Source organism: Aeromicrobium sp. UC242_57 (assembly GCF_044452305.1).
Lineage (GTDB): Bacteria > Actinomycetota > Actinomycetes > Propionibacteriales > Nocardioidaceae > Aeromicrobium.
In genome coordinates this window covers 438,237-493,884 of sequence record NZ_JBIOAM010000005.1, presented here as the reverse complement: position 1 = coordinate 493,884, position 55,648 = coordinate 438,237, and the positions used below count along the sequence as shown (strand labels likewise).

General features: G+C 67.1%; 60 protein-coding genes and 11 pseudogenes (2 of these 71 only partly in view). 49 read left to right on the top strand and 22 right to left on the bottom strand.

The annotated features are described in order from the left end of the window. The 14 genes and pseudogenes from ACHMWU_RS24550 to ACHMWU_RS24485 form a co-directional block, all read left to right on the top strand. Positions 1-287, top strand: partial view of an SDR family NAD(P)-dependent oxidoreductase gene (locus ACHMWU_RS24550; protein WP_396047959.1) — the 3' portion only. The gene continues 358 nt to the left of window position 1, outside the view; only the last 287 of its 645 coding nucleotides appear in the window; its start codon lies beyond the left edge, outside the window; it ends in the stop codon at positions 285-287. A gap of 5 nt (positions 288-292) precedes the next feature. Continuing rightward, on the top strand, positions 293-412 hold the full coding sequence (locus tag ACHMWU_RS24545) for an SDR family oxidoreductase (RefSeq protein ID WP_396049205.1): 120 nt from the start codon (positions 293-295) through the stop codon (positions 410-412). Further along, positions 409-1,176: an SDR family NAD(P)-dependent oxidoreductase gene (locus tag ACHMWU_RS24540; RefSeq protein WP_396047957.1), complete on the top strand. Its 768-nt coding sequence runs from the start codon at positions 409-411 to the stop codon at positions 1,174-1,176. The genes ACHMWU_RS24545 and ACHMWU_RS24540 overlap by 4 nt, the downstream gene beginning before the upstream one ends. Positions 1,177-1,915: 739 nt before the next feature. Further along, a complete protein-coding gene (locus ACHMWU_RS24535; protein WP_396047955.1) occupies positions 1,916-2,413 on the top strand; it encodes a substrate-binding domain-containing protein in 498 nt (165 codons plus the stop codon). 128 nt (positions 2,414-2,541) lie between these two features. After that, positions 2,542-3,789 (top strand): annotated as a pseudogene (locus ACHMWU_RS24530) (ATP-binding cassette domain-containing protein); the annotation flags it as partial. Positions 3,790-4,081: 292 nt separating this feature from the next. After that, positions 4,082-6,115 (top strand): hypothetical protein, encoded by a 2,034-nt coding sequence (locus tag ACHMWU_RS24525; protein WP_396047953.1) that lies wholly within the window; start codon positions 4,082-4,084, stop codon positions 6,113-6,115. A gap of 22 nt (positions 6,116-6,137) precedes the next feature. Further along, a pseudogene (locus ACHMWU_RS24520) lies at positions 6,138-6,443 on the top strand (LysR family transcriptional regulator); the annotation flags it as partial. A gap of 68 nt (positions 6,444-6,511) precedes the next feature. Further along, complete coding sequence (locus tag ACHMWU_RS24515; protein ID WP_396049204.1) at positions 6,512-7,204, top strand: LysR substrate-binding domain-containing protein; 693 nt, start codon at positions 6,512-6,514, stop codon at positions 7,202-7,204. A 72-nt stretch (positions 7,205-7,276) separates the two neighbouring features. Further along, positions 7,277-8,806 carry a long-chain fatty acid--CoA ligase gene (locus tag ACHMWU_RS24510; RefSeq protein WP_396047951.1) on the top strand — a complete coding sequence of 510 codons (1,530 nt, stop codon included), beginning with the start codon at positions 7,277-7,279 and terminating at the stop codon, positions 8,804-8,806. A gap of 147 nt (positions 8,807-8,953) precedes the next feature. Continuing rightward, the gene (locus ACHMWU_RS24505) at positions 8,954-9,451 is read left to right on the top strand and encodes a helix-turn-helix domain-containing protein (RefSeq protein WP_396047949.1); all 498 of its coding nucleotides are present in this window, start codon (positions 8,954-8,956) and stop codon (positions 9,449-9,451) included. Further along, positions 9,370-9,585: a TetR-like C-terminal domain-containing protein gene (locus ACHMWU_RS24500; RefSeq protein WP_396047947.1), complete on the top strand. Its 216-nt coding sequence runs from the start codon at positions 9,370-9,372 to the stop codon at positions 9,583-9,585. Before ACHMWU_RS24505 ends, ACHMWU_RS24500 begins: the two co-directional genes overlap by 82 nt. Before the next feature lie 42 nt (positions 9,586-9,627). Further along, positions 9,628-9,906, top strand: a pseudogene (locus ACHMWU_RS24495) (MFS transporter); the annotation flags it as partial. A gap of 22 nt (positions 9,907-9,928) precedes the next feature. Beyond that, entirely contained in the window at positions 9,929-11,044 is a 1,116-nt protein-coding gene (locus ACHMWU_RS24490) for an MFS transporter (RefSeq protein ID WP_396049203.1), read from the top strand. 90 nt (positions 11,045-11,134) lie between these two features. Beyond that, the gene (locus ACHMWU_RS24485; RefSeq protein WP_396047945.1) at positions 11,135-11,872 is read left to right on the top strand and encodes a helix-turn-helix domain-containing protein; all 738 of its coding nucleotides are present in this window, start codon (positions 11,135-11,137) and stop codon (positions 11,870-11,872) included. A 73-nt stretch (positions 11,873-11,945) separates the two neighbouring features. Here the strand turns inward: ACHMWU_RS24485 and ACHMWU_RS24480 are convergent, their stop codons facing one another. Beyond that, positions 11,946-12,089 carry a hypothetical protein gene (locus ACHMWU_RS24480; protein WP_396047944.1) on the bottom strand — a complete coding sequence of 48 codons (144 nt, stop codon included), beginning with the start codon at positions 12,087-12,089 and terminating at the stop codon, positions 11,946-11,948. 110 nt (positions 12,090-12,199) lie between these two features. On the opposite strand from ACHMWU_RS24480, the gene ACHMWU_RS24475 reads away from it, so the two are divergent. After that, positions 12,200-12,598, top strand: a complete 399-nt coding sequence (locus tag ACHMWU_RS24475) for a hypothetical protein (RefSeq protein WP_396047942.1) — start codon at positions 12,200-12,202, stop codon at positions 12,596-12,598. On the opposite strand, the gene ACHMWU_RS24470 is transcribed toward ACHMWU_RS24475, so the two are convergent. From ACHMWU_RS24470 to ACHMWU_RS24460, 3 genes are all read right to left on the bottom strand, one after another. Further along, complete coding sequence (locus tag ACHMWU_RS24470) at positions 12,572-12,850, bottom strand: CoA transferase (protein WP_396047940.1); 279 nt, start codon at positions 12,848-12,850, stop codon at positions 12,572-12,574. The two genes, ACHMWU_RS24475 and ACHMWU_RS24470, sit on opposite strands and share 27 nt — an antisense overlap. 97 nt (positions 12,851-12,947) lie before the next feature. Continuing rightward, the gene (locus tag ACHMWU_RS24465) at positions 12,948-13,886 is read right to left on the bottom strand and encodes a hypothetical protein (RefSeq protein ID WP_396047938.1); all 939 of its coding nucleotides are present in this window, start codon (positions 13,884-13,886) and stop codon (positions 12,948-12,950) included. Between the two features lie 20 nt (positions 13,887-13,906). Further along, on the bottom strand, positions 13,907-14,059 hold the full coding sequence (locus ACHMWU_RS24460; protein WP_396047936.1) for a hypothetical protein: 153 nt from the start codon (positions 14,057-14,059) through the stop codon (positions 13,907-13,909). Between the two features lie 85 nt (positions 14,060-14,144). Between ACHMWU_RS24460 and ACHMWU_RS24455 the strand changes: the two genes are divergently transcribed. From ACHMWU_RS24455 to ACHMWU_RS24420, 8 genes and pseudogenes are all read left to right on the top strand, one after another. Continuing rightward, positions 14,145-14,759 (top strand): hypothetical protein, encoded by a 615-nt coding sequence (locus tag ACHMWU_RS24455; protein WP_396047934.1) that lies wholly within the window; start codon positions 14,145-14,147, stop codon positions 14,757-14,759. A gap of 434 nt (positions 14,760-15,193) precedes the next feature. After that, positions 15,194-16,111 (top strand): lysylphosphatidylglycerol synthase transmembrane domain-containing protein, encoded by a 918-nt coding sequence (locus ACHMWU_RS24450; protein ID WP_396047932.1) that lies wholly within the window; start codon positions 15,194-15,196, stop codon positions 16,109-16,111. Positions 16,112-16,164: 53 nt separating this feature from the next. After that, a pseudogene (locus ACHMWU_RS24445) lies at positions 16,165-16,797 on the top strand (phosphatase PAP2 family protein); the annotation flags it as partial. 157 nt (positions 16,798-16,954) lie between these two features. Then, the gene (locus ACHMWU_RS24440) at positions 16,955-17,614 is read left to right on the top strand and encodes a hypothetical protein (RefSeq protein ID WP_396049308.1); all 660 of its coding nucleotides are present in this window, start codon (positions 16,955-16,957) and stop codon (positions 17,612-17,614) included. 169 nt (positions 17,615-17,783) lie between these two features. After that, positions 17,784-20,861: a hypothetical protein gene (locus tag ACHMWU_RS24435; RefSeq protein WP_396047930.1), complete on the top strand. Its 3,078-nt coding sequence runs from the start codon at positions 17,784-17,786 to the stop codon at positions 20,859-20,861. A 199-nt stretch (positions 20,862-21,060) separates the two neighbouring features. Beyond that, positions 21,061-21,467: pseudogene (locus ACHMWU_RS24430) on the top strand (SdrD B-like domain-containing protein); the annotation flags it as partial. A gap of 18 nt (positions 21,468-21,485) precedes the next feature. Then, positions 21,486-21,935 (top strand): hypothetical protein, encoded by a 450-nt coding sequence (locus ACHMWU_RS24425; RefSeq protein ID WP_396049307.1) that lies wholly within the window; start codon positions 21,486-21,488, stop codon positions 21,933-21,935. After that, positions 21,878-22,174, top strand: a complete 297-nt coding sequence (locus ACHMWU_RS24420; protein WP_396049202.1) for an LPXTG cell wall anchor domain-containing protein — start codon at positions 21,878-21,880, stop codon at positions 22,172-22,174. Before ACHMWU_RS24425 ends, ACHMWU_RS24420 begins: the two co-directional genes overlap by 58 nt. Before the next feature lie 92 nt (positions 22,175-22,266). On the opposite strand, the gene ctlX is transcribed toward ACHMWU_RS24420, so the two are convergent. The 5 genes and pseudogenes from ctlX to ACHMWU_RS24395 form a co-directional block, all read right to left on the bottom strand. Next, positions 22,267-23,241: a citrulline utilization hydrolase CtlX gene (gene ctlX / locus ACHMWU_RS24415; protein ID WP_396047928.1), complete on the bottom strand. Its 975-nt coding sequence runs from the start codon at positions 23,239-23,241 to the stop codon at positions 22,267-22,269. Then, positions 23,234-23,509, bottom strand: coding sequence for a hypothetical protein (locus tag ACHMWU_RS24410; RefSeq protein ID WP_396049201.1), 276 nt, complete (start codon positions 23,507-23,509; stop codon positions 23,234-23,236). Before ACHMWU_RS24410 ends, ctlX begins: the two co-directional genes overlap by 8 nt. After that, positions 23,502-24,104 (bottom strand): annotated as a pseudogene (locus ACHMWU_RS24405) (ornithine cyclodeaminase); the annotation flags it as partial. The gene ACHMWU_RS24410 and the pseudogene ACHMWU_RS24405, both read right to left, overlap by 8 nt. Before the next feature lie 174 nt (positions 24,105-24,278). Continuing rightward, a complete protein-coding gene (gene ddaH, locus ACHMWU_RS24400; protein WP_396047926.1) occupies positions 24,279-25,118 on the bottom strand; it encodes a dimethylargininase in 840 nt (279 codons plus the stop codon). A 128-nt stretch (positions 25,119-25,246) separates the two neighbouring features. Continuing rightward, the gene (locus ACHMWU_RS24395) at positions 25,247-25,693 is read right to left on the bottom strand and encodes an Lrp/AsnC family transcriptional regulator (protein WP_396047924.1); all 447 of its coding nucleotides are present in this window, start codon (positions 25,691-25,693) and stop codon (positions 25,247-25,249) included. Positions 25,694-25,935: 242 nt separating this feature from the next. On the opposite strand from ACHMWU_RS24395, the pseudogene ACHMWU_RS24390 reads away from it, so the two are divergent. The 4 genes and pseudogenes from ACHMWU_RS24390 to ACHMWU_RS24375 form a co-directional block, all read left to right on the top strand. Further along, a pseudogene (locus ACHMWU_RS24390) lies at positions 25,936-26,625 on the top strand (pyruvate dehydrogenase); the annotation flags it as partial. 469 nt (positions 26,626-27,094) lie between these two features. Beyond that, positions 27,095-27,814 carry a hypothetical protein gene (locus ACHMWU_RS24385; protein ID WP_396047922.1) on the top strand — a complete coding sequence of 240 codons (720 nt, stop codon included), beginning with the start codon at positions 27,095-27,097 and terminating at the stop codon, positions 27,812-27,814. Further along, on the top strand, positions 27,814-28,278 hold the full coding sequence (locus ACHMWU_RS24380) for a transketolase-like TK C-terminal-containing protein (protein ID WP_396047920.1): 465 nt from the start codon (positions 27,814-27,816) through the stop codon (positions 28,276-28,278). The genes ACHMWU_RS24385 and ACHMWU_RS24380 overlap by 1 nt, the downstream gene beginning before the upstream one ends. A 153-nt stretch (positions 28,279-28,431) precedes the next feature. Next, the gene (locus ACHMWU_RS24375; RefSeq protein ID WP_396047918.1) at positions 28,432-28,797 is read left to right on the top strand and encodes a cupin domain-containing protein; all 366 of its coding nucleotides are present in this window, start codon (positions 28,432-28,434) and stop codon (positions 28,795-28,797) included. A gap of 119 nt (positions 28,798-28,916) precedes the next feature. Here the strand turns inward: ACHMWU_RS24375 and ACHMWU_RS24370 are convergent, their stop codons facing one another. After that, positions 28,917-29,699 (bottom strand): LysR family transcriptional regulator, encoded by a 783-nt coding sequence (locus ACHMWU_RS24370; protein ID WP_396047916.1) that lies wholly within the window; start codon positions 29,697-29,699, stop codon positions 28,917-28,919. 200 nt (positions 29,700-29,899) lie between these two features. Here ACHMWU_RS24370 and ACHMWU_RS24365 point away from each other — a divergent pair, with 200 nt between their 5' ends. From ACHMWU_RS24365 to ACHMWU_RS24355, 3 genes and pseudogenes are all read left to right on the top strand, one after another. After that, a complete protein-coding gene (locus ACHMWU_RS24365) occupies positions 29,900-31,282 on the top strand; it encodes a M20 family metallopeptidase (RefSeq protein WP_396047914.1) in 1,383 nt (460 codons plus the stop codon). 116 nt (positions 31,283-31,398) lie between these two features. Beyond that, positions 31,399-31,575, top strand: a pseudogene (locus tag ACHMWU_RS24360) (CoA transferase); the annotation flags it as partial. Positions 31,576-31,646: 71 nt separating this feature from the next. Next, positions 31,647-32,543: a CaiB/BaiF CoA transferase family protein gene (locus tag ACHMWU_RS24355; RefSeq protein WP_396049200.1), complete on the top strand. Its 897-nt coding sequence runs from the start codon at positions 31,647-31,649 to the stop codon at positions 32,541-32,543. Between the two features lie 9 nt (positions 32,544-32,552). Here ACHMWU_RS24355 and ACHMWU_RS24350 read toward each other — a convergent pair whose 3' ends face one another. Next, positions 32,553-33,764 (bottom strand): trans-sulfuration enzyme family protein, encoded by a 1,212-nt coding sequence (locus ACHMWU_RS24350; protein ID WP_396047911.1) that lies wholly within the window; start codon positions 33,762-33,764, stop codon positions 32,553-32,555. 98 nt (positions 33,765-33,862) lie between these two features. Between ACHMWU_RS24350 and ACHMWU_RS24345 the strand changes: the two genes are divergently transcribed. The 15 genes and pseudogenes from ACHMWU_RS24345 (at position 33,863) to ACHMWU_RS24275 (ending at position 44,175) form a co-directional block, all read left to right on the top strand. Next, on the top strand, positions 33,863-34,396 hold the full coding sequence (locus tag ACHMWU_RS24345; protein WP_396047909.1) for an Lrp/AsnC family transcriptional regulator: 534 nt from the start codon (positions 33,863-33,865) through the stop codon (positions 34,394-34,396). Between the two features lie 99 nt (positions 34,397-34,495). Beyond that, positions 34,496-35,689 (top strand): TolB family protein, encoded by a 1,194-nt coding sequence (locus ACHMWU_RS24340; RefSeq protein WP_396047907.1) that lies wholly within the window; start codon positions 34,496-34,498, stop codon positions 35,687-35,689. Continuing rightward, positions 35,661-35,900: pseudogene (locus tag ACHMWU_RS24335) on the top strand (alpha/beta hydrolase family protein); the annotation flags it as partial. The gene ACHMWU_RS24340 and the pseudogene ACHMWU_RS24335, both read left to right, overlap by 29 nt. A gap of 86 nt (positions 35,901-35,986) precedes the next feature. Beyond that, a complete protein-coding gene (locus ACHMWU_RS24330; RefSeq protein ID WP_396047905.1) occupies positions 35,987-36,430 on the top strand; it encodes an alpha/beta hydrolase family protein in 444 nt (147 codons plus the stop codon). A gap of 432 nt (positions 36,431-36,862) precedes the next feature. Beyond that, entirely contained in the window at positions 36,863-37,492 is a 630-nt protein-coding gene (locus ACHMWU_RS24325; RefSeq protein ID WP_396047903.1) for an acyl-CoA thioester hydrolase/BAAT C-terminal domain-containing protein, read from the top strand. Next, positions 37,390-37,719, top strand: coding sequence for an acyl-CoA thioester hydrolase/BAAT C-terminal domain-containing protein (locus tag ACHMWU_RS24320; protein WP_396047901.1), 330 nt, complete (start codon positions 37,390-37,392; stop codon positions 37,717-37,719). The genes ACHMWU_RS24325 and ACHMWU_RS24320 overlap by 103 nt, the downstream gene beginning before the upstream one ends. A gap of 64 nt (positions 37,720-37,783) precedes the next feature. Continuing rightward, complete coding sequence (locus ACHMWU_RS24315; protein ID WP_396047898.1) at positions 37,784-38,554, top strand: GntR family transcriptional regulator; 771 nt, start codon at positions 37,784-37,786, stop codon at positions 38,552-38,554. A 350-nt stretch (positions 38,555-38,904) separates the two neighbouring features. Further along, positions 38,905-39,864: an ABC transporter permease gene (locus ACHMWU_RS24310; protein ID WP_396047896.1), complete on the top strand. Its 960-nt coding sequence runs from the start codon at positions 38,905-38,907 to the stop codon at positions 39,862-39,864. A 29-nt stretch (positions 39,865-39,893) separates the two neighbouring features. Then, positions 39,894-40,742 (top strand): ABC transporter permease, encoded by an 849-nt coding sequence (locus tag ACHMWU_RS24305; protein WP_396047893.1) that lies wholly within the window; start codon positions 39,894-39,896, stop codon positions 40,740-40,742. Then, a pseudogene (locus tag ACHMWU_RS24300) lies at positions 40,735-40,878 on the top strand (ABC transporter ATP-binding protein); the annotation flags it as partial. The gene ACHMWU_RS24305 and the pseudogene ACHMWU_RS24300, both read left to right, overlap by 8 nt. Before the next feature lie 37 nt (positions 40,879-40,915). Beyond that, complete coding sequence (locus ACHMWU_RS24295) at positions 40,916-41,341, top strand: ATP-binding cassette domain-containing protein (protein ID WP_396047891.1); 426 nt, start codon at positions 40,916-40,918, stop codon at positions 41,339-41,341. A gap of 301 nt (positions 41,342-41,642) precedes the next feature. Further along, positions 41,643-42,530 (top strand): hypothetical protein, encoded by an 888-nt coding sequence (locus ACHMWU_RS24290; protein WP_396047889.1) that lies wholly within the window; start codon positions 41,643-41,645, stop codon positions 42,528-42,530. A gap of 70 nt (positions 42,531-42,600) precedes the next feature. After that, positions 42,601-43,062, top strand: a complete 462-nt coding sequence (locus ACHMWU_RS24285; RefSeq protein ID WP_396047887.1) for an ABC transporter substrate-binding protein — start codon at positions 42,601-42,603, stop codon at positions 43,060-43,062. Further along, positions 42,965-43,516 (top strand): annotated as a pseudogene (locus ACHMWU_RS24280) (ABC transporter substrate-binding protein); the annotation flags it as partial. The gene ACHMWU_RS24285 and the pseudogene ACHMWU_RS24280, both read left to right, overlap by 98 nt. A 56-nt stretch (positions 43,517-43,572) precedes the next feature. Continuing rightward, positions 43,573-44,175 carry an ABC transporter substrate-binding protein gene (locus ACHMWU_RS24275; RefSeq protein WP_396049199.1) on the top strand — a complete coding sequence of 201 codons (603 nt, stop codon included), beginning with the start codon at positions 43,573-43,575 and terminating at the stop codon, positions 44,173-44,175. Positions 44,176-44,424: 249 nt separating this feature from the next. Here the strand turns inward: ACHMWU_RS24275 and ACHMWU_RS24270 are convergent, their stop codons facing one another. The 11 genes from ACHMWU_RS24270 to ACHMWU_RS24220 form a co-directional block, all read right to left on the bottom strand. Beyond that, positions 44,425-45,507, bottom strand: a complete 1,083-nt coding sequence (locus ACHMWU_RS24270; protein ID WP_396047885.1) for a PLP-dependent cysteine synthase family protein — start codon at positions 45,505-45,507, stop codon at positions 44,425-44,427. 18 nt (positions 45,508-45,525) lie between these two features. Next, the gene (locus tag ACHMWU_RS24265) at positions 45,526-46,230 is read right to left on the bottom strand and encodes a VOC family protein (protein WP_396047883.1); all 705 of its coding nucleotides are present in this window, start codon (positions 46,228-46,230) and stop codon (positions 45,526-45,528) included. Continuing rightward, a complete protein-coding gene (locus ACHMWU_RS24260) occupies positions 46,227-46,655 on the bottom strand; it encodes a zinc-binding dehydrogenase (RefSeq protein ID WP_396047881.1) in 429 nt (142 codons plus the stop codon). Before ACHMWU_RS24260 ends, ACHMWU_RS24265 begins: the two co-directional genes overlap by 4 nt. Further along, positions 46,610-47,197, bottom strand: a complete 588-nt coding sequence (locus ACHMWU_RS24255) for a zinc-binding alcohol dehydrogenase family protein (protein ID WP_396047880.1) — start codon at positions 47,195-47,197, stop codon at positions 46,610-46,612. Before ACHMWU_RS24255 ends, ACHMWU_RS24260 begins: the two co-directional genes overlap by 46 nt. A 91-nt stretch (positions 47,198-47,288) precedes the next feature. Next, the gene (locus tag ACHMWU_RS24250; RefSeq protein WP_396049198.1) at positions 47,289-47,720 is read right to left on the bottom strand and encodes a PaaI family thioesterase; all 432 of its coding nucleotides are present in this window, start codon (positions 47,718-47,720) and stop codon (positions 47,289-47,291) included. Beyond that, a complete protein-coding gene (locus tag ACHMWU_RS24245; protein ID WP_396049306.1) occupies positions 47,717-47,923 on the bottom strand; it encodes a hypothetical protein in 207 nt (68 codons plus the stop codon). The genes ACHMWU_RS24250 and ACHMWU_RS24245 overlap by 4 nt, the downstream gene beginning before the upstream one ends. A 175-nt stretch (positions 47,924-48,098) precedes the next feature. After that, entirely contained in the window at positions 48,099-49,292 is a 1,194-nt protein-coding gene (locus tag ACHMWU_RS24240; protein WP_396047878.1) for a class I adenylate-forming enzyme family protein, read from the bottom strand. Between the two features lie 108 nt (positions 49,293-49,400). After that, positions 49,401-49,769 carry a glyoxalase superfamily protein gene (locus ACHMWU_RS24235; protein ID WP_396047876.1) on the bottom strand — a complete coding sequence of 123 codons (369 nt, stop codon included), beginning with the start codon at positions 49,767-49,769 and terminating at the stop codon, positions 49,401-49,403. A 95-nt stretch (positions 49,770-49,864) separates the two neighbouring features. Next, positions 49,865-50,107 (bottom strand): hypothetical protein, encoded by a 243-nt coding sequence (locus tag ACHMWU_RS24230; RefSeq protein WP_396049197.1) that lies wholly within the window; start codon positions 50,105-50,107, stop codon positions 49,865-49,867. Between the two features lie 112 nt (positions 50,108-50,219). Next, positions 50,220-50,591, bottom strand: a complete 372-nt coding sequence (locus ACHMWU_RS24225; RefSeq protein WP_396047874.1) for a hypothetical protein — start codon at positions 50,589-50,591, stop codon at positions 50,220-50,222. 214 nt (positions 50,592-50,805) lie between these two features. Next, complete coding sequence (locus ACHMWU_RS24220; protein ID WP_396047872.1) at positions 50,806-51,639, bottom strand: mycofactocin-coupled SDR family oxidoreductase; 834 nt, start codon at positions 51,637-51,639, stop codon at positions 50,806-50,808. A 188-nt stretch (positions 51,640-51,827) separates the two neighbouring features. Here ACHMWU_RS24220 and ACHMWU_RS24215 point away from each other — a divergent pair, with 188 nt between their 5' ends. The 4 genes from ACHMWU_RS24215 to ACHMWU_RS24200 form a co-directional block, all read left to right on the top strand. Next, a complete protein-coding gene (locus tag ACHMWU_RS24215; protein ID WP_396047870.1) occupies positions 51,828-52,430 on the top strand; it encodes a hypothetical protein in 603 nt (200 codons plus the stop codon). Then, positions 52,373-53,602: a flavin-containing monooxygenase gene (locus ACHMWU_RS24210; protein WP_396047868.1), complete on the top strand. Its 1,230-nt coding sequence runs from the start codon at positions 52,373-52,375 to the stop codon at positions 53,600-53,602. The genes ACHMWU_RS24215 and ACHMWU_RS24210 overlap by 58 nt, the downstream gene beginning before the upstream one ends. 128 nt (positions 53,603-53,730) lie before the next feature. Then, the gene (locus tag ACHMWU_RS24205) at positions 53,731-54,876 is read left to right on the top strand and encodes a substrate-binding domain-containing protein (RefSeq protein WP_396047866.1); all 1,146 of its coding nucleotides are present in this window, start codon (positions 53,731-53,733) and stop codon (positions 54,874-54,876) included. 91 nt (positions 54,877-54,967) lie between these two features. Further along, positions 54,968-55,648, top strand: partial view of an ATP-binding cassette domain-containing protein gene (locus tag ACHMWU_RS24200; protein WP_396047864.1) — the 5' portion only. Its footprint extends 105 nt past the window's final position; the window shows 681 of its 786 coding nt (coding positions 1-681); the start codon lies at positions 54,968-54,970; the stop codon falls past the right edge of the window.

Genomic DNA, 55,648 nt, shown 5'->3' with positions numbered 1-55,648 from the left:
CCAGCATGCAGGCTGCAGCCGCCCACATGCTGCCGCTCGGCAAAGGCGCGATCGTCAACACGGCCTCGACCTTCGGGCTCGTGGCCTTTCCCAACGCGCCAGGCTACGTGGCTTCCAAGCATGCGGTCATCGGACTGACGAAAGCTGCGGCGATCGAGAACGCCGCACGTGGTGTTCGGGTCAACGCGGTCTGCCCGGGTGCTATCCGGACGGCCATGGTGCAGGGGCAGGCCGAGGAAGCGGTGGCGACAACCCGGGGGCGATCTACGACATGCTCGCGAGCTTGACCCCGATGGGACGACTCGGCGATCCGCACGAGATCGGGGAGGCTGTCGCCTGGCTGCTGTCGGACCGGGCCTCGTACACCACGGGTGCGGCGTTGACCGTCGACGGCGGATGGACCGCCCAATGACCGCGGGGCTGCTGCAGGACAAGATCACTGTCGTCTCGGGTGCCACCGGCGGCATGGGACGGGTCGCGTCCCGGACGTTCTGTGAGAACGGAGCCGTGCTGATCGGCACCGACCTGCACGAGGAGTCAGGCAAGGAGTGGGAGGCAGAGCTGCGCGTCGCGGGGCATGACGCGACGTTCGTCGCGGGCGACGTGTCGAAGGCGGAGACGGGGCAGCGTATTGCCGATCTCGTGCGGGAACGGCACGGTCGCCTCGACGTCCTCTACAACAATGCTGGCATCGTGCTGGGCAAGCATGTCCTCGACATCACCGAGGAAGAGTGGGACCGGGTGCACGACGTCATCGCGAAGGGCACCTTCTTGATGACGAAGGCCTTGGCGCCGTTGATGGGGCCGGGCGGATCCATCGTCAACGTCGCATCGGCCGGAGGTCTCACGGGACAGGCTGGCATGGCTGCCTACTGCGCTGCGAAGGCTGCCGTGGTGCTGTTCACCAAGACATGCGCGATCGATCTGGCACCTGATATCAGGGTCAACGCGATCTGCCCCGGCGCGATCGACACGCCGATGCCCCGGCAGTTCGTGGCCACGATGCCTGACGACATGGCGGCTGCGGTGTGGGACGACCTGGCGAGCGGTCACCTGACGGGCAGGTTCGGCACGTCAGAAGAGGTCGTGTCCGTGGGTCTGTTTCTGGCCAGCGATCAGTCGAGCTTCATGACGGGCTCGGCGCTGTTGGTGGACGGGGGTTACACCGCCAAGTAGGTACTGGGGACGGGCGCGCGACGAGCGCTGCTCTTCGCGCGCTTCGTCGTGCGTCGCGCGGGAGTGCCGCCGGAATGACCTGTGATTGCAAGCAAAAGGTGACCTCTGGATCTACAACGATCGACGGTCAATGCCTCCGCAAAACCTGTTGGAGTAATGCGGCTCGACGGTCTTACTGTCTCTGTGACGCGGGTCACGCGGCCGTTCGTCACCGGGCTCTCGGGGAGTCGGTGCGGACGCACGGCATCACCTCCCGGCGCAGCTCGCATCTCGGCTGCACCTCAACTGAGAAGGAAGACATCATGAAGCTTGGTCTCAAGATCGGAAGCGTCGCGGTCACGGCTGCGATGGCGCTCACGGCCGCTGGCTGTGGTGGCAGCACCTCTGATGCCGGCGCCGACGAGGCCTCGGCGTCCGGCTCGCTCCAGGGCAAGAAGGTTGGATTCCAGTTCTGCACCGAGAGCAACGCCTGGTGCGCGGCCTACATCAAGACACTGACCGAACGGCTCGAGGCCGAGGGCGTCGACGTCACCACGCTCACGTCGGAGTTCAACCAGGCTGACGACTCGCAGCACGTCAATCGAGCTCATCGCGCAAAAGCCCGACGTGCTCGTCGTCGGTCCGTCGGACCCCAACGGCTCGGTGCCCGGCATCTTGCGCGCCAAGGCCGCCAAGATCCCCGTGGTGAGCGTCATCAGCAAGTCTGCCTGAGGCAGCCGAAGCCGGAATCACCGTCGAGGTGCTGGCCGGCACCGATGACCTGGGACGCATTGCGGCCGAGACCCTCGTCGATGGCCTCAAGAAGGCCGGTCACGAGAGCGGCAACATCATCGCCATCACCGGACCGGCGGCGCAGGGCATCGTCACCTTGACTCGCGCGGCGTTCGAGAAGGAGATGGCCAAGTCGCCGGAGTACAAGATCGTCGCGACCGAAGATGGCGCCTGGGACCCCGCGAAGACCCAGAAGATCACCCAGCAGCTGCTGGCGAAGAACGCCTCGTCGGGCGGCATCCAAGGCATCTGGGCGCAGGCCGACTACATGGCGTCCGGTTCGATCCAGGCGGTCAAGCAGGCCGGCCAGAAGCCGGCGTCGACAACAAGGGCATCGTCATCTCATCCTCGAACTGCTCGCCCGCCGGTCTCGCGCAGATCAAGGCCGGTGAGCAGTACGGCACCGGCACCGAGGGTCCGGCCGACGAGGCCAATGCCGCAGCAGACGCGATCATCAAGCTGCTGAAGGGCGAGGACCAGGAGAAGACACAGATCACCAAGGAGTCGACGGTTACCGCAGAGAACCTCGACACCGTCGGCAAGGCCTGCGACTACTGATGATCAGCGTCGAGAACAAGCCGCTGTCGGTGCGGGGTGCTCACGAGCACCCCGCACCGGGGGTGCCGGCTCGTGCAGGCCACCGAGGTCGTCAAGACCTACGGTCCGGTCCAGGCGCTGAAGGGCGTCACGGCCAGCATCGGGGCTGGCGAGGTCGTCGGCATCTGCGGTCAGAACGGGGCCGGCAAGAGCACGTTCGTCAAGATCCTGACCGGTGTCGAGCAGCCCACGAGCGGGAGAAGCTCCCGGATCAACGGTCGGCTGGTCCAGCTGTCAGGGACGCTCGACGGCCAACGCGCCGGCATTTCGATCGTCGATCAGGAGCTGTCGCTCGTTGGCCAGCTCACGATCGAGGAGAACATGTACCTCGGGCATCGCGATGTCGCGATGCTGGGCGGAGCGCGTGCACGAGCCCAACGGGTCACCGAGATCCTGGATGACCTCGGTCTCGGCCATCTCAGCCCCAGCACCCCGCTCCACCAGCTGCGGATCGGTGAGCGGCAGCTCGTCGAGATCGGTCGGGTCATTGCCCGCGACGCACAGCTGCTGATCCTCGACGAGCCGACGGCAACGCTCTCGAACGCCGAGATCGAGCACGTCTTCGCCGCGGTGCGCAAGGTCCGAGCGCAAGGCAGGAGCGTTCTGTACGTCTCGCACCGACTCGGCGAGGTGCTCGACCTGTGCGACCGGGTGATCGTGTTCGGTGATGGATTGATCCGCGGCATGCACGACGTGAGCCAGCTCGACAGGTCGCGTCTGGTGTCGCTGATCCTGGGTGAGTCGGGTGTCGTGCAGACGGCACCGAGCGGTGAGCGGGTGCTGCCCGCCGGGGTCGCGCCCCTCCGGGTGCAGCTGACCGGTCTCGAGATTCCCGGGCAGCTCGAAGCCTTCGACCTCGACGTGACGTCTGGGACGATCGTGGGGCTCGCCGGGCAGGTCGGGTCGGGCGCCGACGACGTCATCCGCGCGCTAGCAGGTCTGGTGCCGGAGGCCCGCGGCCGAGCCGAGGTCGACGACCGGTCCACCTTGGGCAACCCGTCTCGAGCCCGCGACGCCGGGGTGCGTTTCGTCTCCGGAGACCGCCGCGGCGAGGGCCTGTTCTTGGGTGAGACGGTTCGCCGCAACCTGACCGCGTCGAGCCTCGCCCTGGTGTCCCGACTTGGCATCGTCAACCGGCGTCGTCAGCGCAAGCTCGCTGACGAGCTGGCCGGCGTCGTCGGCGTCCATCCGAGCAAGATCGCGGCCGCTGTCGGCGATCTCAGCGGAGGCAACCAGCAGAAGGTCCTCATCGGACGATCGCTCGACCTCGCGCAGCCTCGGCTCATCGTGTTGGACGAGCCGACGCGTGGCGTCGATGTGGCCGGCCGGTCTGAGATCCACCTCCTGCTCAAGGGGGCGGCGGCTGCGGGTTGCGTCGTGATCTTCGCGTCGACCGAGCTCGACGAGGTCTTCGACCTCTCTGACGTCATCGTCACGATGGCGTCCGGTCACACCGTGGCCAGGCACGTCACGGCAGACGTCACACCCGACGAGATCCTTCGCGAGATGTCGAAGGCCGATTCCGTGGAGGACCTCCATGTCTCAGCTGATCGAACGGCCCACGCCCGCTGCCCCGCCGGCGACACCGTCGGACAAGCAGCCGCAGCGGTGGCGTCCCCGCAACCCTCGGATGGCGGCTGCGGTGGCCGTGCTCGGCGTGCTGCTCGTCTACGGCATGGCGACGACCGAAGGTTTCGCCAGCGTCGACAACGGACGCGCCATCATCGCCTCGATGGTCATCACCGGCTTCGCGGCCATTGGCGCCACGATCATCATGATCGGCGGGAACCTGTTTTCGATGTCGCTCAGCGTGACGGCCGCCGGTACCGGGATGATCTTCTTGGCAGCCCTCGACCGGGGCGTGGTCGTCGCGCTCGTGATCGCGGTCGTCGCCGCGGCTCTCGTGCAGGCGCTCCAAGGTTTCGTCATCGGTGCGTGGGAGGCCAATCCGATCATCGTGACGATCGGCGCCGGCTCGCTGCAGATCGCGGCGGCGACGATGCTCACCGACGGCAGCAGCATCCAGGCGCCGGCCGGGGGGACGTCGGGCGACTTCTTGGCCGACACGATCTTCGGCATCCCGTTCGGCGGGTACTTGCTGGCAGTCGTCGCGGTGCTCGTGCACCTGCTCATGACCCGTACCCGGTGGGGACAGGTCCTCTTCCTCACGGGTCAGAGCCGGCGCGCGGCCTACGCGGCTTCGCTGCCGGTGACCGCGACGATCGTGATCGGTTTCGCGATCGCCGGGGCGTGTGTCGCGTTCGCGGGACTGCTGCAGGCTGCGGCTCTGGGCACCGCCTCGATCGGTGACCAGTCGACCTTGACGTTCGACGCGGTCGCTGCCGCGGTCGTCGGCGGCACGGCCATCGTCGGAGGACGCGGGTCGATCGCCCGGACGATGGTCGGGGTCCTCGTGATCGCGACCGTCTCAGATCTCTTGCTCCTGCGCGGGTACTCCGCCGGGGTCCAGCTTCCTGACGAGCGGCCTGCTCGTCCTGACGTTCGTCCTGGCCACCGGCCGGGCCGAGGAGGCACGATGACCACCTTCGTCGTTCGGCGCGGCTCGACGGCATCCACCGTGATGCCCTATGCCCTGCTCGCCTTGTTCCTGGCCTGCTTCTTGATCATTCCTGCCGCCACCGGCCACCCGATCAGCTCGGTGAACGTCTACAACATCGGGCAGACGGTCGCGACGTACGGCACGCTCGCACTGGGCCTGTCGCTGCTGATGATTGCCGGCGAGTTCGACATCTCGCTGGCGGCCGTCTACGGGCTCGGTGCGATGGCCGCCGTCAAGTACGGTGGCGAATCGGCCCTCGTCGGGGTGCTGATCGCGGTGGTCCTGGCTGCTGCCGTGGGACTCGTGAACGGGTTGCTCGTGACGCGGGGGCGGCTCAACTCGGTCTCGGTGACGTTGGGGTCTTTCATCGCCGTGAGTGGAGCGGTCGTGGTGATCTCGAACAACGAGAGCATCCCGTACGAGAACTTCGCCGTCGGTCTCCGCCTGGACGATCCGATTGCCTCGGTTCTGTCGTGGCGTTCGCTCGTCGCATTGGCTGCGTTCGTGCTCATCGGGTCGGCACTCCGGTTCACCCGATGGGGACGCGATCTGCGTGCCGTCGGTGGAGATCGCCGCGCTGCGCGGGTCGCGGGGGTCCGGGTCACTCGACTGGTCACCGGCACGTTTGTCATTGCGGCTGTCCTCGCTGTGGTGCCGGGAGCCCTGCTGGGCTACAGCCTCGCGAGTGCCAGCCCGGCGTACGGCGGTTTCTCCAGTCTTGTCTTCGCCGTCACCGCCGTGCTGATCGGAGGTGTCGCGCTGTCGGGCGGGCAGGGAACTGCTCTCGGCACACTCGTGGGCGTGCTTTCTCTGGCGCTGCTGCGCGAGACGCTGACCGCCATCGCCGCGCCTGCGTACGCCTCGGACCTCGTGACCGGCGGTCTGTTGTTCGCGATCGCCATCGTCGGGGCGCCGTCGGTGATGCGTGGTGCGAAGGCTCGTGGATGGGTCAACGCCCGCAGCGGACTGAGCTCATCCGACGTCCGCGAACGCGAGGTCATTTCGCTATGAGTGATCCGCAGTGAGGCCTACTATGTGGGAAGGCGTCCGCCGTCCTCAGGACGGCCGCGGTGCCCACGGCATGATCCACGTGCCGGTGAGGAGGTCCGTGGTGACTGCGCCCGAGGGTGATGATCCGATTGATGTCGGGCTTCCCCGGGTGGCCGCCTCCACGATCCAGGTTCGCCATCTGTACGCCTTCGTGGTCACGGCGCGCGAGCTGCACTTCACGCGAGCGTCGGTGCGTCTTCACGTTGCGCAGCAGACCCTCAGCCAGCAGATCCGGCAGCTCGAGGTGAGCGTTGGGTGCCAGCTGTTCGACCGTTCGACCCGGCGAGTGGCGCTCACCCGGCCGGCGATCTGCTGCTACGTCGGTGCGAGGGGATGCTGGACGGTATCGAAGCTGCGTTGGGTGACCTCCAGCGTGAGGGAGGCGGGGAGACTGGTCACATCAGGCTCGCCTACACCCCGGCATTCGTCGACATGGCTGTCGGTGTGCGCGACAGGTTTCTGTCGGCGGCACCCGACTTCAGCGTGTCCCTGGTGGAGTGCTGGACCGAGCAGGCGATCCAAGGTGTGCGAGACGGCACCTATCAGGCCGGCATCGTCCATACCCTGCGGAGGCCTGAAGACCTCGAGATCCTCGACCTCGGCACCTTGCAGATCGGTGTCGTCGTCTCGTCCGACGACCCACTGGCTGACCAGGACGTCATCGAGATCGACATGCTGGCCGACAAGACTCTGACGATCTGGCCGCGGCCCCACTCCCCGGTCATGTACGACAACGTGCGCAGCATGTTCGAGGGCCATTTCGTGGCGGGCAAGGTGCACGAGTTCGGCATTTTCGCGCGAGGCTTCTTCCTCGACGACGCGGCCTCGCTCGAGCTGGTCGCGAGCGGCCGCGGGTTCTCGCCGGCCGCTCAGGGAGCGTTGCGGTCGCGGCCTGCCGGGTTCACGTGGCGGCCTGTCTCGCCGCTGTCGTACATCCCGACGAGCCTGATCTATCGCGAGTCGGTGGCGACCGACCCGGGAATCGCCGGTCTTCTTGCCGCCGCACGACGTCACGCCAGGGTGGCCGCATCTGCCGGCCCCCGCAGCTGACCCCTCGCATCCCCCCGATCCCTCTTGCCCCGGTGGTCCCGTGGACCGCCCCTCGGAACAGGACTGACTTTTATGACCAATCTCGCCTCCAATCTCATCGCCACAGCCGCTCGTCACGGCGACAACGTGGCGGTCCGCATGGATGACCACGTGCTGACCTACACCGACCTGCTCGCCTGTGCGAACGCCGTGGCCGGCACCCTCCGTGAGCTCGGGGTTTCCCGTGGCGACCGGGTGGCGGTGTCGATGCCCAACGTCCCCGCGTTCCCGGCCGCGTTCTACGGAGCACTCATGCTCGGCGCGATTGTCGTCCCGATGAACCCCCAGCTGAAGGGCCGCGAGATCGACCACTACTTCGTCGACAGCGGAGCGAGCGTTGCGGTGACTAATCCCGGCAGCGACGACCTCGAAGCGGGAGCGTCACGCCATGACGTCGCACTGGTTGTGCTGGAACCGTTGATCGAGGCGCCCGTCGTCGCGCTAGTGGAGGTGCCGGTCGTTGCCCTTGCCGATGACGACACCGCGGTGATCTTGTACACCTCGGGCACGACAGGGCGGCCCAAGGGCGCTGAGCTCACCCATCGCAACCTCGACAGCAATGCGCGGACGGTCGCCGAGACGTTGATCCAGATCGACGAGACCGACGTCATCATGGGGTGCCTGCCGCTGTTCCACTGCTTCGGGCTGTCCTGCGGGCTCAACGCTGCAGTCACGGTGGGAGCCTGCCTGACGATGATTCCTCGATTCGACGGCGGAAAGGCTCTGGAGGTCGTCGAACGAGACAGCGTCACCGTGTTCGAGGGCGTGCCGACGATGTACTCCGCGATGCTGCATCACCCGGATGCCGGTTCGGCCGATCTCTCCTCGCTGCGTACCTGCATCACCGGTGGGTCGGCGATGCCCGTGGAGATCTTGCACGAGTTCGAGAAGACGTTCTCCTGCGAGATCTTCGAGGGCTACGGCCTGTCGGAGACGTCGCCGGTGGCCTGCTTCAACCAGCCAGGACGTGAACGCAAGGCCGGGACAGTCGGCTTTGAGATCGACGGTTGCTCGATGCGCGTGATCGACGCCCATGGCAAAGAGGTTCCCGTTGGAGAACGGGGCGAGATCGCCATCAGCGGAGTCAACATCATGAAGGGCTACTGGAACCGGCCCGACGCCACAGCCGAGGCCATCCCTGATGGTTGGTTCCGCAGCGGTGACGTCGGCATCAAAGATGCTGATGGTTACTACTCGATCGTAGACCGCAAGAAGGACCTGATCTTGCGCGGCGGATACAACGTCTACCCCCGCGAGATCGAAGAGGTGCTCTACGAGCACGCGGCGGTCGCCGAAGCTGCCGTCGTGGGCGTGCCCCATGCCGAGCTCGGTGAAGAGGTGTCGGCAACCGTGGCGCTCAAGGCTGGCTTCTCGACGACCCCCGACGAGATCCGGACGTTCGTCAAGGAACGGGTCGCGGCCTACAAGTACCCGCGACTCGTCGACGTGGTGAGCGAGCTTGCCCAAGGGGCCGACCGGGAAGATCCTGCGGCGCGAGGTCAGGACGATGCGCGCGGCGGAGCAGCCGAAGGGGTGACGGTGGTCAATGCACGCTTCCTTTGAAGGCCATGTTTCTGTAGGCGAGGCCCTGAGTTCAAATTCCACCGCCAGCGAGGTGGATCCGCTGGTATTTGTCAGCCGTCACGGCAGAGTGATGAGCTTAGAAGAATACGATACGAACCCGTTCCGTATCGTGTTACGCTTCCCGACGTGGAAACCGACATCACCGATGAGCCCCAGCGTGGCCGACCCCGCGACCCGAGTCGCGACGAGGTGATCATCGACGCTGCGATCGACGTCCTCGTGCGCGAGGGCTACGACCGTTTGTCGATGGAAGGCGTTGCCACCGCAGCAGGCGTAGGCAAAGCAACCGTCTACCGTCGGTGGAGCAGCAAGGCCGAGCTGGTCATCGACGCCATGTCATCCCTCAAGCCGGGCATGGGCACCATCGACACTGGCACCCTCGAGGGCGACATCGACCTGATGGTCGCTGCGGCGTGCAGCCCGCGCACGCAACAGCTGCAGCAAGTCATGGTGAGCATCTGCTCGGCCCTCCCGCGTGAACCTCGCTGCTCCAGGCGTTCCGGACCCGCTTCACCGAACCGCGCATCGCGCGCATCACCGAGATGCTCGAACGCGCGCGAGACCGTGGTGAGGTCGGTCCGGCCGTCGACGTTCCCATGGCCGCAAGCCTCGTGCCGTCGCTGATGCTGCAGCGCGCACTCATGACCGGCCAACCCGCCGGCCTCGCCTATGCCCAGCAGATCGTGGGCGGCGTGCTGCTCCCGGTGCTCGGCCACCCCGCACGATCCCTCTTGGACACGACGAAAGACACCCCTTGACATCCCCTCAGACAACCCGCAACGGCGGGACTCGCCCTTGCCGTGATCTGCGTTGCGCAGCTCATGGTCGTGCTCGACGCGACAGTGGTGAACGTCGCGCTGCCAAGCATCCGCGAAGACCTCAACTTCTCGCTCGAGAACCTCACCTGGGTCGTCACGGCCTACTCGCTCACCTTCGGTGGGCTCCTGCTCTTCGGTGGACGCACCGGCGACTTCTTCGGTCGCCGTCGCATGTTCATGATCGGCATCGCGATCTTCGCGGTGGCCTCCCTCGTGGGAGGACTGGCCAACGGCGAGGCGATGCTGATCATCGCTCGCGCCGCACAGGGAGCTTGGCGGCGCGATCGCGGCCCCCACGGCGCTCGCGCTGCTGGCCACGACGTTCACCGAGCCTGCGGCACGTGCTCGTGCCTTCGGTGTCTTCGCCGCGATGGCGGCATCGGGCGGCGCGCTCGGCCTGCTCGTCGGCGGCGTGCTGACCGACTACGCCAGCTGGCGCTGGGCGCTGTTCATCAACGTCCCGATCGGTGCGATCGTGCTGTTCCTGGCGCCGCGTGTGCTCCACGAGTCGCAGGGCTCCGGCACCAAGCTCGACCTGCCCGGCGCGGTCACTGTCACGGCTGGCATGTCGGCATTGGTGTACGGACTGACCGAGGCCGCCAGTGACGGCTGGGGATCCACGACTACCGTCATCTCCCTCGTTGCCGCTGCGGTGCTGCTGATCGCCTTCGTCATCATCGAGCACTTCTCGGAGAGCCCGCTGATGCCGTTCCGGATCTTCGCCAACCGCAACCGCACCGGCACCTACCTGATCATGCTGTTCCTCGCGGCGGCGCTCTTCACGACCTTCTACTTCATGGCGCAGTACCTGCAGAACGTGCACGGATGGAGCCCCATCCGCACGGGCCTCGGCTTCCTGCCCATGCCTGCGCTGATCATGTTCATGTCGATCGTCGTGGTCCGACCGCTGATCCCGAAGATCGGCATCCGTCCGTTCCTGACCGCGGGTCCGATCCTCGCGATCGCCGCGATGGTCGCGTTCACCCAGCTCGACGCGAACAGCAGCTACTGGCCGTTCCTGGGATCGATCCTGCTGCTCGGTGTGGGCATGGGCTGCAGCTTCGTGCCGCTGACCATGACCGCCGTCAACGGTGTCGCTCCTCATGAGACGGGGCTCGCCTCGGCGCTGCTCAGCACCGGCCAGCAGGTCGGCGGCGCGATCGGTCTCGCGGCGTTCGGCACGGTGTTCGCACATGCGGCAGCTGATCGCGCTACCGAGCTCGGTAGCCGTGCAGGCACCGCAGCCGGGCAGGCCGACATCTTCGTGGCCGGTCAGCAGCAGGCGTTCCAGGCGGCGATCGTGGTGACGGTGCTGGCCCTGATCGCGTCGTTGGCGCTCATCCGCGTCAACAAGGTTGCCCCGCCGACCGGGGTCGCCGCTCCGGTGCTCGCCGACTGATCCGGTAGCGGGTCGACTCCGTTGCCTTAATTCTATAAAGGCTTATAGAATTAAGGCAACGGCGTGACAGGTAGAGGTGAGGTGGTCAGTGTGGGTCGGCTGAGCGTGACGGAGGCAGCGGCGCTGCTCGGCGTCCACCCTCAGCGGATTCACCAGCGCATTCGAGTGGGCTCGCTTCCAGCAGAACGCATCGGAAGTCAGTGGGCGATCGACGAAGCTGATCTTGAGCTGGTCAGGTATCGGAGGGCGGCTGGACGGCCGTTGTCGGCGCGGTCCGCGTGGGCCCTGGCTGCTGTGGCATCCGACGATCAGGCGGCGCTTGCTCAATTGAGCCCATCGGAGCGGTCGCGCGCACGCACCCGGTTGCGGGCTCTGATGGCTCTGGGATCTACTAACGAACTCGACTCGGCGTCGGCCACCTTGGCAGTCGCGATGGGCAACCGGGCGCGCCGTGCACTGTTCGTCGCGTCGGTTCGAGACCTGCCCGATATGCGTGAAGACGAGCGGCTGCGGCTCTCGGGAGTCTCGCTTCCTGGCTCGAACATCTCCGCCGGTCAGTTGGTCGAGGGCTATGTCAGAGGCAGCGACTTTGATGGTCTTGTGAGGGACTACTTGCTGGCGCCAGCCGATCGGCATCGGGCGAATGTCATCTTGCACGTCGTCGACATCGACGTGGATGATGCGGTGCTGGATGGTGTGGCCGAGTCGCTGTTGATTCGGGCCGCAGACTTGTCCGAGCACGTCGGCGTGCGAGAGAAGGATGAAGCGATGAAGGCAATCGCTCAACTTCATTCACGGTCCGGCGTGAAGGACGCTACCAATGATTGATCCTGTCGAACTGCCGGTGATGCCGGCACCGCAAGTGCAGTCCTGGCATGCGCTCATGGACCTGTATGAACGTCTAGGCTCGGGCTGGGCGCTCATTGGTGGTCAGCTGGTCCACCTGCATTGCGCCGAGCGCGGGGTGCTGCCGAACCAGATCGACCAACGACATCGACGCCGTGGTCGACATCCGGACCTCGCCGTCCATGCTCGAGAAGTTCACCGGAGAACTCATAGCGATGGGATTTAGGCCAGCCATATCCGGCGAAGGTGTGCAGCATCGTTGGAAGCGCGACCTCGCGCAGATCGACGTCCTCATTCCTGAAGGCGTGGGTGAGCGTGCTCGTCAGCGCCCTGGTGCCGGAGGCGCGCGGAACAATTTCGGCGCCGGGTACGACTCAGGCGCTAAATCGGACAGAGGCCGTCGAGGTCTCCGTCGGAGGGCGCATCGGCGTGGTGCTGCGTCCCAACCTGATTGCGGCCTTGGTCGGGAAAGCGGCGGCGCGCACCGAGATCCCGTTCGATCGCGCAAGCAGGCGCCACAGCTCTGACTTCATCACCCTTGCGTCGCTCATCTCTGGCCGTGACTTTCGGGAAACAGAGTTGACCAAGAAGGACAGGCAACGCCTTCGGTTGATGTTGCTGGAGTGTCGAGGCGAGACCGCGACGATGAACATCGAGGGTGCCGACAGCGCTCTGCACCAGCTAGAACAGGCCGCAGAACTCGACTGACGGCTCACTGTTCGGATGCTCAGAGTCCGAGGTGCAGGGAACGTTAGCCCTGATCCGCCCAGCCTGGACAACCACCGCCCGTGCCACGAGGTGCGGGTGGCTGGCGGCCTCGTCAATCGTCACGACAGGCGGCCCGCCCGCATCGGTCGACTCGAAGACCTCGGTCCACTCTTTCTCGGTGCGGGACGCGAACTGTGTGGCCAGGCAGTCGCGAAGGGCCGGACACCGCGCCCGGTCATCGCGATCGGGCACCCGACCGGTGAGGCCGAGCCCGTCGAGCCGCGAACACACCAACGGGCTGCCACCAAGGAGTGAGGTGGCAGCCCGCTGGCGCGAGGTCGAGCGAGTGCTACGGCGCGCTCGTCACCGTCACAGCGGTGTCAGCCGCGTCGCCCGTCGTGTAGACGTAGTTCGCCGCTGCGGTGTCGCCGAGCTGCGCGCGGAGCCACAGGGCGGCCCAGCGTGCAGTGGTCTCGATGCTGGCAGACTGCGTGCTCGACTGCGTGTTCGTCTCGGCCTGGGCCCCGGGCGGGGTTCTGGCCGTTGGTGATGCCGTAGTGGTTGGCACCCGTGACGCGGACGATCTGCTTGTGGCCGTTCGCGATCTTGTTGTAGGTGCTCTCGGCCTGGGCCGGTTCAGCCATGCCGTCGGACTGACCCTGGACGGCTGGACCGGGATCTGGTTGTCGACGGTGGGGTAGATGCCGAGGATCGCGTTGTTGGTGCCGTAGAACGATCCGGCCTTGACGGCTGACGGCAGGTCGAACGTCAGGGTCGTGCAGAACGGGATCGAGCACTTGTCCTCGGCGATGCTGAGTCCGGTGGCGCCGCCGAAGGAGTGGCCCAGCAGGACCATCGTGTCGGTGTCGATGAGCCCGTGCAGCGGTGAGGAGGTGTTGGCGTTCTCGTCACCCATCCACGTCAGCGTCTCGCCGATCTGGCTGGCCGACGTGTAGTAGTTGAGGTCGAAGAAGTTGAGCCTCTTGTGGTTGGGTGTCACGACGATGAAGCCGTACGACGCGACCTCGGCGGCGTAGTCGCTGTAGTTCTGACGGTGGACCTTGCCGCCCTGGAGCAGCAGCGCGACCGGCAGCTCACCGGTGGCGTTCGTCGGGTAGTAGACGTTGGTGCCGTCGTTCTTGATCTTGCTGTCGTACGACGACACCGCAACGGGCGTGATCGGCGACGTCGGGTCAGCGGTGGCAGTGCTCGGCGCCGCGAGGGCGATCGCCGAGGCGAGTGCGAGCGCACTGATGGCGCGCACGGGCATGGATTTCAGCTTGTTCATGTAAATGCTCTTTCCCGAGATCAGCGGATGGGGGCGGCGAGCGGCAGGGTCAGGTCGACGAGCGCCTTGACCTTGGTGCCACAGGTCGAGATGACGTTGGCGTCGGTGCAGTAGTACGCCGAGGTGTGGCTTCCGGTCGCGAGGTCCTGCGCCCCAGGCCGCGCCGAAGTCACGGAGACGCGCGGTCTGCGTGGCATTGGCGCTGCAACCGGCTCCGACGACGCCGATGAAGTCGGTGTTCTCGCCCTCGACGTCGATGTGACAGCTGCCACCGGACGGAATGCCGGCCGTGTACTTGGTCCAGACGAGCTGGATGCCGACGTAGTCGCTGTCGAGGCCGACCAGGGCACCAGCAGAGTTGTTGAAGAGGTTCGTGACGCTGGGACGCGCGGTGACCGCGAGAACCGGACGGGTGGCGCCGTCCGAGATGGCCTGGAGGTTCGCGGTGAAGTCGCTGCTGGCGACGGGGTCGAACAGGATCGCGCCCGCGAAGTTGCTGTAGCCGTTGGCATCGATGCGCGCGCCGAGCTCGCTGGCGAAGTGTCCGCCGGCGGAGTGGCCGCCGACGATGTAGCGCAGCGGCAGGGTCTTGCCGGCCGGAGGTGTGAGAGCGCGGGTCGTGAGCAGGTCTCCGAGGTCGTCGGCGAGTCGGGGTTGCCGGCTGTCATGTCACCGTTGACGCACAGCACCATGACGCCCTTCTCGGCGATGGCCTTGCTGGTGCCGCGCAAGTTGCCGCAGCCGCGGCTGAACCCGTGGTTGAGGACCATGAGCGCCGAGGCGGTGCCGTTGGGCAGGTACCAGTCAGCGCTGTGGCTTGTCCCGTCGATCACGATCTGCGTGTTGACGCACGCGCTGCTCGAGGACGAGTAGTTGTTGCATGCCACGTCGACAGCCTGGGCGCTGGGCGCCAGGCCGACGAGTCCGCCGAGCGCAGTGCCCGCGGCGAGGATCCCGGCTAGAACAGTCTTGGTGTGTCTCTTCATCATTGCCTCCTTGGGTGGGGGCGCGGCAGGCCCGCGTCCCGCGAGGAGACTGAGGTGACTGCCACGCGAGGATATATTCGATAAGATAGAAGATAGAGATGTGTCTCACACCCGTCAATATTTTTTCTGGGACGACGGGCGCCCGCCTTCGTTCCCTCGCTGTGCAGGGGGAGCGTTCGAGACAGCCTGCGGCAGGGCCGGACAGGCTTTCGCACTGCAACGCCGGGAATTTCCTTATAAACAGCACGTACCCTGGCGGTAGGGAACGCGTGACTTCGACAGGTGATTCCTCGAAAGGTTGCGATGCACATACGGTCCCTCATGCACTCCGTCCTGCACTCACGTGTGGTCCTGGTCCTGACATTGGCCCTGGCCATAGCGATCCCGGCACTGACCCTTCCCCGCCTCCCCGAGGTGACGTGGTGGCCGGTGCTGCTCGGCCTGCTGCCGTGGGTGGTCGGCAAGTACGTGCTGTGTCCGCTGCGGTGGCGGGTCCTGACGACGTCCGATCTCAGCGGCTGGTGGTTCATCCGCGCGAACGCCGAGGCCGAGCTGCTGGGACTGTTCACCCCGGGCCATGTCGGCACCGACCTGTGGCGGATGCGCCGGCTCAACCGCAGCGGGCTCAGCGCCGCCGACACCTTGGCGAGCGTGGGCCTCGACCGGTTGGTCGGCGCAATCGGTCTCACCGCTTTCGTCGCCTTCGCGGGTACTGCCCTGCCGGTGAAGATGATCTCGGTCGCGATCGGGGTCGCCGTGCTGGCCTTGGTGGCGACTCTCGTGCTGCGCCGGGTGCGGCCCGACCTGATGCCGAGCCGTGCGCTGCCGCCGCCCAGACAGCTCGGCCATGCGCTGCTGCTGTCGGCGTTCTACCAGCTTCTCGATCGCGGCGCTGCTGCTCGGAACGGTCTCGGCCACGGGATATCCGGTCTCGCCTCTCGCGTTGCTGGGCGCCTTCGGCGCGAGCCAGCTCGCCGGAGCGGTGCCGGGACCGAATGGTGCGAGCCCCAAGGACGCCGCACTGGTCGTCGCCTTGGTCGCGCTCGGCGTGCCGTGGATGGCCGCAGCGGGTGCAGTCACGTTGAAGGCCTGCTTGGCCTGGCTACCGGCCCTGACCCTGGGTGGGATCAGCCTGATCGGCACCCGCCGGGCACACCGCAAGATCGCTGCCGTTCCCGCATGATCCCGCCGCCGGGGCTGGTGCCTCGGCCAAAGGAGCGGATCATGGAGAGGAGCTGAGGACTGAACGTCCGGCATCCGAGTCGGACGTCTGGCTCTGCTGTCGACACCGGATGGGCATGGCCAACACGACCGTCGTGGATGCTCCCCGGACACCTCTGATCTGGGTCCTGGGGCAGGTCGTCCTGGTCGCCTTGCTGGTGTTCCTGTACTTCGGGGTGCGCGGCCTGACCGTGGGATCGACAGCCGACGCCATCGCGAACGCGCATCAGGTGCTCGACCTGGAGGATCGGCTGCACATCGCGGTCGAAGGCAGGATGCAGGACCACTGGGGGCAGTCGGATGCCGTGGTCGACTTTGCCAACTGGATCTACATCTGGGGGCACTGGCCGGTCATCATCGTCACGATGCTCTGGCTGGCGACCTGGCACACCGACATCTTCCGCCGTCTGCGTGACGCCATGATGATCTCGGGCGCGGTCGGGATGGTCATCTTCGCGACGTTCCCGGTGGCTCCGCCCCGGCTGGCCCAGCTCGGCATGGTCGACACGATCAGCGAACGTTCGCACTCGTACCGGGTGCTGCAGCCGCCGACGTTCGTCAACCAGTACGCCGCGATGCCGAGCCTGCACGTCGGGTGGGACCTGCTGGTCGGGATCGCGATCGTGTCGGCAGCGTCGACGGTCGCGCTGAAAGCTGTCGGCTGCGCCATGCCGATCCTGATGGCACTGGCCGTCACCGTGACCGCCAATCACTATGTGCTCGACGTCGTCGCCGGGATCTGTCTCGTCCTCGTCGCCCATGTCATCGCGCTGCGCCTGGAACACCGCCGCCACGCGCAACGACGCAGACGAGCGGACAAGGTGCGAGCCGACAGCGCCGCACCAGTGGCGGGGGGACTGAATGCCGGCCCTCGCGATCGCCCATCGTGCCGCCAACTTCGTGGACGGACTGGCCGTCGCTCACGCGCTGGGCGCCGACGTCGTCGAGTGCGACGTCCACGAGCACCGCGGCCGCCTCGAGGTCAGGCATCTGAAGATGGCGGGCCCTCTGCCCTTCCTGTGGGACAAGTGGGAAGCTCGTGCCCGCATCCGCCCCGCGCCTGGAGCTCGGCGAGCTGCTCGCCGCCAACCGGCTCGGCGCGATATGATGCTCGACCTGAAAGGGCGCCGGGTCTCCACGGCGCTCGCTGTCATGGACCTCGTGAGCCGCAGCGGCTACCGCCATCCGCTCATGGTCTGCAGCCGCCACTGGCCGCTGGTGGACGTCTTCGCCGGCCTGCCGTCGGTCGGGCGGGTGCTGTCGGCTCGCAACCGGATCGAGCTCGCGCGGCTGCGCCGGCGGCTGGCGGAGACGGAACCGGTCTACGGGGTCTCGGTGCACCGCTCGCTCCTGGATCGGCGGGTCGTCGCCGAGCTCAGTCGGTTCGTCGAGGTGGTGATGACGTGGCCGGTCAACGACCTGGCCGCCCTCGACGACGTGCTGGACCTCGGCGTCACCGGCGTCATCAGCGACGAGGACGCGGTCGTGGCCGAGCTCGTCCGGCGGCGCGGTCGTTCCTGACAACCGAAGTGAGGTCCGTCAGGACTAGTGACCTAGTTCTTTCGGGCTGTATCTGAGTTTTACCTGCATGGTTGGCGTCACGCTTGGCGAGTTGGCGCGTTTCAGATAGGTGGTCGCACTGGCATGTCGTCCGACAGCCCGACATGCGACCGAGCGCGATGGAGGAGCAATGGGAGCACACAGGTACCGGGCCGACAGGCGACGACGGGGCTGGCAGGCGCGATCTGCGTGGCTGGCCGTTCCGCTGGCCCTGACGTTGACAGTCATGACGCTGCCCGCGAGCGGCGAGGAAGTCGCGCCGCAGGCGGCTGCCACCTCGGCCGCCCCGGCTGAGCCGGACGCCGAGCCGACCACGTCCGCGCCGGAGTCGACTCCGCCAGTCAAGGACGAGGCCAAGGACGAGACGCAGGACAAGTCCGACGCCGAGCCCGAGAAGGCTCCCGAGGCAGACCCTGAGCCGGCCAAGAAGGGGCTGATCAAGACCGCGCTCGACGCCGTGCCGACTGGCAACGAGACGTTGACCCTGACCCTGAAGCAGAAGACCGGCACCGAACCGTTCACTCCCGGCGACGACAGCGCGGGCAACGACTCAGGCGCCGACAACGACATCGTCCGCACCAACGACACCGTGACCTACACGGTCGGCATCCGCTACGAGGGCGGTGACCAGACCAAGCCCACGATCAGCTTCACCCTGCCGAAGGGCCAGGAGCTCGTCTCACTGCCGCCGTTCTGCCTCACCGGTTCGGACGTCTCGCCCGAGATCGTCCCGGCTCCGGTGGTGCCGGTGACGACGACGTCGTGGCAGTCCCTCCCGGTCCAGGAAGTCACCTGTGTGGTCGACGACCAGGCGATCGGCACGAGCCTCGACTACAAGTTCGTCGCCAAGGTCCGCTCCGAGGTCCCTCACGGCACCTCGCTGGCTCCCGTCGTCGCGACCGCCACGAGCGAGCAGGTCACGACCCCTGCCACCTCACCCGCCGTCTCGCAGACCGTGTCTGCTGCGGCGAACTTCGACGTGTCGAAGCGCGCGCTGTCGACCACCGACACGACTGGCCCGCTCTACGGCTACTGGGGGCTGTGCTCGTTCGACACGAGCCGCTCCTGCCGCCTCATCGACTACCCGCTGACTCTCAACACGCCCGCCGGCGGCAAGGGCATCACCCCGCTGGCCTCGCCCATCACGTTGAAGGACGATCTGCGTCCTGACTCGTTCTACGGTGCGGGCACGACCGGCTCCGCAGCGTGGACCGCCGCAGGCGCGGGCGCGCTCGACAAGTACGGTGCCCGCCTGACCCGCTGCAACGCTGGCCCGCTCAACCTGTGGGCCTCGCTGCCCAACAGCAAGATCGTCCCCAACAGCACCGCGACCGACGTGAACTCGGTCCGCAACAACGGCACGATCACGTGTGACTCCTCGGGCCCCGGCACGGTCGTCGACCTGACGATCACCGACGCCGACACCACGGCGTACACCGTTCCGACCAAGGCATCCGGGGGCGGAGCGCTTCCGGCCGACAGCGGCTACGTCATCTCGACCGCGGTGCGCATCGAGATCCCGATCGACGCGGTCCGCGACCTCGGCGAGGAGGTCAGCGGCACCTGGACGTTGGGCTTCAAGAACGAGTTCACCGATGTCGAGGCCGATGACATCAGCGGCGAGCCCAACCAGGGCGAGCGCCCCGAGAACAACGTCCGCGAAGCCACCACGAAGCTCGAGATCACCGGCAGCTTCGGCAAGGGCTTCTCGGGTATCACCGGCAAGCCCGGCAACACTCCGACTGGTACGGGCAAGTTCGCTGCCTGGGAGTACGAAGGTCCGCCAGGATCCGGCAGCTTCCGTGATGGAAACACCGTCGTGGTGGCCGGCCAGACCGTGCTGAGCAACCTGATCTCGGCTGAGCAGATCCCGCCCACCACCGGCACCGAGCTGTCTCGCAGCAAGCTCATGTGTGACACCTGGGACGACACCAAGCTGGCGATGCCGACGACGTTCGACTACGCCGGCAGCTCGTACACCCGGGTCCAGCGTCCCTCGGGCGGTTCGCCCGCGTGGATCTCCTCGTTTCTCTACGACGGAGACTGGCAGTCAGGCCTGGACGATCTTGACAACCTGAAGATCGAGTACGGGTACACGCCGACTCCCGGTAGCGGGGCCAGCTCGTCGTGCACGACCGGTACCTGGTCGGCCACCCCAGCCGGCGTGCCGGGTGCCACTTCGCAGAACGGCCTGTGGAGCGGAGTCAACCGGGTTCGGATCTCGTACAGCACGAAAGCGTCAGCGACCGCGACTGACTTCGCTGTCAACGCCTCGATCGCGCTGCAGGCGCTCGTGTCGGCTGGCCCTACCGGAACTGTGCTGCCCAACTGGGCCAGCGAGCGGACGTCCCGCGGCGTCAAGACTCTTGAAGAGATCGTGGACGACACGACGGCGAGCCCCGGGCTGTCGACCTACACGCCTGCGGCCCACACGGGAGGCGGAGGTGACCGACTGATCCTCGGTGCGGTCACCGCGCGCATCCGCAAGTACGTCAAGAACCGCACGACGGACGACTTCACCGACACCGCGGTGCCGCAGTACTCCGCCGGCGCCGAGATCGACTACCGGCTCAACCCGTCGTTGACCGCTGACGTGAGCGCCGGGGTCAAGGCCCCGGTCGTCGTCGAGGACTGCCTGCCGAAGTACCAGGCATTCGTCTCCTCGCGGCGGGCCAATGGTGATGCGCTGAGCCCCGTGCTGGTGCAGGACGGCGCTCCGGCAGGTTCGGAGCTGGCGTGCCCAGCAGGTCAGACCTACATCAAGTGGGACCTGGGCGAGCAGACCGTCAGACGAGACGGTCGATCCGATCATCTACACCGTCGAGATCTTGCAGACCGTCCGCAACGGCAACTACACCAACACGACCGTCGTCAGCACGCCTGGAGATCCGTCCCGGCTGTCGGCTCGTACCGACACCGCTCAGATCCAGATCGTGACGCCGACCGGAGTCAAGATCTCCAAGCAGGTCGACAAGCCGTTGATCGAGATCAATCCCGAGGCGGTCGCGACGCCGCGGACGCTGAAGTGGACGGTCGACTTCGCCAACGTCGACTCCTCCGACAACGTCTCCGACGTCGATGTCATCGACGTGCTGCCGGCCGATGGGCTGTTCGGCAGCGACTTCACCGGCACGCTGCGGTTCGACACCGCGACGGTCGCTGCCGGCGACGACGTCGAGATCCAGTACACCAAGCGGGCACCGGCTGACCTCAAGGTCGACCCGGACGACGCCTCCAACGGTGCCGCAGGTGCCACGACCTGGTGCTCGGCGAGCCGCGGCGGAACAGTCGAGTCCGGCAACGGCACGGCAGCCGACTGCCCTGCCACGGCCGCCGAGGTGACGGGTCTGCGGTTCCTGCGGGCCGGTGACTTCGAGCCGACCGACGTTCTGACGGTCGACATCACGATGACGCCGATCGGCAACGCCGGCGGCGACGTCTACGAGAACCGCACCGCAGGACGCGCTGCCGGCGTGACCCAGCCGGTCGGTCCGGCGATCCGTCGGGCGCAGGTCATCGAGTCGGCGGTCGGGAACTATGTCTGGGAGGACGTGGACAAGGACGGCATCCAGGACGACGACGAGCCCGGTGTTGCCGGTTTCCCGGTCACCCTGGTGGGTGAGGACCTCGACGGCAATCCCGTCAGCCTGACCACCTCGACCAACGAGAACGGCGCCTACTCGTTCAAGGGTCTGGCCTCGGCACCTACCGGGTCACGTTCGACCCGAATGGTCTGACGTCCAACACGACGTTCACCCAGCAGAACGCCGGTGACGACGACACGGTCGACTCCGACGGTGACGTCACGACCGGTCAGGCCGCTGAATTCGCGTTGGCGCCGGACTCGGCCGATCCGTCGTGGGACCAGGGTCTGGTCATCGACCGCAACGTCGACATCACGGTCGACAAGCGGCTGGTCGACCAGTCGAAGCCTGACTCGGCGAACCGGGCGACCGTGACGTACGAGGTCGTGGTGGCCAATGCAGGCACCGCCGAGGGCGTCTATGACCTGGCTGACAAGCTGAAGTTCGGTGGCAGCATCAAGATCGACGAGGTGTCGGCCTCGAACACCGATCCTGGTGACATCGTCGTGAATCCCGACTTCGACGGCGTCGACAACACGAGCCTGGTCAAGGAGCAGAAGCTCCCCGGCGGCAAGAGCCACGTGTACCAGGTCGTCGTCGAGGCCACCGTCAACACCGCGATCACGGCTGAGCAGCGCAACTGCACGCTCACCGAGACCGAGGAGGGGAACCGGCTACCTCAACGAGGCTCGAGCTGACCGTCGACAGTGTCACCCAGACGGACACGGCCTGTGGGACACCGGACAAGCCCAAGGACTCCGATGTCGGCAACGGCAACGAGGACGACGGCAAGAACAAGAACGACGACGAGGGTCTGCTGCCGAACACCGGCGGTCCCGCTCTGTGGCTGCTGGGCCTCGGTGCAGCAGCTCTCCTGGCCGGGGCGGCCTTCGTGTCCGCATCGCGTCGCGAGAACCGTCCGGTGCGGAGGCACTGACGGCTGACCCGCACGGCAGAGCTGCCGCCGACCTCAGCACTGAGGTCGGCGGCAGCTCTGTCGTTGGAGGTGGTGTGTCTGCGAGTGGTACGTCAGATCGTGGGGCTGAGGGCACCCGCCGACGCCTCGCGCAGCTGACGGGCAGGCAGGTGGATGCCGGCGATCATGCACCGCACCGAACCGCCGGCGAGCTCGATCGTCGGCACCGGGACGGGCAGCAGCTCGGCATGCTGCTCGATCTGGGCACGCTGACCAGGCCGCAGGCTGTCATAGGCACGCTGCGACAGGGCCAGGACGAGTCCATCGGCTCCACGCAGCTCGATGACGTTGCCGGCGAAGTTCTCGATCTGGTCGTGGGACAGGTCGATCAGATCGCGTCCGGAACGCTCCAACCTCGCCGTCACGGTCCGACGTTCGGCCGTGTCGGTGATCGTGGTCAGCCCGATGAGGGCGTACCGCGTGGCCACCGACATCATCACGTTGGTGTGATAGATCGGTGTGCCCTGGCGGTCGGCGGTGCCGAACACGACAGGTTCGTAGCCGAGGTCGGCGCAGATGCGGCCGATGGCGTGATCGTGGGCCCGGTGGGACCGCGCGATGTAGGCGACCGCCTCCTGGTGGTCGAGCACCATGGCCCCGGTGCCTTCGAGGAAGTGCCCGCCGGCCTCCATCTCGGAGTAGTCGGTGACCTCGCTGACGGCATACCTCTCGCGCAACCGGTCGATGACGTCGCTGCGGCGCTCACCCCGCCGGTTGGGCGAGTACATCGGGTACAGCGCCACGTGCCCGTCGTCGTGGGTCGAGAGCCAGTTGTTGGGAAAGACGCTGTCGGGCAGATCAGGTCCGACGTCGTCGAACACGTGCACCCCGACACCTCGGTCGCGCAACGTCTCGGCCAGCCCGGTCACCTCGCGATAGGCGGCGTACGCGAGCTCGTGCGGGCTGCGTGTGGAGTCGATCGCCTGGAAGAGGTTGTCGGCCGCCGTCATCGGATTGGGCGTGAAGCTGTACGGCCTGACCAGGATGACGCTCGACGGGGCCTGCGCTCCTTGCGGATGACTAGACACGGATGTGCGCGTTTGCCGGTGCGACGAGCCCGAACAGGTCCTTGGGATCCACGGGCTCGGCGATGAGGTCGACCTCGGACACGTAGTCGGTCCCGGCGACGGCTGCCAGGGTGTAGCGCAGCGCGGAGAAGTCCTCGATCGCGAAGCCGACAGAGTCGAAGATCGTGATCTGCGCGGCGTCGTCCAGGACTCGTCCGGGCTGTGTGCCGGTGATGACCTGCCACAGCTCGGTGACCTCGAACGACGGGGAGAAGCTGCTGGATCTCACCCTCGATGCGAGTCTGCTCGGGGTACTCGACGAAGACGGTCGCGCGCTCGAGGATCTCGCGGTCGAGCTCGGTCTTTCCGGGGCAGTCGCCGCCGATGGCGTTGATGTGCACGCCGGGCACCACCATGTCGTCGGTCAGCACCGTCGCATTGGTCTTGTCGGCCGTGCACGTCGTGATGATGTCGGCACCCGTCACGGCATCTGCGGCGCTTGCGGCGACGTGCACGTCGAAGCCGAGGGCTTCTGCATTGCGGACGAACTTCTGCATCGCCCCCGGATCGGTGTCCCAGACCCGCAGCTGGGTGATCCCCAGCAGGGCGCGGAAGCCGAGCGCCTGGAACTCTGCCTGCGAGCCCGTGCCGATCATGGCCATGACCGACGAGTCCGGCCGGGCCAGCCAGCGTGCGGCCATCGCCGACGTGGCCGCGGTGCGCAGCGCGGTCAGGATCGTCATCTCGGTCACGAAGCACGGGTAGCCGTTGTGCACCTCGGCCAGGACACCGAATGCCGTGACGGTCTGGAAGCCCCGGCTGGGGTTCAGCGGGTGGCCGTTGACGTACTTGAAGCCGTAGGTCGTGCCATCGCTGGTGGGCATCGAGCTCGATGACACCCTCGTGCGTGTGAGAGGCCACCCGGGGGGTCTTGTCGAACAGCTCCCAGCGACGGAAGTCGTCCTCGATGGCCGCAGCCATCTCGGCGATGATGCGCTCGGCGCCCACCGTGCGCACCCAGCGCGCGGTGCTCGCGACGTCGAGGAACGGGACGGCGCTCATGCGCGGATCTCCAGCGTGCAGCACTTGGCGGATCCGCCGGCTTTCAACAGCTCGGTTAGGTCGACGCCGACGGGGTTGTAGCCGCGTGCGCGCAGCTCACGGTGCAGGTCGACCGCACGAGCGGACAGCACGACGTTGTAGCCGTCCGACATGGCGTTGAGCCCGAACACGCGTGCATCGTCGGCGGTCGCGATGACGGCGTCGGGGAAGCGTGCCCGCAGGATCTCGAGGCTGGCATCGCTGAAGGCGCCCGGGAAGTAGGCGACGTTTTCGTCGTCCAGCACCGTCAAGGCGGTGTCGAGGTGGTAGAACCGGGGATCGACGAGCTCGAGCGACACGACCTCGGTCGAGAAGAAGGTCGCAATCTCGCGGTGAGCTGCCAACGAGGTGCGGAACCCGGTGCCGGCGAGGAAGATGTCACCGATGCGCAGGACGTCGCCCTCGCCCTCGTTCTGCTCGGTCGCCTGCACGGCAGGCGTCAATCCGGCCGCAGCGAACCAGTCGAGGTAGAGCTGACCCTCGGCAGCACGCTCGTCGTGGGTGAATCGCGAGGCCATGGCGCGACCGTCCAGGACGATTCCGCCGTTCGCCGCGAACACCATGTCGGGGAGGCCCTCGACCGGGTTGATGAGGTCGACCGTGTGGCCGAGGCTCAGGTAGGTCTCCCGCAGGATCTCCCACTGACGGAGCGCGAGCGCGGCGTCGACCGGAGCAGTGGGGTCCATCCACGGATTGATCGTGTAGGTGACGTCGAAGTGCTCGGGCCGGCACATCAGGTAGTGCTGGTGCTTGGCGGTACGTTGCGTGGGGGTGACGGTGAGCGTGTCGGTGGTCATGACTTGAACGTATGGCCCGTATGGCACCGAAACAATCGCGATCTGTTGCGTTGATCGTGGTCCGAGGCGCACAGATACTGCGTGCCAGGCAACAATCTGGCGGAGCGTCGACCGGAGCGGGTCGGCAGCTAGGGATCGACCATGTCCTGGGACCTGCGGTCCCAGGAGTTCATCACGATCAACGTCTTGGTGCCGGTGACCTTTCCGGTGCGGCGCATCGCGTTGACGACCCTTTGCAGGTGGTCGACGTCTGACACGACGATGCGCACGAGCGCATCGGGATCGCCGGCGATCGTGAAGAACTGCTGCACCTCGGGGATGTCCTTGACGATGTCGCGCAGCTCGGACGTGTCGGTGGCTCCTGTCAGCCGAATTTCGGTGAACGCCTCCAGCTGATTGGCTCGTCCCTGGTCGACGACCGCGACGTAGCCTCGGATCGTCCCCGACCGTTCGAGCCGTTCGACCCGGCGTGCCACGGGTGCCGCCGACAGGTTCACTCGTCGGGCGATCTCGCTGATCGGCGTGCGGGCATTGGCCGTCAGGATCGACAGGATCTCTTCGTCGACCAAGTCCATGGCGGCATCCTTCCTGTTAGTGAATCATGCTGAATCAGGCATGATCATTGCGCAAACTATGCCCCAGATTGGTCCGGACCGTCGAAGAACGCTCGTATCGCGCAGCAAAGGGTCGCCGCCGCGAGAACCGTGCCAGAGTCGCTCACGGGCGATCCCCGACCTAGCTCGACGAGCCGCTTGCGACCTGACCCGGTCGACGCAACGGAGTCGAATCATCTCCGCGCCAGTCACCGAGGATCGCCATGACACAGTCCACCCTCTCCGTCCAGTCTCACGCCGTCGAGGCCGATGCCGGGGTGCTGCGCGACATCGCCGAACGGGTGCGATGGATCGCGACCTCGATCGTGGATGCAGCGAACCGTGGTCGGCCCAACGAGTCGGGCGTCAAGGTGGGTGGTCATCAGGCGTCGAGCGCGTCGATGGTCGACATCATGGTCTCGCTGTGGTTCTCCGAGCTGACTGCGCTCGACCGGGTCTCGGTCAAGCCGCACGCCTCTCCGGTGCTGCACGCCATCAACTACCTGCTGGGCGACCTGGACGAGAAGTACCTCACGACGCTGCGCTCCAAGGGGGGCCTGCAGTCGTATCCGAGCCGGCTGAAGGATCCCGACACGGTGGACTTCTCGACCGGCTCGGTCGGCATCGGTGCGACGGCGGCGTTGTGGGCCGCGATGTCGCACCGATACGTCAGCTCGCACTTTCCGACGGCGCCGGCGGCGGGACGGTTCGTGAGCCTGCTGGGTGACGCTGAGCTCGATGAAGGCGCCATCTGGGAGGCCGTGGCCGATCCGTCGGTGGCCAAGCTCGGCGAGCTGTTGTGGATCGTCGACCTCAACCGACAGTCGCTGGACCGGGTCGTGCCCGATGTCCAGATCCATCGGCTGATGGGGATGTTCGAGGCGGCCGGCTGGCAGGTCGTCACGCTCAAGTGGGGCCGTGCGATCGCCGAGCTCTTCGGTCGGCCCGGCGGCGTCGAGCTGCGTCAGCGGCTCGAGGACATGCCCAACGAGGAGTACCAGCGGCTGCTGCGGGTCGACGCCGCCGAGATCGCCCAGCGGATCATCGGCGATCACGGGAGTGACGAGCTGCGCGCGTTGCTGGCCTCGCTGACGGCCGACGAGCTCGCCCATGCGGTGCGCGACCTCGGAGGTCATGACATCGGCCTGCTGATCGACACGTACCGCGAGATCGACACGACCCGTCCGACCGTGATCTTCGCCTACACGGTCAAGGGTCGTGGTCTCCCGACCGAGGGGCACCCCAACAACCACTCAGCGCTGCTGACCGGTGACCAGATCCTCGAGCTCGCCCGGGCCTGCGGCACCGACCCCGGACGACCCGTGGGCCGGGTTCCCGGACGGATCGGCGGCGGCACGACTGTGCGAGTCACGCGGAGCGGTCATGGCCCGTCCGCCGATCGTGACCCAGCCGACCGGAAGCGTTCCCGTGCGGCTGGCCCGCTCGCACAAGGCACCGATCTCGACCCAGGCCACGCTCGGTCGTCTGCTCGCCGATCTGAAGCGCGCCGCACCCGAGATCGCCGACCGGGTCGTGACGTGCAGCCCGGACGTCGCCTCGTCGACGAACCTCGGTGGATGGATCAACAAGACCGGTGTCTGGTCGGTCGAGGACCGGCTCGACTGGTTCGCCGATGACGCCGAACGGGTCCTGAAGTGGTCCGAGGTCACCAACGGGCAGCACATCGAGCTCGGTATCGCTGAGGTCAACCTGGTGTGCCTGCTCGGAGAACTCGGTGCGACCTGGTCGCGGTGGGGAGAGCGGCTGATCCCGATCGCCACGCTGTACGACCCGTTCATCTCGCGGGCGCTGGAGCCCTGGTCGTACGGGATCTACTCGGGCGGCCAGTCGATCATCATCGGCACCCCGTCGGGAGTGACGCTTGCTCCGGAGGGAGGTGCACACCAGTCGATCACGACGCCGTCGATCGGCCTGGAACAGCCCCACTGCATCGCGTGGGAGCCTGCCTTCGCGCAGGACCTGGAGTGGTGCATGCTGACCGCGATGAGCAAGGTCGGCATCGAGGGAGGGACGTCGTCGTACTTCCGGCTATCGACCAGGCCGATCGACCAGTCGCTGGCCGCGCTGCCCGAGGACGGCTGATGCTCGAGCGCCGACGTCAGCAGTCGATCGCCGGTGGATACCGCCTGACGACCCATGACCCGGCCACCGAGGACGTCACCTTGGTCGGTGTCGGTGCCATCATGCCGGAGGTCGTCGCGGCGGCCGAGGCGCTCAACCGTCAAGGGATCACCGCGGGTGTCGTCTGCCTGACCAGCCCTGACCTGGTGTTCCGCTCGTTCAACCAGCGCGGGACGGTCGGTGCGGCACGCGGCGACGACATCATCGGTGCGCTGTTCCCTGCGGCGTCCGCAGCACCACTCGTGACGGTCATGGACGGCCATCCGCACACCTTGTCGTTCCTGGCTGGTGCCCGCGGCGACCGCATCCGGTGCCTCGGCGTCAGCGACTTCGGGCAGTCGAGCAACCTGGCCGATGCCTATCAGCTGCACGGCATCGACACCGGTTCGATCGTCGCCGCCGCGCTGACTCTTGTCGGCCGCTGACGGCCCCACCTTCGAGGAAGACGATCTGTAGCAACGCCCGACAGGTGTCGTGACGAGACAGCCCAAGTGGGGACATCCGTCGGCAGACAAGCAGGTCCTGCTGCGCGAGGATCGGAGCGCAAGCTCATCCGACATCGAACCTAGGGACCGTGCGTGACCATCAACTTCCGTGCCGAAGAACTCGACTCCGCTGCTGACTTCGAGGAGTCGCTGCTGGGTCTGCCCAGTGCTCAACCAGAGTCCGGCGACATCAAGGTCCGCACGTACATGGCCTTCGGGTCCGATGACGAGAAGATCGTCTCAGGCTCGTGGGAGTCGGACCCCGGAACTGCGCGGTGGGAGTTCACCGACCGCGGAGAGTTCATCCAGGTCATCGCCGGTCGCATGGTCGTGCAGCAGGACGGCGAGGATCCGGTCGAGCTGACGGCTGGCTCGACGGCGGTCTTCCCGATTGGCTGGACCGGCACGTGGACGGTTCTCGAACCACTGCGGAAGGTCTTCGTCGTCTACCGTCCCTAGGCCTCGGGCTGGTTCTCGTCCGCCAGCACGCTCGCCACGACTGCTCCACGAAGGCTGCGACTGGCGCGGGCAGCGTGCGCTGCGCCATGGTCTGGACCTGGAAGTTCCGTTGGAGCAGCTCAGGATTGGTCAACGAGATCGCGACCAGACCATCGCGGGTGAGCCGGCGGGCGCTGAGCCGGCCAGTCAGCGTCACGGCACCGGCCAGCTGGGTCAGGCCGTTGAGCGCTATCGAGGTGTCTGCTCACCAGCACCGGCTCGAAGGCTAGCCCCTCCACGCTGCAGCACACATCGAACAGCGATCGGATCGTGGTTCCCTCGTCCATCAGTGCGAGCGGATACGGACCGAGGTCAGCCAAGGCGATGCTGTTCCGTGCGCTGAGCGGGTGGCCCTGGGGCACCAGCACGACGACGGGCTCTTGGTGCGAGTGCTCGACGCGGATGCCGGTCTCGGGCGCCATGCTGAACGTGACCGCGACGTCGCACGTGCCGTCGGCGACCCGTTGGGTGGCGAGGGCAGGATCGAGCACGTCGAGCTGGAACCGGGTGCCGGGGCGGGCCTTGCGGAAGCGGGCCATCTCCTCGGGCATGAAGTGCTGGGCGAAACCCTCCGAGCAGGCCACCCTGATGAGGCTGCGTCCCGCCTCCTGCACGTCGTGGAGCTGGCGGAGCACGTCTTCCTCGTCGAGGACGCTGCGGCGCGCATGGTTCGCGAGCACCTCGCCGGCCTCGGTCAGCACCATGCCGCGTGGATGCCGGTCGAACAGCCGTACGCCAGCCTCGAGCTCCAGGCGGGCGATCTGGCGGCTGATCGCCGAGGCTGCGATGTGCAGACGTTCGGAGGCCTCGGTGATGGACCCGGTGCGCGCGACCTCGAGGAAGTAGCGCAGCGAATCGCTCACGAGGTGCACGCCCTCACCTTAGCGGCGTCCGACCCCGGCTCTGCCGCTCCTGCCAGGCATCGCGTTCGGGCAAGGCAGCCTTCGATAATCGGCGCTGGTCGGCGGGCTCTGGCTGAGGTTGGCTGAAGGTGTCGGGTCCAGATGGTCACGGCGCTGGCATGTCTCGGGCCGTCGGACCGGGTCGGGCGAAAGGACCCTGCATGACGCGTTCGCATGCGATCGAGCTCGCCGAGTCGTTCTTGGAGTCGGGCGACTTCCTGCGCGAGCTGACTCGCAAGGTCGCACATGCGACCGAGAGCGAGGTCGCGGACAACCAGTCGGTCCACCGGGCGTACCTGCTCGACGAGATCGTGCCCGTGCTGGAACGGTGCGGCTGTACGTGGCGCATCGTCGACAACCCCGTCGCGGGCGAGCCGCCGTTCCTGATCGCTCACCGGCACGAGGACGACACGGCGCCCACGGTGCTGACCTACGGCCATGGCGACGTGGTGCTGGGTGACGAGTCGCAGTGGCGCGACGGGCTGACACCGTGGGCACTCGTGGTCGAGGGCGACCGGTGGTACGCCCGGGGTGCCGCTGACAACAAGGGCCAGCACACGATCAACCTCGCGGCGCTCGAGCAGGTCCTGGCCGCGCGCGGGGGTCGACTCGGCTTCAACGTCAAGATCTTGATCGACATGGGCGAGGAGGTCGGGTCGCCGGGCCTGCGCGAGCTGCTGCGCTGTGGCCCGGGACGAGCTGGCCGCCGACCTGCTGCTGGGGTCGGACGGCACCCGGGTCTCGGAGACCCGTCCGACGTTGTTCCTCGGCACTCGGGGCGGCTTTCGTTCACCCTGAGCGCGACGCTGAGGCCGCAGGCGTACCACTCGGGCAACTGGGGCGGCCTGCTGCGAAATCCCGCCGTTCTTCTCGCGCATGCCTTGTCGACGCTGGTCGACGTCGACGGACGCATCGTGCCCGAGGGCCTGCGTCCGCCGGAGATCAGCAGCTCGGTCAGGGCCGCGCTCGCGGACATCGAGATCGACGGCGGTCCGGGCGCACCAGCGGTCGACCTTGGCTGGGGCGAACCGGGACTCACACCGGCCGAGCAGGTCTACGGCTGGAACACCCTCGAGGTGCTGAGCCTGGCAGCAGGTTCGTCCACCTCGCCCGAGAGCTCGATCCCGGGAATAGCCACCGCCCGGTGCCAGCTGCGCTTCGTCGTCGGGACCGACTGGACCACGATCGAGCAGACCCTCCGGGAGCATCTGGATGCGCACGGGCTCGCGGCCGTCGACGTGAAGGTCGACGAGGGGACGGCGGCCACGCGGCTGGACCCGGACGATCCCTGGGTCACCTGGGTCGCGGCGTCGATCGAGTCGACCACCGGCAAGCGTCCGGCGATCCTGCCGAACCTGGGCGGGACCTTGCCCAACGACTGCTTCGCCGACGTGCTCGGCATGCCGACGATCTGGATCCCGCACTCCTATCCCGGCTGCTCGCAGCACGGCCCCGACGAGCACCTGCTGGTCGGCCTGGCAGCTGAGGCACTGCGCTTGATGGCGGGCCTGTTCTGGGACCTGGGCGACCGCACCCATCCGTGACGCATCCCCGTAGCTGCGTCAGACACATGAAAAGGAATCTGCATGCCTAGTCCGGCCCGCTCGAAGGTCTGCTCGTGGTGGATCTTTCCCGAGCCCTCGCAGGCCCCCAGGCCACCATGATGATGGGCGACCTGGGTGCCCGCATCGTCAAGGTCGAGGTGCCCGTGGTCGGCGACGACACACGCGGCTGGGGGCCGCCGTTCCGGTGGCCGGAGCCGGGGTCGTCGACGCACCAGGGCGTCCCGGGGCCCGACGCCGAGGACCGGGAGTCGACGTACTTCCTGTCGGCGAACCGCAACAAGGAGTCGATCGTCCTCGATCTCAAGCAGGAGGCGGAACGGGCGGTGCTCCTCGAGCCGTCACCCTGGCCGATGTCGTCGTCGAGAACTTCCGCACCGGCGTCCTCGACCGCCTGGGCCTGGGGCACGAAGCCCTGCACGAGCTCAACCCGCGGCTCGTGGTCTTGTCGATCACCGGTTTCGGCCACGACGGGCCGGAGGGTGGGCGTGCCGGCTACGACCAGATCGCGCAGGGCGAGGGCGGGCTGATGTCCCTGACGGGGGCGTCGCCCGACGATCCGCAGAAGGTCGGCACCCCGATCGCGGACCTCTTGGCCGGGATGTACGGCGCGTTCGGCGTCCTCGCGGCGCTGCGTGAGCGCGACGAGACGGGCGCCGGCAGCGTCGTGAGGTCCTCACTCCTCTCGGCCGTCGTCGGGGTCCACGGGTTCCAAGGAACGCGCTGGACCGTGGCAGGAGAGGTGGGGCGGGCCAAGGGCAATCATCACTCGGCGATCGCGCCCTACGGGCTGTTCAGATGTGCCGATGGCGCGGTCCAGATCGCGGTCGGCAGCGAGAAGCTGTGGCGGGAGTTCTGTGCGGGCTTCGACCTCGATCCGATGCGCGAGCCGTTCACCTCCAACGGCGACCGGGCAGCGAACCTGGACGCCCTGATCGACCTCGTCGAGGACGTCTTCGCCGACTGGCCGGCCGAGAAGCTCCTCGAACGGCTGGCGGTCGTCGGCGTCCCGGCCGGGCGGGTGCGCAGCATCGACGAGGTGTACGAGTGGGAGCAGACCCGCAGCCAAGGACTCGTGATCGACGTCGACCATGCGACTCTCGGCCGGCTGCAGCTTCCTGGACCGCCATTGCGCTTCTTCGACCCGGCCGGCGCCGAGACCACGGCACGCGGCGACTCGGCCCCGCCGGTCCTCGACCAGCACGGTGATGCCATCCGCGCGTGGCTCCAGGACCGACGGTGACCGCCGCTGTCAGGTCGTGACGAGGACCGGTGAGCCGGCGCGCGCTGGGGTTGATGCGGCGAGTGCCGTCTCGAGATCGGCGATCAGGTCGTCGGCTGCTTCCAGCCCGATCGACAACCGCACGATCGCGGCCGAGGGTCGCGCTTCGGGCGTGACAGGCCGGTGGGTCAGTGCTGCTGGATGCTGGATGAGCGAGTCGACCCCGCCCAGCGAGACCGCATGGGTGAACAGCGAGACGGCCGACGTCATGGCGAGTGCCTGGTCGTAGCCGCCCCGCAGCTCGAGCGAGATCATCGCCCCGGGCCCTGACATCTGCCGTCCGACCAGCCCGGTCGGATCGTCCAGTCCGGGGAAGTGCACGCGCTCGACCGACGGGTGGCGGCTCAGGTGCTCGGCGATCCGGATCGCCGTGTCCTGCTGGGTGCGGACGCGGACGGGCAGGGTGGCGAGCCCGCGGTGCAGCAGGTAGGCGCCGAGCGGGTGCAGGATCGATCCGGTGATGGCCCGGACGCGACGCAGCGCGGCCGCGAGCGGCTCGGTGCAGGCGATGACACCGCCGACGACGTCCCCGTGCCCGCCGAGGTACTTCGTGGCGCTGTGCAGGACGAGCGAGGCGCCGAGATCCATGGGGTTCTGCAGGATCGGCGTCGCGAAGGTGTTGTCGACCAGCACCGGCACGCCGCCCGAGGCGGCGACCACGGCGCGGATGTCGACGAGCTCCAAGGTGGGGTTCGCCGGCGTCTCGAGGATGATCATCGCGGTGTCGGGCCTGACCTCGGCTGCGAGGTCGGCGGCGTCGCAGAACGTGACGTCGACTCCCAGAAGTCCAGAGGCGAGCAGGTGATCTGTCCCGCCGTACAGCGGACGGACGGCGACGATGTGGTGCCGTGCGTTGTGGTGCGTGGTGGCGAGGATCGCCGCGCTCATCGCGGCCATGCCCGACGAGAAGGCGACGGAGGCGGGCGCGTGCTCGAGGCGGGCGAGCGCCACCTCGAACCGGGCGACCGTGGGGTTCCACAGTCGGGCGTACACCGAGCCGCCCTCCGGATGGGGCATGCCGCCGGTCGCCATCATCTCGTACGACGTCCCACCGGTCTCGATGTCCGGCAGCGGATTGGTCGACGACAGGTCGAGTGGCAGGGCGTGCACGCCGAGCGCTTCCAGGTCTTCTCGTCCTGCATGGACGGCGATCGAGTCGAGGTGCAGCTGTTCAGTCAACATGGCGCCATCTTGGGCATATCCGCAATGAGGAGCAATACTGATCGCGGAAGCAGTCGCCCAACGGCAAAACTGGTGCAGGATCCACAAGGAGAAGGCAGATGAATGTCGACCGCCCGAAGAATCCTCAACCCGGTCAGCAGGCCTTGGACGGCACGGACCTCGCGATCCTCGCGGCGCTGGTCGAGGACGGCCGAGTGACGAATGCGGCGCTCGCGGCACGAGTCGGGGTGGCGGAGTCGACCTGCGCGTACCGGGTCCGCGCCCTGCGTCAGTCAGGTGTCGTCGCGAGCATCAACGCGCGGCTCGACCCCGACGTGCTCGGTCATCCGGTGCAGGCGATCATCAAGGTGCGACTCGGAAGCCACGACCGGCTCCACGTGTACCGGCTCTACGACAGCCTGGTCGCCATCCCGGGCGTCCTGTCGGTCTTCCACGTCGGCGGTGAGGACGACTTCCACCTGCACGTCGCGGTGCAGTCTCCCGGGGTGCTGCGCGACCTGGTGCTGGAGCACGTGACCACCCATCCGATAGTCCGGCAGACCGAGACGCAGCTCGTCTTCGAGGTGCGCGAAGGGGTCGGGGGTGCTGCCGTCACGCGCACGGAGCTGACCGTCGACTTACATGCTGATTGACATGTCAAGAACCTCTGGGTAAGTTCTGCTCCACGCACGCCGACGGAGTAGTGAGAGGTGCCTGGAGATGGCTGAGAACGTACCGGGCGAGGCTCTGGCGTGAAGGCCGCCGATCTCGGGCTGCTCCGTCTTCCGGGCAGCCCCACGCTGTCACCTGATCGGCGCCACGCTGCGGTGTCGCTCAAGCGGGCCGATCTCGGCGACGACCGCTACTACGCCGATCTGTGGCTGGCAGCCGTCGACGGCTCGACGCCGCCCGTCGCGATCACGTCCGGTGGGCTCGACACCGATCCGGTCTGGTCGCCGGATGGCCGGCAGCTGGCCTTCCTGCGACTCGATCCCGAGTCGGGCCCCCAGCTCCACGTCGTCCCCGCCGACGGAGGGGAGCCGCGACGGGTGACCAGCCACCCGCTGGGAGTCGCCGAGCCGAGGTGGTCCCCCGATTCGGGCAGCATCGCCTACATCGCGCGCGTCCCCGACAAGGGCCGGTACGTGCACCCCGTGCTGCTGACCGCGGCGAGTGAACCACCCCGCCGGATCACGACCCTGCGCTACCGCGCCGACGGTCTCGGCTACACGAACGATCGTCGGAAGCACGTCTTCGTGGTGGACCTGGCCGATGGCGGGATCACCCAGCTCACCTCGGGCGATGCCGACCACCAGCACGTCGCGTGGAGTCCTGACGGCACCCGGTTGGCCTTCGCCTCTGCGCGTCATGCAGACCGTGACTCGGTGCCGGCGCGTGACGTGTTCGTGATGACGCTCGCCGACCGGGCGACCCAGCAGGTCACGACGACGAGCCTGCGGGCCGGGCAACCCGCCTTCAGCGCGTCCGGCGACCGGCTCTACTTCCTCGGCGCTGCGATCGGCGGGCCGCTCGAACGAGACGTTCTGCAGCCCGACGGGCCTGTGGGTCGCCGAGCTCTCAGGAGGAGCGCCAGCCCGACGGCTGACCTCCGCCGCGACGGTCGACCTGGTCGAACCAGCGGCAGGGCCTGCGCTGGTTCCGGTCAGCGATGGGGTGCTCACGATGATCGAACGCCGCGGTGCGGTCGACCTGGTTCGAGTCGACGACCCGGCGAGATCGTCGACGTCCTGGCAGGCCCCGGTCAGGTGATCGGCTTCGCCGCCGTCGACGACACGATCGTCGCAGCGGTAGCCGACGACACGAGCGCTGGGGAGCTTGAGGGCCCTGACCGGCGACGGCGAGAAGACGCTGACTTCATTCGGTGTCGAGCTCTCGTCGGCAACGTCGGTGCGGCCGATGCAGGAGATCTCGGGAGCGGCCCCTGACGGCTATCCGGTGCACGGCTGGGTGCTTGCGCCGGAAGGCCCGGGGCCGTTCCCGATGATTCTCGCGGTGCATGGCGGTCCGTACCGCCAGTTCGGCTGGCGACTCCTCGACCAGGCGCAAGCCTGCGTCGACGCCGGCTACCTCGTCGTGATGGGCAATCCCCGCGGTTCATCGGGATATGGCGCCGAGCATGGTCATGCCGTGCGAGGAGCGTTCGGTGAGGTGGACGTCGACGACTTGACGGCACTGATCGACGTGGCGATCGCCGAGCACGGGGGGAGACCCGCACCGGGTCGGTGTCGTCGGAGCGTCCTACGGGGGTTTCATGGCAGCCTGGCTCGCGGCAACGTCCCGACCGGTTCGCAGCCGCGATCAGCGACCGACCATCTGTCGACTGGCGTGACTGCGACGTCGACGACGACTTCGACTACACGCTTTTCTACATCGGCTCAGATCCGGAGGTCCAGTGGCAGAAGTCGCCCCTCGCGCACGTTCGCGACGTCACGATGCCGGTGCTGGTCGTGGTCGCCGAACAAGACCTGCGATGCCCACCCGGCCAAGGGCGCCAGCTGTTCTCCGCGCTCACCAGGGCCGGCAAGCAGACCGAGCTGCTGTCGTTCCCCGGCGCGAGTCACATGTTCCATGACTCGGGACTGCCGAGTCACCGGATCGCCCGTCTCGATGCGATCATCGATTGGTTCGACCAGCACCTGACCGGCGCGGACCAGGGCGCCTCATGACGCTGACGCTCGAAGGTCTGCCCGCGCGCACTCCTGCCGACGCCCCGTTCACGCTCCGTGTGACGGGCGCTGTCCCCGGGCAACCGGTGCTCCTCGAGGTGTGGCTCATGAGCTGCATGGACGCCGACTGGACCGGACGTTTCAGTGCCACGGCCGATGCCCACGGTGTGCTCGACCTCAGCACGACTGCGCTCGACGGGCTCGACGAGCCCGATCCGACGACCCTGCTCTGGGCGCTCGATCGCGTGGGGCCGCAGGACACGCCAGGGTCGGACGGTGCGCTCGTGTGGCGCATCCGTGCGACCCAGGACGAGGACGTCGTGGAGGGCCAGTACCTCCGGGTCTTCCGGGGAGCCGGGGTCACGGTGCAGGCTGCAGGCGCCGCTCGCCGGGCGCCTCTACCTGCCGGCCACGACGGAGCCCCGACCTGCGGTGATCACGCTCACCGGATCGGGTGGCGGGATCAACCACGAAGAGGCGCAGCTGCTGGCGAGCCGTGGCTTCGTGTGCCTCGCGCTGGCGTACTTCAACTATCCGGGGAGACCCGACGACCTGTTCGAGCAGCCCCTCGAGTACTTCGGGGAGGCTGCAGCGTGGCTCGCGAGCCACCCCGCTGTGAGGCCCGGGGCGATCGCGGTCAAGGGCCAGTCGCGCGGCGCCGAGCGCAGTCTGCTGCTGGCGGCGCACGTCCCAGCTGTCACGGCGGTCGTCGGGATCGTTCCTAGTGGGTACGTGTGGGGCTCGTTCACGTCCGACGGGCGCGACGGTGCCGCGTGGACGCTCGACGCCTTGCCGGTGCCGACCGTGTCTGCCGAGCATCTGGTCGCCGGGCGATCCGTCGTCGTCGACGGCGCGGTCGAGGCGACGCCCGGCTTCCGTGCGGCGATCGAGTCGACGCCCCCGCACGGCTGGAGAGAGCAGAGATCCCGATCGAGCGCAGCCACGGCAGCGTCCTGCTGGTGTGCGGTGCGGATGACGCGATGTGGGACTCCGTGGCGCTCAGCGACGTGCTGCTGCGTCGAGCCGAGGACGCGCCTGTTCCGGTCGACGTGCGACGGGTGATCCTGCCGGACGCCGGTCACAACCTCTCGCTGCCCTACCTGCCGGTGGTCACGTCGGTGGTGCACCCGGTCAACGGCGTCACCTACGCCTACGGCGGCACCCGGAAGGGCACGGCGTCCGCCCGGGTGACCGCGTGGACCGAGATGCTCGGCTTCTTCGACACGGTGCTGCCCCAGGGGCAAGCCGCGTGCGCATTCGGACCACGGGCGACCCGCGCCAACGCCTAGGGTGATTCAACAGCACGCACCACTTGGCTCACGACGACATCAAGCAGCAAGAGGAGATCATCCGATGAAGGACACAGCCAGTGGGGGCCTTGCCGGAACTGTCTACACGCACATCAAGGCCCGCATCCTGACTGGTCAGGCCCGTCCCGGACAGGTCATCGCGGCTCACCAGATCGCTCAGGAGATGAACGTGAGCCGGACGCCGGCGCACGATGCCCTCAAGCGGCTCGTAGCGGAGGGATACCTGGTCGCGCAGCCGCGGATCGGCTACACCGTGACGCCGATCAACCTCGATGAGGTGCGCGACCTGTTCCAGATCAGGATCCGGTTGGAGTGTCTCGCGGCCGAGCTGGCTGCTGCGGCGTTCACTCCTGAGCACGCAGCGGCATTCGCGGCCGCCAACAAGAACGCCATGGCCGAGGTCAAGCGGCTCGCCAAGCGGCCGTCCGATGATCCCGAGGTCGTCGAGACGATGGGCGGGCTGCACCGGTCGTTCCACCAGATGATCGCGGAGATCTCGGGCAATCGACGACTCGTCGCGATGATCGGCGCGCTGCAGGACGAGATGCAGCGGTTCTGGGCGCTGATGCCCGGCTACCTCAGCCAGTCCTACGTCTTCTTCAACGATCCCGAGCACCAGGAGATGTACGACGCCATCGCGGCCAAGGACGCCGACCGGGCCCGCGCCTCGGTCGTGCGTCACCTGCGCGCGAACCTGCGCACGTTGTTCGATGCCCTGCTCCCCGAGGATCCACCGGCTGGCGAACCGATCATCCCGCCGTGGGGGGCGACGCTCGATGCGCGCGGGGCCACGGCCGACGTTGACGCGACCTGATATCTCGGCAGCAGCCTGCCGGACGTTGAGGGCCGGCCTCGGTTCGTCGTGCGTCGTCACGGGTCGTCGACGCCAGACGGTGGCACTCCACGCAGTGGTGTGACGGTGCTGTTGCGCCGTTCGCGAGCGCCGTTCAGGTGGGAGGTCCGCGGTCGCGCGCGTCCTGGTGCTCGACGCGTCTGCAACCGTGATTTTCGCTGGGCTGACCTGCCGCAAAGAGGCTTGACATGTTTATCAACATGCGAGTAGCGTCCAACTTCCGACGGTTGTGTCCTGGCCCACATGGATCGCACGACACTTCGACGTCGGGCCCTTCCCAACGCATGAAACGGAACCCGCTCGCAATGACATTGCGCTCCACCATCCGATACGTCCTCGGACGCCTCGCTGGAGCGGCCATCTTGTTGGTCGTCTACTCGTTCGGCATCTACTCGCTGCTGGCCCTCGCGCCCGGCGACCCGGTCCGGTTGCTGCTCGGCACCCTGCCGGCCACTCCTGAGACCCTCGAGGCGATCCGTGCGCTCTACAACCTCGACGATCCCTTCCTCACCCAGTACTGGAACTGGCTGTACAACGCAGCCCACTTCGACCTGGGCCAGTCGGTGCTGACCGGCCAAGGCGTCTCCTCCGCGATCGCCGAACGCGCCGGCATCACTGCGCAGCTCGGTGCACTGACCTTCGCGATCACGATGATCGTCGGCATCCCGCTGGGAATGGCCGCCGGACTCAAGCGGGGACGGCTCCTCGACCGCGTGGTCTCGCAAGCAGCGATGATCTCGGTCAGTGCGCCATCGTTCGCGGTCGGCATCCTGCTGATCATCGTGTTCGCCGGTCAGCTGAACTGGCTCCCGGCGATCGGCGGAGGCTCCGGGGGCATGGACCGGCTGGCGCACCTGATCCTCCCAGCGGCGGCGCTCAGCACCGCAGCCATCGCCCTCGTCGTGCGCTACACCCGCACCGCCGTCATCGAGGTGGCCGGCCAGGACTACATCGTCGCGGCCAGGGCCCGAGGCCTCAAGCCGAGTCGCATCCTGTTCGCGTACGTCCTGCGCAACTCGCTCGTGCCGGTCATCACCGCAGCCGGTGTCGTCCTGAGCTTCGTCATGGTCGGCGCCGTCGTCGTCGAGGCGACCTTCGCCCTGCCAGGCCTCGGCAGCCTGCTGGTCACCGCCGTCCAGCAGAAGGACCTCCCGGTCGTCCAGGGCGTGACCCTCGTGATGGCCGCGACCATCTTCTTGATCAACCTGCTGACCGATCTCGCGTATCTCTTCGTGGATCCGCGCATCGCCGTGAATGGGGACAGCCGATGAATCCCGATGCCTCGACAGGGCTTGACCCGATGACATCCGCCGCGACGAGCCCACGGGCCAGGCGCAAGCGCCCGACGTTCGGGGTGATGCTGTGTGGCTTCTACCTGGCATGCGTCGTCGTCGCCGGCGTGCTTGGGACCTGGCTGGTGCCCTCGGCCAACGTCCAGAACCTGACCAACGGCCTCCAGGGAATCTCCGGCGAGCACTGGCTCGGCACCGACGACCTGGGCCGCGACATCTTCGGCCGGCTCGTCCTCGGAGCCCGCACGGCTCTCTACGGTCCGCTCATCATCGCGGTCGGCGCCTTCATCATCGGCTCGGTCCTGGGGCTGGTCGCCGGGTACATGGGGCGCTTCGCTGAAGGAGCCATCATGCGGTGGGTCGACCTGATGTACGCCCTGCCGGGCGTCCTCATCGCGATCGTGGCGATCGGCGTGCTCGGTGGCGGCTACTGGGTCGCCGTGTTCGTCATCATGTTCTTGTCTGCTCCGTACGACACCCGACTCGTCCGGGCTGCCACCATCGAGCAGCGATCTCGGCCCTACGTCGAGGCCGCCGAGACCATGGGCCTGTCGAAGCGACGGGTCATGTTCCGCCACATCTGGCCCAACGTCCTCCCGCTCGCGGTGTCCCACGCATTCTTCAGCTTCGCCTTCGCGCTGATCAACCTGTCGGCCCTGTCCTTCCTGGGTCTGGGCTCGACGCCCGGCAGCGCCGACTGGGGAGCCATGCTCGCCGAGAGCCAGTCGATCCTGCTGGAGAACCCGCTCACCGCGCTGGGCCCGGCACTGGCGATCATCCTGACCGCCGTCAGCGTCAACGTCATGGGCGACTACGTGTTCGACCGACTCTCCTCGAAGGGACTCGACCATGCCTGAGTCGACCACTCGACTGCTCGAGGTCTCCGACCTGTCGATCAGCCACCGCACCAAGGACACATCCCGCGTCGTCGTCGACACCGTCGACCTGCATCTCGACCGCGGCGAGACGATCGGCATCGTCGGAGAGTCAGGCAGCGGCAAGTCGTTGTCGGTACGGGCACTCCTGCGGCTTGCTTCCCCAGAACTTCGAGGCCACCGGCACGGCTCACCTCGACGGCGTCAGCGTGCTGACCGCCTCCGAACGGGACATGCGCAAGGTGCGCGGACGCAAGGCCAGCATGATCCTGCAGGACCCGTTCACGATGCTCAATCCGCTGATGCGGGTAGGTCGTCACCTCGAGGAGGTGCTGCGCGAGCAGCCCGCCTACCGGGCGATGTCACGTGACGAGCGTCAGGCCGAGATCCAGCGCCGACTGGCCGAGGTCGGCATCACCGACCCGACCGTCGCGAGGCGCTACCCGTTCCAGCTGTCAAGGGGCATGCGCCAACGCATCGGCATCGCCGCGACACTGGCCACAGACCCCGATCTGATCATCGCCGACGAGCCCACGACAGCGCTGGACGCTGTGACGCAGCAGGACCTGCTCAAAGCCTGATCTCCATCCAGCGCCAGCGCAACATGTCGATGATCATGATCACGCACGACCTGCGGGTCGCGTTCTCGGCCTGCGACCGGGTCTACGTGATGTACGCCGGGGCGATCATGGAAGCCGGCCCGTCCGGCTGCTCGCGGACTCGGCGCGGCATCCGTACACCCTGGGACTCCTGGCATCCGAGCCTCCGCTGGACCGTCGTCTGCGTCGGCTTCCAGTCATCAAGGGCGAGCCCCGGGCGCGCGGCGCAGCAACGCGTGCCGGTTTGCCGACCGCTGCGACTGGGCCACCTCCAGCTGCGCCGATGCCCGGCGCTCCTGTCCCGATCGGTGATCGACGCGCCTCGGCGTGCATCCGGGTCGACGAGATCACCGCCGAGATGGATGCACGTCGAGCGAGGTCGAGGCACGGTCGGCAGGAGAGCACGGCCGACGTCGTGCGGTCGGCTCCCGTCATCGTCTCGATCGACGGCGCCTACAAGGAGTACGGCCGCGGCGACGCCGTGGTCGCAGCCCTCCAGGACGTCTCGGTGACAGTTCCGCCAGGGCGAGGCAGTCGCGCTCGTCGGCGAGTCCGGCTCGGGCAAGACCACTCTGGGCGCTGCCTGGTGGGTCTCGAGTCGATCACCCGGGGCAATGCCACGGTCTTCGGGATCGACATCACCCAAGGGACGTCGATGTCGAAGGAAGATCGAGCCGCCTGGCACTCCAAGGTGCAGTACGTCTTCCAGGATCCCTACTCGTCGCTCAACCCGCGGATGACGGTCGAGCAGACGCTCGCAGAAGCCATCCGGCAGTGCGCCAGCACCGGGTCCGGTGGCGAGCCGCGGTCGCCGAGGTGCTCGAACGGGTCGGTCTGCGACCTGAGTACGCGGGTCGTCGTCCAGCGGCCCTGTCGGGCGGAGAACGGCAACGGGTGGCGATCGGCCGGGCGCTCGCGCTCCACCCGAGCTGCTGATCTGCGACGAGCCGGTGTCCGCGCTGGACGTCTCGGTGCAGGCGCAGATCCTCAACCTGCTCAACGACATCCGGCGAGACACCGGTATCGCGCTGCTGTTCATCTCGCACGACCTCGCGGTCGTGCGGCAGATAGCCGACTGCGGTCTACGTGCTGGAGAAGGGCCGCCTGGTCGAGTCAGGCACCTCGGACGTCCTGGACGCTCCGAACTCGGGATACACCAAGAAGTTGCTGAGAAGCAGTTCCCAGAACGTCATCCGACTGGCTGGGCAAGTACTCACAGACGGGTAAGGCACTGAAGAAAAATGTTCACGCGTTCCGGTTGGGCATCGTGGCCCTGGGAGCGCTGCTGGTCATCAGCGCGTGCAGCTGGACCTCCCGATGATGGCGGCGGAAGCGATGGTCCCAAGGACACGCTGACGATCGCCACCGGCGCGGTCCGCAGCGTCGACCCGGCCCGCCAGTACGACCAGCCGTCCTTGTGGGTCAACGGCTTGGCGCTGGAAGGTCTCATCAAGCCGCATCCGAGCGGCAAGGTGCAGCCGGCGCTGGCTGAGTCGTTCGAGAACCCTGACCCGGTCACGTACGTCTACACGCTGCGCAAGGGCGTCAAGTTCTGGAACCAGGCCGAGGTCACGCCAGAAGATGTCGTCTTCTCGCTGAAGCGCTATCAGGAGCAGACCGCGCAGACGGCCAGCAAGTACAAGTCGGTCAAGTCGATCGAGGCCACCGGCCCGATGGAGGTCACGGTCAAGCAAGGAGCCTGACTCCTCGTGGCAGTACACGCCCGCGTACGCCGGACAGATCGTCGAGAAGAAGTTCGCCGAAGCGCATGCGAAGGACCTCGGCGGACCTGGCGTCCTGACGATGGGAACCGGGCCGTGGAAGCCGACGGAGTTCAACTCCAGCGCGGGAATGACGTTCGTCAAGAACGACAGCTGGTGGGGCGCCGACGAGGCCGGTGAAGACTTCACGAATGCCTGGAAGACGGTCAAGCTGGTGTTCGCGGCCTCGGTTCCGGCCGCTGCGGCTCTGCGCGCCGGCGACGTCGACGGTGTCGTCGGCAGTGACGGCACGGCCTTCGCCGGCTCCAGCTCGAAGATCACCACGGCGCCCACCGAGACATTGGGCTACGTGACTCTCCTGACCGACAAGGGCCCCCTTGCGGACGTCCACGTGCGGCGCGCGTTGGCGCACCTGATCGACCGCCCGGCGATCATCAAGTCGGCGTTGAAGGGCTTCGGTGACGAGGCCAACGAGATGACCTCCAAGCGCGTCTGGACCGGCTGCCGAAGGACCAGGTCGAGGCGGCGTACGCCGAGATCCCCGCATACGAGTACGACCTCGACGCCGCGAAGAAGGAGCTGGCCCAGTCGGCATACCCCGATGGCGCGACGATCGTGGCCGAGACGATCTCGACGTACCCGTCCTTCGTGCGCACGACGGAGATCCTCAAGGAGGCCGCCGCCAAGATCGGCATCACGATCGACATCAAGGGCGTTCCGGGTGCCCAGTGGCTGACCGACTCGACTGATCACAAGATCGAGCTGACGGTGTCGACGTTCTCGAGCCTGTCGCCGGATCCCAACTTCTACCCCGACACGCTGATGCGTGCTGACGGTGTGGGCGCTGGCGGGTCGAACTACGCCGACCTGGAGGCCCCGGGACTGGCCGATGCGATCAGTGCGGCGAGTGCCGCGCCGGCGCAGAGCGAGGAGCAGCTAAAGGCAGTCGTCGCAGCATTGAAGGCCAACGCCGACCAGGTCGGGTACATCCCGGTCTACACGCAGAAGGCCGTGTTCGCCCACGACGCGAAGATCTCGTTCGACGACTTCTCGCAGTACTCGATGGGAACGCCCTACCCGCTGTTCATCAAGTGACGGGCTGACCACACGCAGGCTCAGGGCCTGGGACCGGCAATCGCCGGTTCCAGGCCCTGTGGCTTCCCCACCCGCTGCGGTTTCCCACGAGGCCTGGGGTTGTTGGCACTGTCCCTGCGTCACAGCGCACGGTGGGTGGCAAGGACGCTCGGTGAGTCGTTGGGGAGCCGTTGGGGGGTGGACGCGTGCCGTGGGGGGTGCGAAGGCCCCGAGGTCTCGTGGGAAACCGACGCGGGCGGCGGGGGCGGGTTAGACGGGGGGCAGGATGCCGGTGCGGTCGAACTCGGCCAGGGCTGTCGCGTACGGGGTGATGTCGATGTTCTTGGCCGCCAGCCAGGCGTCGTTGTAGTACGTGTTCTCGTACCGTTCGCCGCCATCGCACAGCAGTGTCACGACGCTGCCGGTCTGGTTGTCGGCCCGCATGTGGCCGATCAATCCCAGTGCAGCCCACACGTTGGTGCCGCTCGATCCACCGACCCGGCGGCCCAGGATGTTCGAGACCCACCGCATCGTGGCGATCGAGGCCGCATCAGGCACCTGGACCATCTCGTCGACGACCCCACCCACGAACGACGGCTCGACCCGCATCCGCCCAATGCCCTCGATCCGTGACGGCAAACCAGTGGTCACGTCCGAGCTGTCGGTCCGCCACCCGTCGTAGAACGCGGAGTTCTCCGGGTCAGCGACCGCGACCCGGGTCGCGAACCGGCGGTACCGCACGAACCGGCCGATCGTGGCCGACGTGCCACCAGTACCGGCACTGACCACGATCCAGGCCGGGCAGGGATGCGGCTCGGCGGCCATCTGCTCAAAGATCGACTCGGCGATGTTGTTGTTACCACGCCAGTCAGTGGCCCGTTCGGCGTAGGTGAACTGATCCATGTAGTGCCCACCACACCCAGCAGCCAGGTCACGGGCCACGTCATACACCGTGCCCGGGTCGTCGACCAGGTGACAGCGTCCACCGTAGAACTCGATCAACGCGATCTTCTCGACACTGGTCGAGGCCGGCATCACCGCCACGAACGGCAACCCGATCAACCGGGCAAAGTACGCCTCGCTGACCGCAGTCGAACCACTCGAGGCCTCGATGACCGTCGTAGACGGCCCGATCCACCCATTGCACAACGCATACAAGAACAACGACCGAGCCAACCGGTGCTTCAGACTCCCAGTCGGATGGACCGACTCGTCCTTCAGATACAGGTCAACACCCTCAACCGGAATCGGCAACACATGCAGATGCGTGTCAGCACTGCGATTGGCATCAGCATCCACACGACGGATCGCCTCAGCAATCCACGCCCGACTCTCAATCGACGTCTTCGGCACTGGTCACGGTCCTTCGGTTCAGGGGGTGTGGATCGTGCAGATCAGTCCGTCGAGCACGACAGGAGCGTCGAGGCTCCCTGGCGACCAGCCGACGGACACGATGCCGCACGATCCGTGGTGGAGGCTGATCTCGACCTCGCCGTCCGACAGGACGATCGAGTCGTCTGAACGGTGAGGCTGGTCGAGGCCGCAGCACACCAGCAGCTCGGCCAACCACGACGGCTCCGGCACCTCGAGCGTCATCGAGACGATGTCTGGGCCGTCGGCCGGACCCGTCGACATGCCGACCTCCCACTGGATCAGGAAGGGGATGAACGGGTGCAGGGCGTCCTCGGTGACCTCGCAGAACTGCCAGGCATAGGCCTCGCCGGTGGGTGCCACCCGGCTGCCGGCGACCGGCTCGCTCGTGACGAGGCCGAACTGCTTCAGCCGATCGCGGCTCGTCTCGAGATCGTCGACGTTGACCGCCCACGACAGCGGGCCGACGCGGGAGCGCACGCTGAGGGCCGTCGCATGGGTCGACTCGTCAGAAGCATCGATCAGCTCCAGATAGGCATGGCGTTGTCCGCGGACCAGGGCATTGGTCGTGCCGGTGGGGTGCGTGCCGCCGGGTACAGCGACCAGCCCCGCCTGACCCCACCGGTCGATGGCCTCGTCGAGCCCGCGGACCGACACCAGGATGTGATCGACTCTGCCGTGCCCCGAGGTCGGTCCCGACCTCATCGAGGAGTGGGTTCGAGAATGATCTTGCCGAGCACCTTGCGCTGCTCGAGCAGGTCGAACGCCTCGCTCGCCTGGGCGAGCGGGAGGATCCGGTCGATCTGCGGGCGGAGCTGTCCGGTGCGGACCAGCTCGACCAGGGCCTCGAGATCGGAGCGGAGCCAGCCATCGGATCCGAGCAGGTCGAGCTCGAACGTCCAGAGGTAGCGCAGGTCGGTCTCGACGGCGTAACCGGCCGTCGCGCCGCAGTTGAGCAGACGTCCGCCCTTGCGCAGGCTTCGCAGGGAGGGTCCCCACGTGTCGCCACCTGTGAAGTTGACGACGACGTCGACCCCGCCGCGACCCGAGACGCGCGGCTTGCCGTGGCGCTCGTGGATGACCTTCATGAAGTCGTCGCTCTGGTAGTTGATGCCCTCATCGGCACCCATCGCGACGCTGCTCGAAGCTTGGCCTCGCTGGAGGCGGCCGCGATGACGTGAGCGCCGGCGAGCCGGGCCAGCTGGACGCAGCCAGTCCCGACACCGCCCGACGCGCCCAGCACGAGCACCTTCTCGTCGGCCTGGATCTGGCCGCGGGTCATCATCATGCGGTAGGCGGTGCCGTAGGCGACGGGAAGCGCGGCGGCGTCGGCGAACGACACCTCGTCGGGCAGGTGCATCAGCGTCCTGGCGTGGACTGCGACGAAGTCGGCGAGGCCGCCGTCCATCATCTCGCCGACCAGCTTGTTCTCGACGGTGTCGTAGGGATCGATCAGCACCCGGTCGCCGACCTTCCAGCCGTCGACGTCCGGTCCGATCTCGACGATCTCACCGGCAATGTCGATGCCCATGATGATCGGGAAGGGAATCGTGATCCCCGGCATGCCCCGGAGGGTGAACAGGTCGTGGTAGTTCAGTGCGCAGGCCTTGACGGCCACGACGACGGAGCCGGGCCCGGCGACTGGGTCGGGCCAGTTGTCGTGGACCTCCATGCGGTCGGTGTCGCCGTGCTCTCGGATGACTACAGCCTGCACTCTGGATCTCTTTCTCTTGGCTGGTGGCGCGGGGGATGGGGCAGCGGGTTCAGCTGGTCGCGGTGCTCAGGCTGACGCGCCCGATCGCCGTGAGCCGACCTTGTTCATCGGTCACGTCGACGTCGGCCACACCCACGCTGCGACCGGCCCGACGGACCGTGGCAGTCGCCGTGAGGAGCCCACCGCTGGACGGCCTGACGTAGTCGACGCGCAGGTTGATCGTGGGCACGATCGTCTCGGTCGCCATGATCGTGGCGAAGACGGCAGCGGTGTCGATGAGCGATGCGACCGGCCCGCCGTGGAACTGGGGTTCTCCGGCGATCCGCTCGAGCTCGGGACGCAGCGGCATCTCGAGCGTCAAGATGCCGGCGTCACGATCGGCGACCGTGCAGCGCAGCCCCAGGAAGACGTTGTAGGGCGAGGTGGCGAGCAGCGCGTTGAGACCCGTCACGGACGTGTCGAGTGGGGGCGAGGTGGTCATGACATCCATCCATTCGTCGATTCGAGCTGTGCGGCGAGCTCGTGGAGCCGGCGCCGGTCGATCTTGTTGGTGCCGGCGAGGGGAAGGTCGGTGCTCGCGGCGAGTCGGCGTGGGTGCAGGTAGGCCGGTGCCCGGTCGATCACGAACGTCTTGATCTCGGCGGCCTGCAAGCTCGGCGCCTGCGGCGGGGACCACGAAGGCAACCGGGATCCGTCCCCGTTCGTCGTCGGGGAGAGACACGACGGCGGCCTGGTTGATGCCCGGGTGGCGTTCGAGGATGCTCTCCAGCTCGCCCGGGATAGATGTTCTCTCCGCCACACACGAACATGTCGTCGGCGCGGCCGACGAAGTAGTAGAAGCCGTCCGGGTCGCGGCGCATCAGGTCGCCGCTGGAGTACCACCCGTCGTCGAGGACTGCAGCCGTGGCTCTGGCAGCTGGTGGTAGCCGCTTGTCACGGCCGGATTTCTCATCATGAGGACGCCGTGATCGTCGTCCGGTCCGCCGACGAGCTTGACCTCGGATCCGTCGAGCGGGTGCCCCAGGGCGAGCGGTGGCCGCTCGAGGCCTCGAGGGTGTGCCCCGAAGATGGCCGGGCCCGACTCGGTGGTCCCGTAGGACACGATGACCTGCGCGGCGGGGATCTGCTCGGAGATCCTCGCGACCTGCTCGACCGTGATGGGGGCCGAGCCGAGCGAGAGCGAGCGCACGGACGACAGCTTGGACGGGTCGTCGCCGACCTCGCGCATCGCCCGGATCCACATCGTCGGGACGGCGGCAACGGTCGTGACGGAGTAGTTCTCGATCGCTGCGACGTAGGCGGATGCCTCGAATCGCGGGCAGATGATCGTCGTGAATCCGAGGGCGATTCCTCGGCACAGGGTGATGAGCCCGTTCATGTGGAACAGCGGCTGAGCGATGATCTGCGTCTCGATGCGCCGGGGTGCCTCGGCGGAGATGGTCCGCAGCGCCCACAGCTGGCCCTCATGGGTCAGGGGCACGCCCTCGGGCACGCCGCTCGATCCGGAGGTGTAGAGCATCTCGGCCACGTCGACGGCTGGCCCGGGACCGGCGGGAGCGGGCGCTGCGGCGAGCAGGTGCTGGAGGTAGGGCGTGTGCGGGTCGTCGAAGTCGATGACCGAGGACCGGCCTGCCAGGGCTTTTCGCCCGGCGTGGTCGACGAAGGTCATGGCCACGGAGGCATCGCGAACGATGTGGTCGAGGACGTCGCTGCCGGACTTGATGTTGATGGGCACGGCGACCAGGCCAGCCTGCATGATGCCGAGATAGGCGATGACGTACTCGACTCGGTTGGCCGACATGATGCCGATCCGCGCGCCAGGCTCGAACGATCGGCTGCGTAGATCGGTCGCAGCTGCCGAGACGAGGTGCGCGACTTCGGGATAGGAGTACCCGGCGGGCGTCTCCGGATCGCGCAGGTCGATGAAGGCCAGCCGGTCGGTGCAGGTGGCGTGCAGCCGCGTGATGTCACCGAGATTCGTGATCTCGGCCAGGGTCGGGGCTGCGGCAGGATCCGTCGAAGCTGTGGTCGGTCCTTCGGCAGGCTGGGTCATGACCGGCCCTTCCCGTACGTGATGGCTAGCTTGGAATGTCTTTAAGCATGTTACTGACCTCCGGTTTGATTTGTCCACAGGCCCATCACGTGGGGCGAGCTGAGAATGTCAGCGTGCCGGCAGCTCTTGGACCGTCCACCGGTTGCCATCAGGGTCGGTGAACGTCGTGAAGACACCCCACGGCTGCTCGTCGAGTGGGCTCGCGTCGACGCCGGCCGCGATGAGCTCGTCGCGCGCGGTCGCGGCGCTGTCGACCACGACCTGGATGTTGTCGAGCGAGCCGGGCACTCCGTCGTGGATGCCCTCGCCGAAGGCGATCGAGCAGGCCGATCCGGGCGGGGTGATCTGCACGAAGCGGGTGTTGTCGTCGACGCGGACGTCGTGGTCGAGCGTGAAGCCGACCTGGTCGACGTAGAAGTCTCGTGCCCGGTCGGTATCGCTGACCGGCACGAAGATGAGTTCGATCTTGCAGTCCATGGCGAGTCTCGTTCTGTCGGGCCGCGGGCCCGTGCGCCCTGCGGCATGAACGCCATTCTCGCCGTCACCGCAGACAGTTTCCAGGGTCGTGCGCCTCAGGGGCCCAGCAGCGCCAAGGGGACTACTGCGACGCCGTCGTCGCGTCGGTACGCACGGGGACCGGTGTTGACGAGCACGCGTTCGACGACACGATCCCCCAGCTGTGAGTGAAGCCAGTTGAGGGGGCGCACATCCTTGTCGCTGACGCCGTCGCTCAGCTTGATCTCGATTGCGACGACCTTGCGATCGGGACGTTCGACAATCAGGTCGATCTCGTGCTCGGTGTTCTTGGTGCGCAGATGGCTGACGCTTGCTTCTGAGCGGCCGGAATAGACGCGAACTGACTGGACGACTAGCGACTAGAAGAGGGCTCCGAGCCATGTCGTGGTGTCCTGCCTTGCGATCACGCGCTCACCTAAAGATGCGTGTGAGGTGCTCGCGGTAGACGTCGACAGTCTGACGTGCGGGCTTCTCGTCGTCGCCAGCCGTTGCTGCATCCAGGATGACGCTGTATGACGCGTCGGTTGATGTCGCGGCCCCGTATGCGGCCAGCCAACGACGCAGGGCTGCTGGCCTTCGCACAGTGACACCGCTTTCGGGGAGCTCGCGATCAACGATGCGAGCGAGGTAGCTGTCCAGCTGGGTGCCTCGTGCAGCTTCGGGAAGATCTCGAAGTCCCGGGAATCCTGAGCGGAGTATCTCGTCAGCGTACTGAGGGAGGTCTACCGTCGACTGGCCGAAGATCTGCGGCATCTCGCCCTCGATGAGGGCCTGAAGCGACACTGTGGCGTTGCTGACCCCCCTCTCAGCGAAGGAGGGTGGCCGCATGGGCAGGCTGATGATCCGTCCTGCGCCAGAGTGGACACGCACCCCGGGTCCGATGCCTGCGGAGCCAGTGAGCAGGAAGCGGCCGCCGGTTCGGTCGTCATCCACGGCCTGGCGCACTCGGTCCCACACCTGACGTTCGAGCTGCCACTCGTCGATACAAATGGACGACCTACTTCAGCAACCCTCCGCCGTCGATCGGCAGGGCGACGCCGGTGATGTAGCGCGCTTCGTCGGAAGCCAGGAACAGCAGCGCGTTGCTGATGTCGATCGACTCGATCCACGGGATCGGCAGCGGGATCGTCTCGCCGGAAGCGCGGGCGAAGTCTTCTTTCGTGGGGTTGTCGATGTGGGGGCTGAACAGCTCGTACATTCCCTGGTGCTGCACCATCGGGGTGTCGACCTGTGACGGGTTGATCGCGTTGACCCGGATGTTGTGATCGGCAAGCTCGGTGGCGAGCGTCTTCATGAGTCCGACGACGCCGTGCTTGGCCGAGACGTAGTGCCCGATGCCCGCATTGGCTCGTAGCCCGGCGAGCGACGAGGTCAGCACGATCGAACCGCCTTCGCCTTGGCCGATCAGGTGGGGCACGGCGGCCTTCGCGGTGCGCCAGACGCCGCTGAGGTTGATGTCGATCATCTCGCCCCAGGTCTGCTCCGACAGGTCCTCGATATTTCCGAACGAGAGAATTCCGGCGTTGGCCGACACGATGTCGAGCCGTCCGAACTTCTCGATCCCGTCGTCGAGCGCGGTCTTGAGCGAGTCGAAGTCGCGCACGTCGGCGTCGGCGAAATGGATCCGCTGACCGGTCGCCTCGACGAGCCGAACCGTCTCTTTGAAGTCATCGGCTGAGGCCATCGGATAGTCCGCCGTTGCAATGGTTTTCAGCGTGTCGATCGCGATGATGTCGGCGCCTTCCTCGGCGAGTCGAACCGCATGGCTGCGGCCCTGTCCGCGGGCTGCTCCGGTGATGAATGCGACCTTGCCAGCTACTCGTCCGGCCATCGTGAATCTCCTCCTGGTGGGTGTTAGCCGGCGAGGCTACCCCACGTCACGAGTCCGAAAACAGCCCTGGGGGTGGGCTCGCAATCGGATCCAATCTGGGTATTTACAACTCGATGAGACCTGTGCCACACTCGCTCCAGCAGTACCGAGCGATCGCTCGGTCGGAGTTGATTTGAAGGAGATTGGCCGTGACGCTGGAAGTGACGACTGCAGGTTCCGTCGAGAGCGCGGAGGCCGTTTTCGCCGAGTGGCTCAACCAGTTCGCCTCAGCCGTGGAGTCGCATGCGGCCGATCAGGTGCTCAGCCTGATCACCGACGACTGCTACTGGCGCGATCTGCTGGCCCTGACCTGGGACCTCGGGACCTTCCACGGCCGCGACGCGATCAGCGCCTTGCTGGCTGGCTCTCTCGAGGCCGCTTCGCTCTCGGACTTCAGCCTCGACGCCGGACACGCGCCCCGTGTGGTCCCCGGCGACGACGGTGACACGATCGAAGGCTTCTACCTGTTCGAGACGCCGACGGCTTGGTGCCGCGGAGTCGCCAAGCTCGTCGAGATCGACGGCCAGTGGCGTGCGGCATCGGTCATGACCGGTGTCGAGGACGTCAAGGGCCACGAGCGGGCCATCGGCGGACGGCGTCCCACCGGACCGCGCCACCTGGCCGACGCCGCTCGAAGCGCAACTGGAAGGACCGCCGGGGCGAGAGCATCACGTACGCCGATCGTGAACCTGACGTGGTCATCATCGGCGCCGGCCAGGGTGGCCTCGCGGTCGCCGCGAACCTCGGCCTGATGGGTGTCGACGCCCTGATCCTGGAGAAGAGCGAGCGCGTCGGAGACGGCTGGCGCAAGCGCTACCACTCCCTGGTCCTGCACGACCCGGTCTGGGCCGACCATCTTCCGTACCTGCCGTTCCCGAGCTCGTGGCCGATCTTCTCGGCCAAGGACAAGATCGCCGACTGGTTCGAGTTCTACGCCGAGGTCATGGAGCTCAACGTCTGGACCAACGCCGAGATGTACGACAGCTCGTACGACGAAGCCTCCGGCGTATGGACGTTGAAGGTCCGTACCGCCGACGGTGAGCGGATCCTGCACCCCCAGGACGTCATCCTGGCGACGGGTGCGGCCGCCGAGGTCAACCTTCCCGACATTCCCGGTCGCGACTCGTTCGAAGGAATCTCGTACCACTCGAGCGCCCACGTGTCGGGCGCCGACTGGTCAGGCAAGAAGGCTGTCGTGATCGGTGCCGGCAACAGCGCGCACGACATCGCCCAAGACCTGTACGAGGCCGGCGCCGACATCACGATGGTGCAGCGTTCGTCGACGCACATCATCAGCCAGGAGCACGGCATCCCGGCGATCTTCGGTGCGAACTTCACCGAGACTGGGCCGCCGACGGAGTACGCCGACCTGCTGGCCAGCGCGACACCGTGGCCGCAGGTGCTGGAATTCGCGGTCGAGGGAACCCGGCAGACTGCCGTCAAGGACGCCGAGCTGCTCGCCTCGTTGGAGGCAGTGGGCTTCCAGCTCAACGACGGCCCGGACGGCACCGGCCTGCTGGGCTTCGCGCTGCAGAAGGGCGGCGGCTACTACATCAACGTCGGCTGCTCGCAGCTGATCGCCGAGAAGAAGGTCAAGCTCGCCGCAGGAGCGGGCCTGGCCCAGTTCGTCCCGACCGGGGTGACGCTCGACGACGGACGCGAGCTCGAAGCCGATGTCGTGGTCCTGGCCACGGGCTACAAGAACATGCGCGAGACCGGCCGCCGGCTGTTCGGTGACGACGTCGCCGACCGCTGCCCCGACGTCCTCGGCATCGGTGAGGACGGCGAGATCGGCGGCCTGTACCGGCGCACCGGCGCACCAGGGTTCTGGTTCATGGCCGGCCCCCTCGCCTGGGTGCGCATCTACTCCAAGCACCTCGCGCTGCAGATCGTCGCCATGCAGAAGGGAGTCATTGCTCGCTGAACCTGACGGCGAAGCACTGCCACCGGATCTCGGCCGTCACCGGCAGCGACCTGACCGTCATCCCGTGAGAGCCAGAGCTCTCACTTCCAGTTCGGCCGACCGGCCGGACAGCTGACAAAGGAGAAGTGATGTCACGCACCACCGACAAGCTGCGCACGATGCTGAAGGTCGTTGCGCTGGGCTGCAGTGCCAGCCTTGCTCTGGCTGCCTGCGGGGGCGGCAGCTCGGACGCCGACAAGGGCAGTGACTCCGGCAAGAAGCTGGTCTACTTCATGGCCCCCAACACGACGCCGACCCGGTACATCCAGCAGGACGGGCCTGACTTCAAGAAGGCGATCCAGAAGCTCGACAGCAACGTCGAGGTCAAGTTCGTCAACGCAGGTGGCGACTCGGCTACCCAGCTGACCCAGGCCAATGCGGCCATCGCAGCCGGGGCCAAGGCGCTCGTCGTCGTGGCGGCCGACCCCAACACCAGCGCCAGCCTCCTGGAGGCAGCAGCCAACGCCAAGGTACCGGTCATCGGCTACGAGAACTCCCCGCTCAACGGTCCGATGTTCGCCCAGGTCATCTTCGACCCGGTCAACGTCGGCAAGCTGCAGGCCGACTACTTCGTCTCACAGCTCGACGCCGGCGCATTCGGACCCAAGCCGGTCAAGCTCGCCCGCCAGTACGGCAACAAGGGCGATGTCTACACGACCGACATGCTGACGGGCCAGAACGGTGTCCTGCAGCCGCGGATCGACGACGGCTCGATCGACGTCGTGTGCGAGGACTACATCAAGAACTGGGACCCGGCCAACGCCCAGACGGCAGCCGACCAGTGCCTGACCAAGACCCAGAACAAGGTCGGTGCCTTCCTCGGCTTCTACGACGGCAACGCCTCGGGCATCATCGCGGCGCTGAAGAGCAAGAACGCCAAGGTGCCCGTCTACGGCGGTCAGAACCCTCAGCTCAGCGGACTGCAGTACATGCTGACCGGCGATCAGCAGGACAACGTCCTCAAGGCCTTCTCGGTCGAGGCCGAGGCTGCCGCGAAGATCACGCTCGCTGCGATCAACGGTGAAGAGCCCCCGACCGACCTGGTCAAGGACGTCGTCGACAACGGCGGCGCGAAGGTGCCGACCGCCAAGCTCGGCTCGACCCACATCCACCTCGAAGAGGGCAAGGCGCCTGGCGACGTCGTCCAGAAGGCCGTCGATCTGGGCATCTTCACCTGGGCACAGATCTGCACAGGACCGGCGAAGGACACCGACACCTGCAAAGAGAAGGTCTGACCTTCCCCAGTCTTCGGACTGCCAGATCGATCTACCCGTGAACTGGGGGCGGCAGCCACCGGCTGCCGCCCCCACCAACGAAGGAATCACCATGCCAGAAAGCCGGAATGCCGTCGGCGCGACCCAGGTCGCCACGACGCCACCGCTCCTCGAACTGACTGCCGTCTCCAAGTACTTCGGAGGCGTCCGCGCCCTCCATGAAGTCGACCTCACGCTGCACGCCGGCGAGGTCGTGGCCCTGGTCGGCGACAACGGCGCCGGCAAGTCGACCCTGGTCAAGATCATGGCCGGCGTCGAACGTCCCGACGAAGGCTCGGTCCACGTCGACGGCGAGGCGGTGCGGCTCGACAGCCCCCGCGCGGCCGCGAGTGCCGGGATCCACACCGTCTACCAAGACCTCTCCTTGTGCGACAACCTCGACGCGGTCAAGAACCTGTACCTCGGCCAAGAGGTCACGACCGGCCTGTGGCGGGGACGCGCGCTGCGCCGCTCCGTCATGGAGAACCACGCCCGCGAGCTGCTGGAAGGCATGTCGGTCAAGCTGCGCTCGTTCACGTCACCGGTCGGCGGCATGTCCGGCGGGCAGCGCCAAGGCATCGCGATCTGTCGTGCGCTGGTCTCCGACCCGCGGCTCGTCATGCTCGACGAGCCGACCGCCGCCCTGGGCATCACCCAGCGTTCCGAGGTCCTCGACCTGATCTTGCGGCTCAAGGAGCAGCAGCGCGGAGTGCTGGTCATCTCGCACGACCTCAAGGACGTGCAGCACGTCGCC

Coding starts and splice junctions, on each gene's coding strand:
- ACHMWU_RS24255 (WP_396047880.1), bottom strand. CDS start 47,197: ATGGAGGTCCACGACAACTGGCCCGACCCAGTCGCCGGGCCCGGCTCC.
- ACHMWU_RS24345 (WP_396047909.1), top strand. CDS start 33,863: ATGAATGTCGACCGCCCGAAGAATCCTCAACCCGGTCAGCAGGCCTTG.
- ACHMWU_RS24435 (WP_396047930.1), top strand. CDS start 17,784: ATGGGAGCACACAGGTACCGGGCCGACAGGCGACGACGGGGCTGGCAG.
- ACHMWU_RS24540 (WP_396047957.1), top strand. CDS start 409: ATGACCGCGGGGCTGCTGCAGGACAAGATCACTGTCGTCTCGGGTGCC.
- ACHMWU_RS24290 (WP_396047889.1), top strand. CDS start 41,643: ATGCCCGGCGCTCCTGTCCCGATCGGTGATCGACGCGCCTCGGCGTGC.
- ACHMWU_RS24350 (WP_396047911.1), bottom strand. CDS start 33,764: ATGTTGACTGAACAGCTGCACCTCGACTCGATCGCCGTCCATGCAGGA.
- ACHMWU_RS24545 (WP_396049205.1), top strand. CDS start 293: ATGGGACGACTCGGCGATCCGCACGAGATCGGGGAGGCTGTCGCCTGG.
- ACHMWU_RS24385 (WP_396047922.1), top strand. CDS start 27,095: ATGGCCCGTCCGCCGATCGTGACCCAGCCGACCGGAAGCGTTCCCGTG.
- ddaH (WP_396047926.1), bottom strand. CDS start 25,118: ATGACCACCGACACGCTCACCGTCACCCCCACGCAACGTACCGCCAAG.
- ACHMWU_RS24265 (WP_396047883.1), bottom strand. CDS start 46,230: ATGAGGTCGGGACCGACCTCGGGGCACGGCAGAGTCGATCACATCCTG.
- ACHMWU_RS24450 (WP_396047932.1), top strand. CDS start 15,194: ATGCACTCCGTCCTGCACTCACGTGTGGTCCTGGTCCTGACATTGGCC.
- ACHMWU_RS24285 (WP_396047887.1), top strand. CDS start 42,601: ATGTTCACGCGTTCCGGTTGGGCATCGTGGCCCTGGGAGCGCTGCTGG.
- ACHMWU_RS24510 (WP_396047951.1), top strand. CDS start 7,277: ATGACCAATCTCGCCTCCAATCTCATCGCCACAGCCGCTCGTCACGGC.
- ACHMWU_RS24235 (WP_396047876.1), bottom strand. CDS start 49,769: ATGGACTGCAAGATCGAACTCATCTTCGTGCCGGTCAGCGATACCGAC.
- ACHMWU_RS24250 (WP_396049198.1), bottom strand. CDS start 47,720: ATGACCACCTCGCCCCCACTCGACACGTCCGTGACGGGTCTCAACGCG.
- ACHMWU_RS24500 (WP_396047947.1), top strand. CDS start 9,370: ATGCTCGAACGCGCGCGAGACCGTGGTGAGGTCGGTCCGGCCGTCGAC.
- ACHMWU_RS24395 (WP_396047924.1), bottom strand. CDS start 25,693: ATGGACTTGGTCGACGAAGAGATCCTGTCGATCCTGACGGCCAATGCC.
- ACHMWU_RS24240 (WP_396047878.1), bottom strand. CDS start 49,292: ATGACCCAGCCTGCCGAAGGACCGACCACAGCTTCGACGGATCCTGCC.
- ACHMWU_RS24440 (WP_396049308.1), top strand. CDS start 16,955: ATGCCGGCCCTCGCGATCGCCCATCGTGCCGCCAACTTCGTGGACGGA.
- ACHMWU_RS24465 (WP_396047938.1), bottom strand. CDS start 13,886: ATGAACAAGCTGAAATCCATGCCCGTGCGCGCCATCAGTGCGCTCGCA.
- ACHMWU_RS24205 (WP_396047866.1), top strand. CDS start 53,731: ATGTCACGCACCACCGACAAGCTGCGCACGATGCTGAAGGTCGTTGCG.
- ACHMWU_RS24315 (WP_396047898.1), top strand. CDS start 37,784: ATGAAGGACACAGCCAGTGGGGGCCTTGCCGGAACTGTCTACACGCAC.
- ACHMWU_RS24525 (WP_396047953.1), top strand. CDS start 4,082: ATGTCTCAGCTGATCGAACGGCCCACGCCCGCTGCCCCGCCGGCGACA.
- ACHMWU_RS24220 (WP_396047872.1), bottom strand. CDS start 51,639: ATGGCCGGACGAGTAGCTGGCAAGGTCGCATTCATCACCGGAGCAGCC.
- ACHMWU_RS24305 (WP_396047893.1), top strand. CDS start 39,894: ATGACATCCGCCGCGACGAGCCCACGGGCCAGGCGCAAGCGCCCGACG.
- ACHMWU_RS24380 (WP_396047920.1), top strand. CDS start 27,814: ATGCTCGAGCGCCGACGTCAGCAGTCGATCGCCGGTGGATACCGCCTG.
- ACHMWU_RS24260 (WP_396047881.1), bottom strand. CDS start 46,655: ATGGGTGCCGATGAGGGCATCAACTACCAGAGCGACGACTTCATGAAG.
- ACHMWU_RS24365 (WP_396047914.1), top strand. CDS start 29,900: ATGACGCGTTCGCATGCGATCGAGCTCGCCGAGTCGTTCTTGGAGTCG.